This window comes from Pectobacterium versatile (assembly GCF_020166435.1).
GTDB classification, from domain to species: Bacteria; Pseudomonadota; Gammaproteobacteria; order Enterobacterales; family Enterobacteriaceae; genus Pectobacterium; species Pectobacterium versatile.
This window is the reverse complement of the sequence record NZ_JAINZP010000005.1, coordinates 115,343-173,013: the sequence shown is the minus strand read 5'-3', so window position 1 is coordinate 173,013 and position 57,671 is coordinate 115,343. Positions and strand designations below refer to the sequence as shown.

Genomic DNA, 57,671 nt, shown 5'->3' with positions numbered 1-57,671 from the left:
AACTACTGTGGGAGCGGGCAACGGCAGCGCGCCCGTTTTACGCCTGGGCGGCGGGGGAATCATCTGCCATCAAACGGCTACGCCGCTATCTGCTTGATGAGCGCCACCTTGATAAAGAGACGATCAACTTTATGGCTTACTGGTCGCACCGCTAAGAGAAAACATCAGGAGGGATATTCCCTCCTGTGTTTATTTCCCCATCATCTCCGCTAGCTGCTTTTCATCCGGCAATCCAACCACCTGCTGTAGCTCATCCTTATCATTCAGGTAATAGATGGCAGGCGTGACGTTCGCGCCTAATTCATCCATGAGCCGCTGATTAAGCTGAATGTTATTCCAGATATCGCGGGATGATGCTTCGGGGAACGGAGGCACCGTTTTGCCGTTTGATAGCTCATATTCATGCCAGGCTTTAGCCGGATCGCTGGCGGCAAGAATCGCCGCGGCATAACGCCCGCTTTCCGGTTTAATGACGCCGACCAGCAGCGTTTGCAGTTGGACTTTTCCTGCTTTCACCCACGGCTGTGCCTGCTGCCAGAACTGTTTGCAGTACGGGCAGAACGGGTCGGCAAAGACGATGATTTTACGCGGCGCGTCCTTCGCTCCTTCGGTGATAAACGGCGCCTGCTGTAATTTCTGCCACATCTCACGACCAGCAGGAATATACACTTCCTGTTGAATCAGCGCTTCGCTCAGGTTGTTGCCGTGTTCATCATACATATAACCCGAAATAGCATGCTTACCATCCGGCGTTAAGTAGATGGTTACCCCTACGCCCTGATAGCTGCCCAGCCAGCCTTGCATGCCACTGGGTGCAGTGAAGGGTTTGATGATCGTAATGCCCTGTTTTTCGATACTCTTCACCGCGTCTGGCAGAGTATCTTGCGCCAGTGACGATGCGGAAAGCGTTAATAAGGTGAGTGTGAGGGAGAAGCGTTTTATCATGGTATTGTGCCTGTATCGTGGATCATGCTTGCTGCGTAGCCTAGTGGAGATATGCCAATAAGGGGCGTTTATTGACGCTTCCAGAGCCAGGACCAGATTGATTTTCCTGATGTTGTTGAAGTATCTGCTGGCGGTGGTGTATCGTTAAATATGGCAGCCAATGAATCGAGAAAATGGTATTTCTCTGGCCGCAGTGTGTTGAAACTCCGGCCACCGTCATCCTCAACACGGATGTTGACGTTGCCTGCGTGTAGCTCTTCCATCATCCAGTGGACGAAAGCATCGAGACTGGGGGCGATGGCAATTTTTCTTTCTTCGTCACGTCCGCAGTTGATCACCTGTCCACGCGTGCCTTGCGTATCGGGATCCAGATCGATAGCTAGATAGTTGCTGCCCCAGTCATACGCGAAGGGGACCCATAGTGGATTGGCATAGAGGCGCTTTACGTAGCTGGGAGGTGTGGATGACATGGCGTCATTCAAACTGGCGAGATCGTCATCACTCGATGTGTTCACAACCTCTCGCCATCCATCGACCTCTTGCATGACGCGTGCAAGAGGTAAAAAGCTTAGGCCGTACCACAGGCCGGTTTTCTGCGCCATACGCTGTCCGTTGTGCCAGCGGTACAACGTCAGAAAATCTTCCGGTACTGCCACGCCGATGTGCTGTATAAAAGCATCAAGCTCGTCGTGCGTTGCACCGGGGTTGAGGTCTTCTGCTACTTCCGGCAACTGATTGATTAACCAGCTTTCTAAGTCATTAAGTTTGTGCATCTCATTTTTTCGCTGTCATTGTGTGAAAATGTTTGATTACGGTGCATTAAATTCGTTTTGCATCGAGAATACTCATAAGATTAAGGCAGTGTCGATAGCTCTGTAGCGTCGAATCAATCGCGCCCGCAGGTATAAAGGAATCCCGATACGTGTGCCAAACATGATGAAACCCATACCACGGTATTCCCCATGCGCGGCTTCAAACCCTGGTGCGAGTGCTTTATCCTTTTCCTCTTGAATCAACAGCGGTAATGCCATGAAGTAGGACGAAAAATAGGTAACAACAGGCGTCACGAATGCCATGCCGCCTGATTGGTTATCGTAGAATTTTAGTGAGAGGAATGAATCAGACAATGGTGAAGCAGTGCTCGAATAAGTGCATCGTATTGCTTTTAGATAATTTATTCATTATCAACTCATACTTATGAGCAGATTATAAAAACCAAAAACCATCTTATTAAAATAAGATGGTTTTTAAACTGATGTAGCGTGATATATATCAGTTTATTTTATTCGCTAGCTAATGCAGAGATTCTATCAATAGGAACGAATTTCCATTGCTGAGCGATTGAACCATTAAAATCAAATAGCTGAACGCGTGTGCCCGCACCACCACGGGTATCATCGTCGATAACATAGGATTTATTCGCTTGGCTAAAAATAAATCCAGGTTTGCTCGAAAAATCCCACTTTTGAGTTACTTCATTCTGATTGGTTAACTGCAAAACGAGATCTGTACCGCTGGCAATAGCTTTGTTTTTAATTGCCAGCGCTAGAGCCCCGTCACTTATCGCCAGTGAAATTACTCCTGTTCTACTATCCAAATTCCACAGGATTTTATCGAGAGAAGAGTCTGCACGCAGAAGAACCGCTTGGGCATCTTTTTGCTGATCGGAGACACCTAATGCTAATTCTTGATTTCCTGCATATTTTAAAATACCAATCATAATAATTTCCTTTCTATTAATGTTAGTCGATGGGTTTTTTCTGGTTAAGTTTCGCCAGTAATTAAACTGTAGTTTATTTTGTTTTTTCTTCCACTGATTAAATTGAAAAAATGAATTAAATAAAAAAATTTATATTCACTTCACTTGTGGGTAGGGGGGATGGTTTTCAGAAACATGAGTAAGCGGGGGGTAATGTATTTAATTATGCGAATTTTAATTATATGGATACTAAATAAATTCGCAGTGAGATATATTTTTTGAAAATAGCTCGGTCTGTTTATTAAAATGATGAAACAGACCGCTTGAGTATTAATGCTCTGGCCAGAACGGTTCACCTAGCGTGAGCATCAGTCGGTTGGCCCATGAGAAGAAGGCCGCTGACTGCACCACATCGACAATCTCCAGCGCATCTAACCCCTGTTCTTGCAGCTGCTTCAGGTCGTTGGCGTTGACCTGTGCGGGCGTGGCGGAAAGGCGTGCCGAGAAATCGATAATCGCCTGCCAGCGTGGACTTTGGCCGATGCTCAAATCGCCGCTGGGGACGACGTCCAGCAGTCGCTGTACGTCACTGTCCTGCTTGGAGAGCTGGCTGGCTTTACGTGCATGTACTGAGGCGCAGTAGATGCAACCGTTGACCTTGCTGGTGACGGCGGCAATCAGTTCGCGCTCTTTACGTGGCAGGCCGCCAGCGGTATAGAAAATCCCTTTATCCGTCAGCGTGCGCTGTTCCAGCACCGGAAGGTTGCGCCCTAGCAAACGGAAATAGTCGGAATGGGTGTGGCCGAAGCGCGCCAGAATCGCCTGCTCATCCGCATTAAATGCTGCCAGCGGTTTGGGCGCGATCCACGGTTCCCAATCCAGTTCCGCCTGAGTGAATGCCTGCGGCGCAGACTTACCGCTGTGCGTCTGCGGTTGGGTATGCCACTGGCCTGCAACGGCGGCCTGCGAATGCGGTTGGCTGATGCGATGACCGGCAATCAGGCGATAGCCGCGCAGCAGTCGGCTTTGAAAATTCACAAACGCAATGAGCTGCGACAGCGTCACGATGTCATCTACCGACCAGCCCGCCTGCTCCAGCGCATTGACGTGGGACGCCGAGGCTTGCACGGGCGTTTTCGTCAGGCGTTCGGCATGATCCAGCGCCAGCTGTAGCGCGGGTGTCAGCGAGGGTTCAGGGAAGTCCGCTAGCCGCTCGGCATAAAAATGTTGTAGCTGCTCATCCTGCTGCCAGCCGCTGATTTTTGTCGCAAACCAGAAGCGTAGCGATAGCGGTAATGTCGCATTGTCTGCGGCGTCGGCGTTAAACAGCGCATCGTAGCTGCCTTGGGTGTGGCGAGTTGCCGCATCGCGGGTTTTTCTGGCGTCGGCGAGTGCCGAATCCGGGCTGATTTCAGCCAGCGCATCCAGTACGTCATGGGTGTGTAACGTGTTAGCGTGCGTCATGCAATCTCCTGCCCGATTGGGCTTTTCTGTTTGACGGCGGGCTTCCAGCCCAAAGCGGGGGCGACCTGAGTCGCTATCAGTTCAAGCGAGCGAAGGATCAGCGCATGCGGCGGATCGATGGAGTGCACCTGGAATGTCACATCGGTCGCGCGCTCCAGCGAGCTGTCTGCCCGCAGTGACGCGATGACATCTTGCGCGGTGCCAACATGGCTATCGAAGGAGGCGATCAGCGCCTCCACCGAGTCGTGAGGAATCGGGCGGAACGTGCCCGAACGGGCGGCGGAACGATTAAGTCCTTTCTCTGCCAGACTCAGTGCTAATTGACGATCGTCAGCCACGAAAACGCTACGTGAGCTGAGGATGCGCGGTGCGACACCATCGGGCAGCGCGGCCAAATAGGCATCGATCATTGTGTTTTGTAGATCGGCGAGCGTGGCGTCCGGGAAATGTTCCGGGCGCGGCTGGGTACGGGAAAGCATCAGGCCATCGCCTGCTTTACCGGCACGCTCCGCACCTTCGATGGAAAACGTGGCCTGCCAGACGCGCTTATCCAAATGCGGCGCGGCAGGGTAGAGCTGATTACCGTCTTCGCTCAAGGCTTCCCCTCGCCACGCGGCGCGCAGTTTTTCCAGATAGCGCCCGAGGATCTGTCCGCGCTGCGCGCTGTCGTGACCAAATGCGGCGAATGAGGATGGTGTACCGCCAGAACCCACGCCGACTTCCAGCCGGCCGTTGCTGAGTAAATCGAGCACGGCGGTGTCTTCCGCTACGCGCAGCGGTTCTTCCATCGGCAGCGTAATCACGCCAGTGCCGAGCTGGATGCGTTGGGTGCGTGCGGCGACCAGTGCCAGAAACACCAGCGGTGACGGCAATCCGCCTTCATCCGCGTGAAAGTGGTGCTGTGCGACCCAGGCGCTGTCGAAGCCTAATTGTTCGGCTTTGACGATCTGTTCCGTCGCCAGCCGATAGCGCTGCTGGGCGGAGACGTCATCCAGTAATCGCGTGAAAAATCCCAGACGTTTCGTTGCCATTCTACAGTCCTTGGTTTAGTGCGAATGTGGGTTCAGTGTGAATATGAGGAGGGTGAAAACGGGCAAAAGCCGGGTGTTGCTGTCCGGGGATGGCCTCGATGAGTTCACGGGTATAGCGATGTTCGGGCTGGGCGAAGATCTGTTCCACTGGGCCGGATTCAAGCTGCTTGCCGTGATACAGCACGGAAACGGTGTCGGCGATCTGGCGTACTACCGCCAAATCGTGCGAAATGAACAGGTACGTCAGCCCCAGTGATTCCTGTAGCTCGGTCAGTAAACGCAGAATCTGCGCCTGCACGGTGACATCCAGTGCCGAAACCGCTTCGTCCAGCACCAGTACCTGTGGTTCCAGCACCAGCGCCCGCGCGATGGCGACACGTTGGCGCTGTCCGCCGGACAGTTCACGCGGCTTGCGTGATAGCAGCGCTACCGGCAGGGCAACGCGCTCGAACATCTCATGAATTTTTCGTTCCCGCTGCGCGGCGGTATGGCGATTAAAATTGCGCAGCGGCTCCTCGACGATGTCATATAACCGCTGTGACGGATCGAGTGAGCCAAAAGGGTTTTGATAGACCAACTGAATTTTTTGCCGGAACTGACGCAGCGCTTCACTTTTCAGGTGAGTGATGTCGGTGCCGTCGATCAGAATGCGCCCGGCGCTGGGATGGTGGAATCCGAGCAGACTGCGCGCCGTGGTGGTTTTACCGGAACCGGATTCGCCCACAATGGCGTGCGTTGTGCCGCGCGCCACGCTGAAAGAGACGTCATCCACCGCCCGAAAATGTTCCCCTTTACGACCCGACAGGGGAAAGGTCTGCACCAAATTTTCGACCGAGACAATAATGTCAGATGCAGATGTAGGGGCACGTTGTGGACGTGGGCTTGGGTTTAGCGACGGAACATTCGCCAGCAGCGTGCGGGCATAGTGGCTTGACGGCGCGCTTAATACCTCAAGCGTTGGGCCTTGCTCCTGAATGTAGCCGTTCTGGAACACCAGCAGGCGATCGGCACGTTCGGCGGCTACGCCCAGATCGTGAGTCACGAACAGCACCGCCGTGCCATTTTCGCGCCGCAGTTCATCAAGCAGATCGAGAATACGTTTCTGCACCGTGACATCCAGCGCGCTGGTAGGTTCGTCAGCAATAATCAGCGCGGGCTTCAACGCAATCGCAATGGCGATCAGGACGCGCTGTTTCATTCCGCCGGACAGCTCGTGCGGGTACTGTTTCGCCCGCAGTTCCGGCTGGTTTAGCCCCACGCGCTCCAGCAGCGCCAGCGTTTTCTGGCGGGTAGTCTGGCGATCTTCCCGCTGGTGAATCCGCAGAATTTCATCCACTTGCTCTCCGATGGTTTGCACCGGATTCAGTGAGCTGGTGGGATCCTGCGGGATCAGGCTGATCTGTGCACCGCGCACGCTATCCAATCGTTTTTGCGACCAGCCGCTGATATCCACGCCGTTTAGCCGAATGGCGCCGCGCGTTAACCTGCCGTTTTCGGCGAGTAAACCGATGACGGCCTGAGCGGTAGTCGTTTTCCCTGAACCGGATTCCCCTACCAGCGCCACCACTTCACCGGGCTGAATATGGAAAGAGACGCCTTCGACCACCGTCTGCTCGCGATCGTCACTGCGATAGGCAATCGTGACATTCTCCAGAGCCAACACAGGCACGGCTGCGCTGGTTTGTAAGCTGGCTGATAGGCTCATCGTTCCGTCCTCCTGATCGACTGGCTGATGTGGTTAGCGGACAGCACAACTAACACGACAATCAGGCCGGGGAAGGTGGTTAGCCACCAGGCGGTTGCGATGTAGTTGCGGCCTTCGGCAATCAGCAGACCCCATTCCGGCGTGGGCGGCGGTGCGCCATAGCCAAGGAAGCTCAGTGTGGAGATGGCCAGAATCGCGCTGCCGAATTGCAGAGCGGCAAAGGCGAAAACGGTGGTCAGTGAATTCGGCAGAATATGTCGCCACAGCACGCTGAAAAAGGTGCCGCCGCTGCCATAGGCGGCTTCGACGTAGTCGCTGTGGCGTACGCGCAGCACTTCTGAACGCACCAGTCGTGTGAAGCTGGCAACGGAGGTGACGCCCACGGCAATCGCGGCGTTAACCGTGCCGAAACCCAACAGGATGATGACGCTCAGTGCCAGCAGCAGGCCGGGAATGGCCAGCAAGACATCGATACTGCGCATCACGACGCTATCCAGCCAGCCGCCGACTGCACCTGCCAATAAGCCGAACAGGCTGCCGAGCACCAGACCTAGCCCGACGGCGATAAACGCGCCGGAAAGTGAGTGCACCGCGCCATAAACAATGCGCGCATAGAGATCGCGCCCCAGTTGGTCGGTGCCGAGCCAGTAGTCGGCGTCAGGTGCCAGCCGCTGTGCGCCCGCGATGCCTTCTGTCGGGCTATAGCTGGTAAACCAGCCGGGAAACAGCGCCCAGAGTACGACGGTCAGCATGACCAGCCAGGCTAGCGCCAGCCCCGGCTGAAAGGCGTAGCGACGCAGAAGCGGTCGCTTACGCAGAAGAGGAAATGTGATTTTTTCCAGTTGTACGGTAGTCATAGCGTGGCTCCTGGCGTTCTTTTCAGGCGCGGATCGAGAAAGGGATAGAGCAGGTCGACGACCAAATTGACGACGACAAAGGCGGCGGCGGAAATCAGCACGATGGCCTGTAATACGCTGCTGTCCTGATAGTTCACGGCTTCTTGCGTCAACTGACCGAGCCCGTTACGCCCAAACACAGTTTCGGTAATCAGCGCCCCCGCAATCAGCTCGCCCAGCAGCAAACCGGCGATGGTCAGCGTGGGCAGCATCGCGTTACGGGCGATATGTCGCCAGAGCACGCCGCTGCGGCTGGCCCCTTTCGCACGGGCTACCGCAACAAACGGTTGGGTTTGCACCTGATCGATGCTGCGCATCAGCACCTGAGCGAGCGGGGCGGAGATCGGCAGCGCCAGCGTGAGAACCGGCAAAATCAGCCCTTCCCATTCGCCGGGGTTAATGACGGGAATCAGCCCCAGACGAAAAGAAAAGATCTGAATCAACACAATGCCGAGCCAGAAGGTCGGCACGGAAACAAACAGTGATGGCAGCGATTGCAGTGCGGTTCGCAGCCACTGAAACGGCGTCAGCGTTGATAAGAACGCGAGGGCGAACGCCAACAGCCCGGCGGCGATGAAACCCAGCACCGCGAGCAGCAGCGTGGGTGGCAGATTCGCGGAAATAAGCTCGGTGACGGGCACGCCAGCCTGAAGAGAGAGGCCGAGATCGCCACGTAATATCTGGGTTATCGCATGAAAATATTGCGTGAGCACCGGCGTATCGGCACCGTAGGATAAACGCAGCTGCGCGATCTGCTCGGCGCTCAGGCCGAGCTCTGGGTTTTGAAACTTGATCAGTACGGCATCACCCGGCATCGCCTGAAGCAGGATAAAAGACAGGGTGAATGCCGCCCACAGGACGAGCAGTGCCTGACCGATGCGCAGTGCCAGATATCGGTTCATGATGATCTCCTCCCTCTTTCTTCTGTGTTACTTATCCAGCCAGGTGTTGTAAAAGCTGGGGCGACCAACGGCTTCAAACGCGATGCCTTTTGTGGTGGGCGCGCCCGCAAACACCTGCGGCTCTTCAAAAATAGGGATGACGTAGGCCTGATCGATCAGGTAGCTCTGTACCTCTCCGACCAGCGCCAGTCGCTTGCTGCGGTCGGTCTCAGCGGCGATGCCATCCAGCAGCGTATTAAGATGCGTATCGACAAAGGTGTTCACCTTGTCGCTGGAGCCGCCTTTTTGCAGCAGGACGTTGCGTACCGTCGGGTAATATTGGCTTTTCAGTACATCTGGGTCGGCACGGCCTACCATCGCTGGAGCAACGCCCGTTTTCAGCGGATCGAGGCTATCGACGGTCTTGCTGCCTGCGTCACCCGCCAGCACGTTCAGCTTTACGCCGACTTTTGCCCACTGCTGAGAAACCAGCTGTAGGGTTTCTTTGTTCTGCGGCTGCGGCAGGGATTCATAGGCGGTTAGCTCCAGCGTTTTGCCGTCTTTCTGCCGCAATCCCTGTGAACCAGTTTTCCAGCCTGCTTCATCTAACAGTTTGTTGGCCTGCGCGGGATCGAACGTGAGTTTGCTGGAGAGATCGACATAGCCTGCGGCGGTTTTAGCCAGCGGTGACGTGGCCTGTGGGTAGTTGTCCGAGAACAGCGTATCAATGATCTCTTTGGTGTTGGTGGCGTGCAGCAGCGCTTTACGCACGCGTATATCGGCGACCAGTGGGTTATCCGGGCGGAATACGACGCTGTTATTGACGCCGCGTGTCGGTGGGGCATAAAGATTGAAGCCCTGACTCTGCACCCGTTTCTCATCATAGGCTTGGATCTGACGAATGAAGTCCGCCTGACCCGATACCAGCGCGCCAATACGCACGCTGTCTTCCGGGGTCACCAGATAGGTAATGCCGTCCAGATAGGCACGCCCCTGATGCTTCGATTTAACCGGAGCCCAGTTGTAATCCTTACGGGCGGTCAGTTTCAGTTCGCGTCCCAGTTTCTCGCTGCTCACCACGAACGGGCCGGAGCCAATAATGTTTTTAGCATTGCCTAACTGATTGAAATTACGTTCAAGCGTACTGAGAGACACCAGACCGGAACCGATGGTCGCAGTACCTTGCAGAAAGCCCGGAGACGGCTTCTTAAAGTAAAATTTCACCGTGAGCGGATCGATGACTTCACTGCGCAGGTAGTTATTGATGACCTCGGAAATCGGCTGGTTGAGCGCTGTATTCCCCAAGCCGTAGGTATCGAAGTTTTTCGCTACCGCGTTGGCATCCAGCGGGGTGCCGTCAGAGAAGCTGACGCCGGGACGAATCTTGAACGTGTATTCGGTGTTATCCGCGTTAATGGTCCAGGATTCCGCAATCCACGGTTCGACCTCCAGCGTTTCTGGGTTCTGGTACGTCAGTTTATCGGTGATCTGGTTGAGGATGCCGCCGTTCGGATAAAACCCGCCTGCTGGCGTATAGAGATTGGTGTGCGCCTGCTGCTCTAGATAAATTAGCGTGCCGCCGATTTTCGGCGCGTCGTTCGCTGCCTGTGCGCCCAGCGCACCACCCAGAAGGAGCAATGAGGCAAAAATAGTGAGTTTCTGATGAGGATGCAAAAAAGTCGCCACGATGGTTTTCCCTACATGTGATGGTTTTTATTAAATTTGTTTTTTATCAGGTGAATATGCGTATCGATTACGTCCTGAAACGGGGAATACAGCAGAAGACGTTAACCGCTCGTTACAGCCGATACTTCCATAGGAGGTAGGAAACAGCAAAGAACAATACTGGTATTGGTTATCCAGTTTTTAGTTAGGAAAAAGCGTGGTTTTTGCGAGAAATCGCAGCGTTTCGCGTGTGATGATGGGCTTGGTGAGCGGGAAAAGCAGCGCTGCGAAAGCGTCGTCGCAGCGCTAAGGTCGACTTAAGGCTATTTCAAAACCTGCGGATTCACGCAGTTTTCTTTGACCTGACCGCTCAGGGCGGCAATCAGGTTGTCAACGGCGCAGGCAGCCATGTCGTAACGGGTTTCGTGCGTGGCAGAACCGATGTGCGGCAGCGCCACCACGTTAGGTAAATCCAGCAGCGGAGAATCGACGGGCAGCGGTTCTTTGACAAAAACATCCAGACCCGCGCCCTGAATGGTTCCTTTCACCAGGGCTTCCGTTAGCGCGTCTTCATCCACGACGGCACCACGACCGATATTAATCAAAATGGCGCTGGGTTTCATTTTTGCCAGCTGTTCGCGGCCAATGAGATGGTGCGTTTCCGCAGTGAGCGGCAGCGTGATACAGAGGAAATCAGACTCGGCCAATAGCGTATCGAGATCGCAGTGACGGGCATTAAAACGCTGCTCCGCTTCGGCGTGATGGCGGCGCGCGTTGTACAGAACCGGCATGCTGAAACCAAAGTGGGCGCGTTGCGCGACGGCCAGACCAATGCGGCCCATCCCCAGAATACCGATGGTTTTATGGTGAACGTCAGTGCCAAACCAGTCGCTGCCGACGCCCCCTTTCCATTCACCCGCTTTGACCCGCTCAGCCACTTCCACGACCCGGCGTGCGCTGGCGAGCATCAGTGCCAGAACCGTATCCGCTACGGTTTCCGTCAGCACGGTTGGGGTGTGCATGAGAATCACCCCTTTTTCATTCAGCGCGTCGACGTTAAAGGTGTCGTAACCAACAGAAATGGTGGAAGCCGCGCGTAAACGCGGTGCGTGTTGCAGGAAGTCTTTATCGACTTTACCGCCGGAACCAATGATGCCTTCGGCCGTTGCCAGAGCGGGGTGGTCGAGTGAGGGAAAGGCGTCAAGTTCAGTGACGGTGAAGTGTTGGTCTAAACGAGCGCGTAGATCGTCAGCCACTTTTTTATACAGGATAACGCTAGGTTTCATCACAAACTCCAGCAGATTAAGGAAGTTAACGTAGAAATAGCTCATCGAATAATCGCGTAGCTGGCGAGAGACTGCAAGCGATACCGCCCCCGCATCTGCCCAAGGTTAACCGTAATTAATGGGGGATTTGCACGATGGGTATGATGAACGATCGCATATAGATGCATCACCGCCGCATACAGGGTGCTCCACGATAGTCATGAAATCCCTTTGTGGTTAATTGATTAATATATTTCCTTTGTGATTACTATCACTCATTTTCAGATAAAGCATTACCGTTAAAAACCGATAACCCTATCTACCGGGATGTTTTAGGCATGGCGATTTTTAGACATGGTTTGTTAATGGGGGGGACGGAAATGCATTTTTTTACCAGGATTATGAGTAACCTCAAGGTTTCTCATAAGCTGTATGGCGGTTTCGGGATTGTCCTGTTGTTGGTCATGATCGCGTCTGGCGTTGGCGCTGTACGATTTTTTATCATCCACGATCTGTATGTTAAAACGACAATTTTGAATGAAATGAATCACTATCTCGATCAGTCAAAAATGGCGAGGGTAAAATATTCATTCACTTTTGCAGATGACAATATCAAGAATCTCAATACCTACATTAGTCAGGCAAGCCAGCAAAAAGAAAAAGCGAAAGCACTCACGTGGGAAACAGAATATCTGTCTGATTTTAAAAAACTTGATCAAGATTTTGCAGATTATGATACCGATCTGAATACCATGAAAACTGCCGCAAATGCGGTGGTTGAGACGGCAAAGAAAATCAGCCAGATGAATGCCTCCGATGCGTTAACGGCATTTATGACTACTCTCTCTGTCGGTGCGGATGAAAATGCGTTGTCTACGCAGAAGGACGCTCTCTCGCTGCTGTTTCTGAAACTGGTCAACAGCACCTACACCTTACAACGAGAGAATAGTGAAGCCGCGTTTAACGCGCAGAAGCAGGTCTACGCTGAATCTAAGGTAGCCTACGATGCATTGGCATCGTCGGTCAGTGGCGATCGCCGTCGCGTTGTAGACACATTTTGGCAAGCATTTGAAAATTATCATCAAACGGCAGAGCAGTATTACGCGCGGCTGGGGCAGTTAAAAACGACAGATGTTAAATTCCGGGCAACCGGAGACAGAATGACGAGCGATATCGGCAGTATTCTGCAAAAGCTCGGCGCGAAGAATGATGACATTATCAATAGCTCCGTACTGCAAACGCTGATTCTAGGAGCGATTGCCATCGTATTCGGTTTACTGATCGCATGGTCTGTTACTCGACAAATTACCCGACCTATTATCACCAACCTGAAGCTGGCAGAACGGATTGCTGGTGGCGATCTTTCAGCGACTGTCACGGTTGAACGGCATGATGAACTGGGACAATTAACGACGGCCATGATGGTGATGACGGAGAAATTACGTCATTTAATGACTGATATTCGTCAAAGCGTGTACAGCGTTGAGAGCGCTTCTTCTGACATCGCATCGGGCAATAATGATTTGTCATCGCGTACTGAGCAGCAATCAGCGGCGATTGTAGAAACGGCAGCCAGCATGGAAGAATTAACGGCTACCGTGAAGAACAACGCCGATAATGCCCGACATGCCAGCCAGATTGCCGGAGAAGCCTCAACCAATGCCAATCGTGGCGGGGATATTATTAACCGCGTGATTAACACCATGAGCGATATTTCAGGGAGTTCGAAGAAGATCTCTGATATCACGACGGTGATTAATAGCATCGCGTTCCAAACCAATATTCTGGCATTGAACGCCGCGGTGGAAGCAGCCCGAGCCGGTGAACAAGGGCGAGGCTTCGCGGTGGTCGCCAGTGAAGTTCGTAGTCTTGCGCAGCGCAGTTCACAGGCGGCAAAAGAGATCGAAAGCCTGATCTCAGAATCGGTTTCGCGCGTAGATACCGGAACTGCGCTGGTTTCTCAGGCGGGGACGACGATGGATGACATTGTGGCTTCTGTGAGCCGTGTGAATGACATCATGGGAGAAATTTCCTCAGCATCGGATGAGCAGAGCCGCGGTATTGCACAAATCGGCAGTGCAGTGGCTGAAATGGATACCACCATCCAGCAGAATGCCTCTATGGTGAGCGAATCCTCTGCCGCGGCGAATTCGTTGCAGGAACAGGCCTCGAAGTTGGCAAAACTGATGTCGGTTTTCCGCATCTCTGATTCGGATGTTGCGGGTCTGCCAAGGCTGCAAGGGTCGAACACCGGTAACGGGAATTCGGGCAGCAAGGCCGCGCCTCGCCTGCCGACGCTAGCATCGCGGGACAACGGGAGCGATAACTGGACAACCTTCTGATCTCCCGTTGAGTCGATGACTCAGAGGTGATCGATTGAATCGGAGGGAGTGGTGTTGGCTGCTGCTCCCTATTTCGTCCACTGCATGATCAGCGCCGTGGCCTGTGTATCCTGATTGAGGTTTTCCTCAACAACGACAAATCCCTGCTTATGGTAGAACCGGCAGGCGCGCGTATTCTGCTGATACACTTCCAGACTGAGTAAGGAGTACTGTGCCTGAACATGCTGGATCAGCGCAGTCCCAATCTGCTTGCCATAATAGGCTTGTTCCACAAACAGCGCGCCGATGAACCGTGCCTCCAGCACGCTGATAAAGCCGATGAGGCTTCCTTGCTCTTCATAAACCCAGGTTTGCGACTCGGGAATATAGATCTCACGTACCGCGCTGGCACTTTCTCGCCCGTCATCTTCATGAATAAACCTTCACGAATAAACGGATGCGCCAGCGTGGTGCTCTTTAGCCAAAGCTGCATCAGCGGCGCAAGGTCGTGGTCGAGGTAAGGACGAATCATGAGGGGCTTTCCTGATGACAAAAGCAGTCTGTTACATGGTCGTTGACCAATCCACCCGCCTGCATGAAGGCATAACAGATGGTTGAACCGATAAATTTGAAGCCGCGTTTCTTAAGGGCTTTTGACATGGCATCTGAAACGTCCGTTTTGGCGGGAACCTCGGCGAGCGAAGCCGGGTGATTGAGACGCGGTTGGTGCTCGACAAAAGACCAAATGAAGTGCGAGAAGCTCTCACCCTGACTTTCCATCTCCACCCACACTTTTGCATTGGTGATAATCGCCTCGATTTTCCCGCGATGGCGGATAATGCCGCTGTCCTGCACCAACCGGTCCACGTCATCCTGCGTCATCTGTGCCACTTGCTCAGGATCGAACTGGTGGAAGCAACGACGATAGCCTTCGCGTTTTTTCAGGACGGTGATCCAGGAAAGACCGGCCTGCTGGCCCTCCAGACACAGTAACTCAAACAGCTTCTGGCTGTCGGTGCAGGGCTTCCCCCACTCGTTATCGTGATAATCCTGATATAAGGTGTCTTGTGTCACCCAGCCGCAGCGTTGCATACCTTTCTCCTGATTATGGTGAGCTGTTCATTGTAAGGCAGTCTGTTACAAGTAGGCTTCGATCATGGCATTTACGGTGCTGTATATGCAACCAGTGTTTTGCGGGCGTGCTCGCAGATATGAAAAGTCGTTTGAGGATGGGGCGGAAAGTCGTCGCGGAATCGTGAATAATGCTTTGCCAACAGCTCAGGGCTGTTTAATCGATCATAAGAAAAGCAATACCCTAAATAATTCGAGTTGCGTGAAGGCGGCAACCGCGCGAGTCCCCAGGAGCTTACTCAGGTAAGTGACTGGGGTGAGTAAGGGCAGCCAACGCACAAGCAGCTTGAAGTATGACGGGTATAGACAGAGACAGGGGTACAGGGAATGGCAGTAGAGTGGATAGCAGCCTATCTGGCATTAGGCGCGGTAGTAGGTTTTATGGCGGGATTATTGGGCATTGGCGGCGGCGGCATTATGGTGCCAGTGCTGACGGCGCTGTTTGCTGCGCAGGGCGTAGATAATACACATTTGGTACATCTGGCGTTGGGAACGTCAATGGCGGCCATCGTCGTCACGGCAATTTCCAGCCTGCGTACCCATCATCAGCATCAGGCGGTGCTTTGGCCAGTGGTGATGCGGATTACGCCTGCCATCCTGATCGGGACATTCGCGGCCACCTGGCTGGCGACGCTGTTACCGACACGGGCGCTGGCGATCTTTTTTTCCTGCTTTATGGCCTACGTTTCGCTGCAAATGGTGCTGAATATCAAACCAAAACCGCAGCGCCAGTTGCCCGGTACGGCAGGCGTTTCGCTGGCGGGATTGGTGATTGGCAGTATTTCGGCGCTGGTGGCGATCGGCGGCGGGTCGCTCACCGTGCCGTTCCTGACGTGGTGTAACGTCCGTATTCAGCAGGCGATTGGCACCTCCGCAGCAGTAGGGCTACCGATCGCCCTTTCCGGCGCGCTGGGCTACATGATTAACGGCTGGTCGACGACGGGATTACCTGACTACAGCGTCGGCTATGTGTCTCTGCCCGCCGTTCTCCTGATTTCTGCCGTCAGCTTCTTCACCGCGCCCGTTGGTGCTCGTCTGGCGCACCGTCTGCCCGTGGCGACGCTGAAGAAGGCCTTTGCCGCGTTGCTGTTGCTGCTGAGCCTGAAGATGTTGCAGACCGTTTTTTCAGGCTGATCCTGAAATTTGAAAGATGATGACGGGGGATTTGCACTTGTTGCCGCATTCTGGCTGTATATCTTGCGGTCAGAGGGTATACTGGCGCATTCCTTATAAATCCACTTGTATCGCGCGCGAATCCAACATGCAAAAGTTTGATACCAAGACCTTCCAGGGCCTGATCCTGACGTTACAGGATTATTGGGCTCGCCAGGGCTGCACCATTGTTCAACCATTGGACATGGAAGTCGGCGCAGGCACTTCACATCCAATGACCTGCCTGCGGGCACTGGGGCCAGAACCGATGGCCGCTGCCTATGTGCAGCCTTCTCGTCGTCCGACCGATGGGCGCTATGGTGAAAACCCGAACCGCTTACAGCACTATTACCAGTTTCAGGTCGTCATTAAGCCATCACCGGAAAATATTCAGGAGCTGTATCTCGGTTCTCTGAAAGAGCTGGGCATGGATCCGACCATTCACGATATCCGCTTCGTGGAAGACAACTGGGAAAACCCGACGCTGGGCGCATGGGGCCTGGGCTGGGAAGTCTGGTTGAACGGTATGGAAGTCACGCAGTTTACCTACTTCCAGCAGGTTGGCGGTTTGGAATGTAAACCCGTGACCGGCGAGATCACCTACGGTCTGGAACGTCTGGCGATGTACATTCAGGGCGTCGATAGCGTTTACGATCTGGTCTGGAGCGATGGCCCGTTAGGGAAAACCACCTACGGCGATGTGTTCCATCAAAACGAAGTCGAGCAATCGACCTACAACTTTGAACACGCTGATGTCGATTTCCTGTTCAGCTGCTTCGAACAATATGAGAAAGAAGCGCAGCATCTGCTGGCGCTGGAAAAACCGCTGCCTTTACCGGCTTACGAACGCATTCTGAAAGCGGCGCACAGCTTTAACCTGCTGGATGCGCGTAAAGCGATCTCGGTTACCGAACGCCAACGCTACATTCTGCGTATTCGTACCCTGACCAAAGCGGTTGCGGAAGCCTACTATGCCTCGCGTGAGGCGCTGGGTTTCCCGATGTGTAATAAGAAAGAGAGCTAAGAGGCAGCGATGACTGACAAGACTTTTCTGGTGGAAATTGGCACGGAAGAGCTGCCGCCGAAGGCTCTCCGTAATCTGGCAGAATCCTTTGCCGCGAATTTCACTGCGGAGCTGGATGCCGCTAATCTGGCACACGGTGACGTAAGCTGGTTTGCCGCGCCGCGCCGTTTGGCGCTGAAAGTGGCACGCTTAAGCGCGTCTCAGCCCGATCGTGAAGTAGAAAAACGTGGTCCGGCGATTTCACAAGCGTTTGATGCAGAAGGCAAACCGACCAAAGCAGCAGAAGGCTGGGCGCGTGGCTGTGGTATCACCGTTGAGCAAGCTGAACGTTTGACGACTGACAAAGGCGAGTGGCTGCTGTATCGCGCCCACGCGAAAGGCGAACAGGCGCAGGCGCTGCTGGCTGGCATGGTAAGCACCGCATTATCGAAGTTGCCGATTCCAAAATTGATGCGCTGGAGCGACAAAGAAACGCAGTTTGTGCGCCCGGTGCACACTGTAACCATGCTGCTGGGTGAAGAACTGATCCCTGGCCAGGTATTGGGTATCGATTCCGCTCGTACTATTCGCGGCCACCGCTTTATGGGTGAAGCTGAATTTACGATCGATAATGCCGAACAGTATCCGCAGATTCTGCTGGAGCGCGGTAAAGTCGTTGCCGACTACGATGCGCGTAAAGCGAAAATCAAAGCTGATGCAGAAGAAGCTGCACGCAAGATTGGTGGTAATGCCGATCTGAGCGACAGCCTGCTGGAAGAAGTCACCTCGCTGGTGGAATGGCCAGTGGTGCTGACCGCGAAATTTGAAGAAAAATTCCTCGCTGTGCCGTCCGAAGCGCTGGTTTACACCATGAAAGGTGACCAGAAGTATTTCCCGGTTTACGACAACAGCGGCAATCTGCTGCCAAACTTCATCTTTGTTGCCAATATCGAATCCAAAGATCCACAGCAGATTATTTCCGGTAACGAAAAAGTGGTGCGCCCGCGTCTGGCTGACGCCGAATTCTTCTTCAATACCGACCGTAAGAAGCGTTTGGAAGATCACCTACCGCGTCTGGAAACCGTCTTGTTCCAGCAGCAGTTAGGTTCATTGCGCGACAAAACTGACCGTATTCAGGCGCTGGCTGGCTGGGTTGCTGGCCAGATTGGTGCCGATGTGGATCACGCAAAGCGTGCTGGTCTGCTGTCGAAGTGTGACCTGATGACCAACATGGTGTTCGAATTCACCGACACGCAGGGCGTGATGGGGATGCACTATGCGCGTCATGATGGCGAAGCGGAAGATGTTGCCGTTGCGTTGAATGAGCAATATCAGCCGCGCTTTGCGGGTGACGAACTGCCGTCTTCTGCGGTGGCGTGTGCGCTGGCAATTGCCGACAAGATGGATTCGCTGGCAGGGATTTTTGGCATCGGGCAACACCCGAAAGGTGACAAAGATCCGTTTGCGCTACGTCGTGCCGCTCTCGGCGTGCTGCGCATCATCGTCGAGAAACGTCTGCCGCTCGATTTGCAGACGCTGACCGAAGAAGCGGTGCGTTTGTATGGCGATAAGCTGTCTAACGCCAAGGTTGTGGATGACGTGATTGAGTTCATGCTCGGCCGCTTCCGTGCTTGGTATCAGGAAGAAGGCCACAGCGTGGATACCATTCAGGCGGTATTGGCGCGTCGTCCTACCCGTCCGGCTGATTTCGATGCCCGCGTCAAAGCCGTCAGCCACTTCCGTTCGCTGGATGCCGCAGCGGCGCTGGCAGCGGCTAACAAGCGCGTTTCCAACATTCTGGCGAAGTCTACCGATACGCTGAACGAGAGCGTCAATGCTGCCGTATTGAAAGACGCGGCGGAAATTACGCTGGCAACGCACCTTGTCGTGTTGCGCGACAAACTGACGCCGCTGTTTGCTGAAGGTCGCTATCAGGAAGCGCTGGTTGAGCTGGCCTCACTGCGTGAACCTGTCGATGCGTTCTTCGATCAGGTGATGGTCATGGCGGAAGATGAGCAGGTTCGAGTGAACCGCCTGACGCTGCTGAGCCAACTGCGCGAACTGTTCTTGCAGGTTGCGGATATTTCCGTCCTGCAATAACGGCGACAGCGTTACGTAATACTAACCCCCGAGTAGGTTCGCCTGTTCGGGGGTTATTTTTTCCCGCGTCGCAAAACGTCCCGCCTCACCCCTGTGGTCGCCCCGTGTATCTCGATGCTTAAACAATCGGTATTCGTTGTCAGAGCTGGCCTTTTTCTGCACAGCCAGCCTGATTCGACTATGCTTATGTCGTAGAAAATCTTGTCATGGAAAATCCGTCGCCAGCGTGTTTTTGTCTGAGTAAAGCACGGCTGGCGGGGCAGTAAGCATAACGGGAGTAGGGAATGAGAAGGCTGATGACGTACCGTTCACGCTGGCTGCTGCCAGTTCTGGTTATTCTGGCGGCATTGCAGTTGGCTGCCTGTGGTGACAGCGAAGCCGATCAGCGGAAGGCATTCGTTGCGTTCCTGCAAAGCGTACAGTCGCAGCAGGATGGGAAGCTGCCGACATTGACGGAAGAGCAGAAGAAGAATTTTGGCAATTTTACCAACGATTACGCGATATTAACCACTTTTTCTCAGCAGTTTAATCAGGCGGTGTCCGGCAGTTTAACGCCGATGCTGGGGCAAATTTCCCGTATTCGCGTCCCTAAAGACTATCTGACACAGCGTGATGATCTTCGGCAATCCATTGGGGCAATGAACCTGTTGAGCCAGCATGTGCAGGCGGCGAAAGTGCAGGCAGACAATGCCCATCGGACGTTAAAACAGCCTGAAGAAGTGCAAATACCCTATGAGCGGTTGTATGCACGCACGGTAATACAGCCTACCAACGCGCTGTTACCCACCATTCCGAATGCGATTGCCTTCGCACAAAGCCTGATCCAGATCGGCGATTTCCTTCAGGCTCAGGGCGATCAAGCTGTGTTTAACGGCGCGTCTGTGCAATTCCGTACGCCGCAGCAGGTGGCGCAATATAACAGCATGGTAGCGGCGTTACCTCTGCAACAGCAGAATGTAGTGAATGCGCTCAGAGGGATAAATGGTGTGAATTATCCCTAGAAGAGACTATGTTCCGACGCTTTAGCGATGCGATATGGCGGATAGGTATTCTGGATAAGATGCGTGTGGTTGGTGAGAGGGTAAAAATAAATTGTGACTAACATCACATAAATAAAACAAATACAGGTCGTTAAAGTGTGACTTAAATCACATATAAGGCGCGGTGTTTGTCTAAAAATCTGTTTAGTTTTTCATTTTTAACGGTTTTTTGTGAAGTAAATCACCTATTTGTATCGTTGATGTAGGGTGGTTGTGTGATTTTTGTCACTTTACCGCCATGGAGTTGCGGTATGAAAACAGCGTGTTAGAGTCCGCGCTGCATACAGTAATAATGACGGAAGTAGTCTTGTGGTAATCGGTGTTTTTATTGCCACGCCGTCTCACGATAATTACCACGCGCTCTTATTGTCAGCGCGTTTCAATAGGGGTGTGTTTTTATGCTTTCACCAGATATTAAGATCAAAGTGCAAAACTTTGGTCGCTTCCTCAGCAATATGGTGATGCCCAATATTGGCGCATTTATCGCCTGGGGTATTATTACCGCGCTGTTTATCCCTACCGGCTGGTTCCCCAATGAAACGTTGGCGAAGCTCGTCGGTCCGATGATTACGTATTTGCTGCCATTGCTGATTGGTTATACCGGTGGACGTCTGGTATTCGGTGAGCGTGGTGGTGTCGTGGGTGCCATTACGACGATGGGTGTGATCGTCGGGACTGATATCCCGATGTTCCTCGGCGCCATGATTGTGGGCCCGTTGGGCGGCTGGGCGATCAAGCGTTTTGACCACATGGTCGACGGTAAAATCAAAAGCGGCTTTGAAATGCTGGTCAACAACTTCTCTGCCGGTATTATCGGTATGTTGTTGGCAATCCTGTCATTTTTGGCAATTGGTCCGCTGGTTGAAGTCTTCTCTCAGGTGCTGGCTTCCGGCGTTAACCTGATGGTACAGAACAACCTGCTGCCGCTTACGTCCATCTTCGTTGAACCGGCGAAAATCCTGTTCCTGAACAACGCTATTAACCACGGTATCTTCTCACCGCTGGGCATTCAGCAGGCGACGGAAACCGGCAAATCTATTTTCTTCCTGATCGAAGCGAACCCAGGCCCAGGTATGGGCGTGCTGATGGCTTACATGTTCTTCGGTCGTGGTAACGCGAAAGAGTCAGCACCAGGTGCGGCGATTATCCACTTCCTGGGCGGGATTCACGAAATCTACTTCCCTTACGTGCTGATGAATCCGCGTCTGATTATTGCGGTGATTCTGGGCGGGATGACTGGCGTGTTTACGCTGAGCGTACTGGGCGGCGGTTTGGTTTCTCCTGCGTCTCCAGGCTCCATTCTGGCGGTGTTGGCGATGACGCCAAAAGGTGCTTACTTCGCTAACCTTGCGGCCATTGCAGCGGCTTTCGCGGTGTCCTTCATCGTGTCGGCGATTCTGCTGAAAAGCACCAAGCAAAAAGAAGAAGACCTGGGCGATGCAACGCGCCGCGTGCAGGAAATGAAAGCGTCTTCTAAAGGCACGGCGACTAACGTCGGTGTCAGCGGTGATATGAGTACCGTGCGTAAAATCATCGTAGCGTGTGACGCTGGAATGGGTTCCAGCGCGATGGGTGCTGGTGTGCTGCGTAAGAAAGTTCAGGATGCCGGGCTGACCAACATTTCGGTGACTAACAGCGCGATCAATAGTCTGCCGGACGATGTCGATCTGGTGATTACGCACCGCGATCTGACCGAACGTGCGATGCGTCATGCGCCGCAGGCACAGCACATTTCGCTGACTAACTTCCTTGATAGCGGTCTGTATAGCGATCTGGTGGCACGTCTTACCGCAGCACAGGGTGCCGTGAAGTCTGAAGCCGTTGCGACGCCAGCACCTGCTGTCGCCGACGCACAGACTAACCTGTTCCAACTGGGTGCAGGCAATGTGTTCCTGAATCAGCATGCGACAGACAAAGAGCAGGCAATCCGTTTCGCCGGAGAGCAACTGGTGAAAGGCGGCTATGTCGAGCCTGCGTATGTTGAAGCGATGCTGGAACGTGAAAAGCTGACTTCCACCTATCTGGGCGAGTCGATTGCTGTGCCGCACGGTACGATTGAAGCTAAAGACCGCGTGCTGAAAACGGGCGTTGTCTTCTGCCAATATCCTGAAGGCGTTCGCTTTGGCGATGAAGAAGATGAGGTTGCGCGTCTGGTTATCGGTATTGCCGCTCGCAACAACGAACATATTCAGGTCATCACCAGTCTGACCAATGCGCTGGATGATGATGCCGTCATTGAACGTCTGGCACAGACCCAGGATGTTCAGGAAGTGCTCGACTTACTCTCCGGTAAAAAGAGTGCCTAATTGATGTGGCTAGGGCCGCCTGCGGGCGGCCTCTTTTTATGTTTTTTTAAGGTTATGTCTCATGAAAGCATTACACTTTGGCGCGGGTAATATTGGCCGTGGGTTTATTGGGAAATTGTTGGCCGATGCCAACGTCGAACTGACATTCGCTGACGTCAATCAGCCGCTGTTGGATGCCCTGAACAGCCGCACAAGCTACACGGTGCGGATTGTCGGTGATAACACGCAGGTTGATACCGTAAGTAACGTGAGTGCCGTTCACAGCGGCAGCCAGGATGCCGTCGCGCTCATTGCCGTGGCCGATCTGGTGACGACCGCTGTGGGGCCGCAGATTCTGGAAAAAATCGCCGGAACTATCGCTCAGGGGCTGGTTAAGCGTCATAACGACGGCAATACCCGGCCGTTGAACATTATCGCCTGTGAAAATATGGTGCGCGGCACCAGCCAGTTAAAACAGCATGTGTTGAAACTGCTGCCGGAAGGCCATCAGGAATGGGTTGTCGAGCATGTGGGATTCGTGGATTCCGCTGTGGATCGCATTGTTCCCCCTTCCGAAGCCGGTAGCGACGATGTGCTGGCGGTGACGGTAGAAACCTTCAGCGAATGGATTGTCGATAAAACCCAGTTCTGCGGTGAACCGCCAGCGATTCCCGGTATGGAACTGACCGACAATCTGATGGCGTTTGTTGAGCGTAAGCTCTTCACGCTGAACACCGGCCATGCGATTACGGCCTACCTCGGCCAACAGGCGCGTCATCAAACGATCCGTGATGCGATTCTCGACCCGAAAGTCAGAGCCGTGGTCAAAGGCGCAATGGAAGAGAGCGGTGCAGTACTCATCAAGCGCTACGGTTTTGATACGGAGAAGCACGCCGCCTACATCAACAAGATTCTCAGCCGCTTTGAAAACCCGCATCTGCACGATGATGTAGAGCGCGTTGGCCGCCAGCCGCTGCGCAAGCTGAGTGCAGGCGATCGTTTGATCAAGCCGCTGCTCGGAACGTTGGAATACCAGTTGCCGCATGACAACCTGATTACCGGTATTGCCGCCGCGATGCATTATCGCAGTGAACAGGATCCGCAGGCGCTGGAACTGGCTGAGTTAATCCGCACTCAGGGGCCGCAGGCGGCGCTGGTGCAGATTTCTGGTCTGGATGCTGACAGCGAGGTTGTCGCGCAAGCAGTGAATGTGTATAACGCCATGCAGTAATCGGCGTCTCTCGTCATCAGGCAGGTGTGGTCTTTTCGACACGGTGTAAGGTATACGGGCGACGTCGGGGATAGGATGTCGCCACACCTGCCGGTAAGCATGCTGCCGAGATGGGGTAGGCTGTGGGCGGGGTTAAAGGGTCGAGAAGTGACGATGGAAGAAACACAGGCGTTTGAAAACCGGGTTCTGGAAGCGCTGAACTCAGGGAAGACCGTGCGCGACTTTATGCTCTGCGCCGTTGAGTTGTTGGCGGAAGCGGTCAGTATCCTGATGTTGCAGGTGTTCCGTAAGGACGACTATGCGGTGAAATATGCCGTTGAACCCCTGATGACGGGAACGGGCCCGCTGGGCGACCTTTCCGTGCGTCTGAAACTGATTTATGGCCTGGGAATGATCAGCCGTAAAGAGTATGAAGATGCGGAACTGTTAATGGCGCTGGGCGAAGAGCTGGCACATGACGATCGGCATTACCGTTTTACCGATGATGAAATTCTGGGGCCTATCGGCGAGCTGCACTGCGTGGCGGCGTTGCCTACAGAACCCGCCTTTCCGCCGGGGGCAGATGCCGCCGATCCGCTTCTGGTGAGTATGCAGCGGCAGCGTTATCAACAGATGGTGCGCTCCACGCTGGTGCTATCCCTGACCACATTGATTGCGCAAATCAGTCTGAAAAAGGCGTTTTAACCCCATTCTGCTTTATTACGCCACTGCGTCATGTCAGGCGTTTCTACTTGTCATCCTTCAAGCGGCATATGTGTGGTTGGTCTTACTCAACTCAGTCACTTACCTGAGTAAGCTCCGGGGGCGTGCGGTTGCCGCCTTCACGCAACTCGAATTATTTAGCGTATAGTGTATGCTGTGCCCCGCATTATTCTCCCGTTATATAGGTTATCTTTTATGAAAGAGCAGGAAAAAGCAGAGATCAAACGCCTTAGCGACCAATTGGATAAGCTGACGCATAAGCAGACCACGCTGCTGGAACAAGGTGATGCTGAAGCAATCGCCCTCAATCTGGAGGCCTGCGAGAAGCTAACGGCTGAAATCGAGCGCCTGCGTAACGTGAGAGAACAGAAACTCAGCAAAGAAGCGCAGAAACTGGCGAACCTGCCTTTCAAACGTGCGATTACTAAAAAAGAGCAAGCTGATATGGGGACGTTGAAGAAAAGCGTTCGCGGTTTGGTGGTAGTGCACCCGATGACGGCACTGGGGCGCGAGATGGATTTAAAAGAGATGACAGGCTTCGCGCCGAAACCGTTCTGAGGTTTCTTCTCTGCGCAGATCGATGCTGGTGATAGATTCGTTGATGAAGCCCCTGTTTAACAGGGGCTTTGTCGTTTTTAGTACGTTGTGGTGTTGATATTAGCGCGGCGCGTGCAGACGATGCGTTTGGTCGGCAAACGCGATACCCGCTGGGGTGTCATCATGCTGCGCGTTTGCCAGACGGAAGACGGAAACCGCCTGCTTCAGCAGTCTCGCCTGTTCTTCCAGCGAGTCGGCAGCGGCAGAGGATTGTTCCACCAGTGCGGCGTTCTGCTGCGTGGTGCTGTCCATCTCAACAATCGCCTGGCTAACCTGGCTAATTCCCCGGCTTTGCTCATCTGATGCGGTAGCAATTTCACCCATGATGTCATGCACCTGTGTGATAGAAGTGACGATATCATTCATCGTCTTACCAGCATTGCCAACCAGCGTCGCTCCGCGTGATACCTGAGTAACCGATTCAGAGATCAGGCCTTCGATTTCTTTCGCGGCCTGAGAACTGCGCTGGGCAAGGCTACGGACTTCGCTGGCAACAACGGCAAATCCACGGCCTTGCTCACCGGCGCGGGCGGCTTCCACCGCGGCGTTCAATGCCAAAATGTTGGTCTGGAAGGCGATGCTGTTGATGACGGACGTGATTTCCGCGATACGTTTAGAGCTGCTCTCAATCGCCGTCATGGTTTGCACCACGTTATTCACCTGCTCGCCGCCTTGTTTTGCGGTTTGAGATGCGCTGATTGCCAGCTTATTCGCGTGGTGTGCGTTATCTGCGTTTTGCTTAACCGTCGCGGTGAGCTGCTCCATGCTGGCGGCGGTTTCCTCAACGGCAGCGGCCTGCTGCTCGGTACGTGATGACAGGTCTGTGTTACCCGCGACGATTTCGCTGGACGCGTTAGAAATCTGGCTGACGCCGACGCGAATGTCATCGATCATATTGTGCAGGTTGTCATTCATTTTCGACATCGCACTCATCAACTGACCCAACTCATCCTTACGCGTCGTGTTGATGGACATGGTGAGATCGCCCGTCGCGATTTTTTCAGCCATGCTCAACGTGCTGCCGAGCGGTGTGGTGATCTGGCGTGAAATGAACCAGGAAATCAGCAGACCAAGCAGTAGCGTAATCAGCGCTGTGATACTCATTTGCAGCGTGGCACTGCGAATGTCTGCCTGTGAAGCAGCTAGCTGATCGCTGAGGAGTGATTTAACGACGGTATTCAGCTGTTCGGCTACCACGCGCATTTGTCCTGCCTGCGCGATTTCCTCTTGATAGGCTGGCATATAGGCCAACACCTGCTCTTCATAATTATTCACGATCGTCAGAACCGGTGCCAGCGTTTCACGTTGTTCGGCAGACAGGCTCTGATACAGGAAAGTTAATGACGTTTGTGCCGCGTTGATGGAATCCGTCAGTTTTTCTTCGGATTCTTTGTTGGTAGAAAGTAATAAACCACGAACGTGGTAGCGGACGGCAATCAGTTTTTGGTTCAGGTCAGAAAGTAATAATTGAAGATTAGTGCTGTTATTGTCTAGCTTTAATTGATCATTGAGCTGTTGCAGTGGTTTTTCTGTTGTCGATATATTCCAATTTTTTCTGACGTTATCTTTGGTATTCACTGCATCAATATAATTTTTCTGTTTTTCCTGATAGCTGGAAATTAATGCAGGGATGTTGGCTATTTTCTTAGCATCATTTTCTGGCCAGCTAAATTCTTTTGCTGTCTCAGCAAGTCTATTGACATTGGAAATGTGTTCAATGTTCTTTTTTATATCATCAGGATTATAGGTAGTGCCGTATAATGCACGGTAATATTTAGCCTGATTAATTTCATCATTAATACTGTTGCTTAAATTCACTTTATCAATACTGTCTTTCAGCGAGCTTATATGCATAATGCCCGCGCCGGCAATCACCATGGTCATCAGCAGAATCAGGAAAAAGCCTAATCCTAATTTTTTACCGACTTTTAGATTGTCAAAATTTATAACCATCACATTTCACCAATATATCATATTAAGCCAAATTCACTATCCTGATGCACACTTGATTAGCGGTGTTAGCATCTCGGATTACCGCGTGCCAAGCCAATCCCTGCAAAACAACATGATAAAAACCCGCAGTAGATATCGGCACTCTACTCTGAAACTTTACGCGCCGCCCACTTTTCGCGCAGGGAGCCTGTGCACTAACAGAAATGAGTAAACAACGTGAGATCACGACTATGCGATTGCGTGTAGCGAGGGAAGGAGGGGGAGAAAATACGGACAGATAGATAATAAAAAACTGGAATAACAGGCTGTTGTTCCAGTTTATATTCAAACGCAGAAGAGGCCTGACAGGATCAGGCACTCAACGGTTTTATTTTTTCGCGCTAGCGAAACGAGCAGCGGCTTCGTCCCAGTTCAACACGTTCCAGAATGCTTTAGCATAAGCTGGACGAAGGTTCTGATATTTCAGGTAGTAAGCGTGCTCCCATACGTCGAGACCGACGATTGGGTAGCCAGACGCGCCAGAAACAGCTTCACCCATCAGCGGGCTGTCTTGGTTTGCAGTAGACACTACGGCCAGTTTGCCATCGTCTTTCAGTACCAGCCACGCCCAGCCAGAACCGAAGCGGGTTGCTGCTGCTTGCTCAAATTTCTCTTTAAACGCATCAACGCTGCCGAAATCACGTTCGATAGCGGCTTTCAGGTCGCCAGTCAGCGTCGTACCTACTTTCAGGCCTTTCCAGAACAGGCTGTGGTTAACGTGGCCGCCAGCGTTGTTACGCAGTGCTGTTCTTTTCTCCGCAGGAACTTTATCCAGTTGAGCGATCAGCTCTTCAGCAGACAATGTAGCCAGTTCAGGCAGAGATTCCAGCGCGGCGTTAGCATTATTGACGTAAGCCTGATGGTGTTTGGAATGGTGAATTTCCATCGTTTCTTTGTCGAAATGCGGTTCCAGTGCGTCATAAGCATAAGGCAGCGATGGCAGTGAATAACTCATGTTTAGCATCTCCATGGTAATAAAAATGTTACGGCACTGTGTTGTTAGTACCGCGTAAGCAATGCCTTCATTATAGTTAATTAAATGATATTGAAAATGATTATTCTCGAGCGGGTGACATGAATCAGATTGCTTTACTTCATGATAACAAACGCTTATATCGTTATTACACTATGTAAAAACAAATTAATCTATACCCGTCGCCTGCAAAACGCCGCGAATTTGGTGGTGTCTCTTACGCGCTCAGACGCTGCGAGTGTGTGTAGATAGTCGCATGTCCCAGCCGACAAAAACCGACGAGTGTCAGGTTGCAGCGCTGTGCGACCTCTACGGCCAGTGAAGTGGCCGCTGAGACAGCAAACAGGATTTCCACGCCGCACATGGCGGATTTTTGGACCATCTCATAGCTGGCCCGGCTGGAGACTAGGACAGCGCCTTGCTGCCACCCCTGCTTCGCTCGGGTACCTAGCAGCTTATCCAGCGCGACATGGCGGCCGACGTCTTCACTCCCCCCGGACAGCGTGCCGTCTGGCGCGACCCAGCTTGCGGCGTGAGTGCAACCCGTTACCTGACCGATCTTCTGCACATCGCGCAGCCGCACCAGCGCGTTTTCAAGTTTGCTAAGGGAAAATGTCTGCGTGAAGGGCAGAGATGCGATCGGTTTGCCGATTTCCGCGAGTTGTTCTACGCCACATACGCCGCAGCCTGTACGGCCATCCATCGCTCGGCGGCGTTCTTTTAGTCCAGCGAAGCGTCGGCTCGAAAGCTCAATCTGCACTTCGATACCGTGACAGGCGGCCTGTACATCAATGCCATAGATATCTGCCGGTGATTGAATAATGCCTTCAGATAAAGAAAACCCGAGTGCGAACTGTTCCAGTTCCTTCGGTGAGGTCATCATGACGACATGCGATATGCCGTTATAAACCAACGCAACGGGCACCTCTTCCGCTAGCCAGTCAGACTGTGGCTGATGCAGAGAATCGGGATGATAGACTGAATGTTGCGTTGCGCCTTCAAGGGCGGCATCCGCTGGTAAATGAACCCCTTCCACCTGAAATACCTGCATGTTAGTAACCCTAGAAATTAAAAGTATTATACCCGTCATACTTCAAGTTGCATGTGCGTTGGCTGCGTTTAAATACTCGGCCCATCGTGGGCCTCGCCCCTTCGGGGTCAGCGCAAGCGCTGTTCAAAAACGCCTTGCCGTTTTTGTCCTGAAACTCGAATTATTTAGGGTATACCTCACCGTGCCTGAAGGGACGCGACTTTTTCTCGCAAGAAACTGTGCGTCAACTCGAAGAGTTGCCTTCTTCTCTGGCCGAATCCTGTCGCTAACCCCATACCCCATATAGGCTTAATGTAACTGCTTACTGTTTGCCTCTTTTTTCACTGCGGCATGGCCGCTCACTCGGAAATGAAAAGGAGACTGAAATGGCGCACGATAATCTCGAAGGCCGATCCGCGTCTGGCGAATACGGCTCTCTCAATCTGAAAAAACGCTATGACAATTTTATCGGCGGAGTTTGGGTACCACCTGACGCTGGTCAGTATTTTGTCAATTTGACGCCAGTAACGGGCCAACCGCTGTGTGAAGTGGCCAGTTCGTCAACGCGAGATATTGACCACGCGCTGGATGCTGCTCACAAGGCAAAAGCGGAATGGGGTGGCCTGTCGGTGCAGGAACGTGCGTTGGTGCTTAACCGAATCGCCGACCGGATGGAGCAAAACCTTGAGCTGCTGGCACAGGTGGAAACCTGGGATAACGGTAAACCGATACGCGAAACTAGCGGGGCAGACGTACCGTTGGCGATTGACCACTTTCGCTATTTTGCGGCTTGTATCCGCGCGCAAGAAGGGGGGATTAGCGAAATTGATGGCGATACCGTGGCCTATCATTTTCATGAGCCTCTCGGCGTTGTCGGGCAAATCATTCCCTGGAATTTCCCGCTGCTAATGGCCTGTTGGAAGATGGCACCAGCGCTGGCCGCCGGTAACTGTATTGTGCTGAAACCCGCCAAACTGACGCCGATGTCAGTATTGATTTTGATGGAACTGATTCAGGATCTGCTGCCGCCAGGTGTCATCAATGTCGTTAATGGGTCGGGCAGCGAAATTGGTGAATATCTGGCAACGTCGAAACGCGTTGCGAAAGTGGCATTCACCGGTTCGACCGAGGTGGGTCAGCAGATCATGAGCTATGCGGCGCAGAACGTGACGCCGGTGACGCTGGAATTGGGTGGCAAATCGCCGAACATCTTCTTTGCCGATGTGATGGACAAGGAAGACAGCTTCTTTGACAAAGTGCTCGAAGGTTTCACGCTGTTTGCCTTCAATCAGGGAGAGGTCTGCACCTGTCCGAGCCGCGCGCTGGTGCAGGAATCTATCTACGATCGCTTTATGGAACGGGCAATCAAGCGCGTTGAGGCTATCCGCATCGGTAACCCGCTGGATAGCAAAACCATGATGGGCGCGCAGGTGTCGGCAGGCCAGCTCGACACCATCCTTAACTACATTGATATCGGTAAGAAAGAGGGGGCACGCGTGCTCACGGGCGGCCAGCGCAAGGCGATGCTAGGCGGGCTGGCGGAAGGCTACTATCTGGAACCGACGATATTGTTCGGTAAAAACAGTATGCGTGTCTTCCAGGAGGAAATTTTCGGACCGGTGCTGGCAGTCACGACCTTCAAAACGATGGATGACGCACTGGAGATCGCCAACGATACGGAATACGGTCTGGGAGCTGGCGTATGGAGCCGCAACGGCAATATCGCTTACCGGATGGGGCGCGGTATTCAGGCCGGCCGCGTCTGGACCAACTGTTATCACGCCTATCCGGCGCATGCGGCATTTGGGGGTTATAAGCAGTCCGGCATCGGGCGTGAAAACCATAAAATGATGTTGGAACACTACCAGCAAACCAAGTGCCTGTTGGTGAGTTACTCTGATAAGCCGATGGGGCTGTTCTAGCGCCATATTCCGTAAGATCCTGCGCGCTTGCCACCGTCGGCGCGCATAACTTAACTCAACACCGTTTATCCGTATTAAGCCGTCCTTACACTAGGATTTGCCCGGTTGTTATAGCTGATGATTGATAGTTGATTGTGTCAGCGCTTAACAACGGCTACGCTGTTTTGAATAGCGCTTTGCTTTCAAGAGGTTGTGCATGACGGATAAGATCGGCTGGATTGATAACCTGCGGGCGCTGGCCTGCATGATGGTCGTTCTGATTCATAGTACAACCTACTATATTACCGCGGGCGGCACGCCAGGCGATGGACACTGGGATGTGGCGAATGTCCTGAACTCCGCCTCGCGCGTCTGTGTTCCGCTGTTTTTCATGATCTCGGGTTACTTATTCTTTGGTGAGCGTCGCGCGGGGAAGAAGCATTTTCTGCGTATCGGTTTATGCCTGCTTTTCTACAGCACGGTTGCATTGATTTATATTGCGACGCTCACCCCGATTAATGGCCTGAACTCACTGCACCATGTGCTGCAAAAACCGATCTTTTATCACTTATGGTTTTTCTACGCCATTATCGTGATTTATCTGCTCTCTCCGCTTATTACCATCACGCCGGTATCAGGTAAATATTTAGCCGTCTTGATTATCTTGCTGGCCGTTGTCGCCAACCCCAATACAGGGCGAGTGGAGTTTGAAGGATTTCAATTACTGCCCGTGAATCTCTATATTTACGGCGATACGTTTTACTACGTGCTGTACGCCGCGCTGGGGCGCGCGTTAGGCATGTTGGACGTGCCAAAGAAAGTCGTACTGGCGGCTATCCCCTTCTTCATTGCGTGTGTCGCGCTGGTCGCGATGGGGACAAAGTACCATACATTATTGAACGATACGTTCACCCAGACGTTTTACATCTACTGTGGCCCGCTGGTATTTTTGGCTGCGGTCAGCCTTCTGGTGGTGTTTAAGCACTACTTTAGCCAGCGGATTTTACTGGGCTTTGCCACCATTTCGCGCCATTCACTGGCGATTTACGGCTTCCACGCGTTGATCATTCACTCTCTGCGTACGCATGATGTGATGCTACCCGCTCATCCGGTTCTCGATATCTTCTCTGTTTTCTCCATCACGCTGGCAGGCAGCCTGCTGCTTTCGATGGCGTTACAGAAAATCGATGTGCGACGCTGGGTGAGCTGACTACGGATTAATTTTTACATCAACGGCTTAAGCTGTTGGTAGAGAGCCTTAAATGTACGTCTCCGCTCGGCATAGTCGGCGTGACGCTGGGGGGCTGGCTGATGAACCTGTTCCAGCGGCAGCGGCGGCAGGAGCTCTGCCAGTGGCGTATGCGGATGCATGGCGATTTGCGCCAAACGGGCGGCACCGAGCGCAGGGCCGACATCTCCTCCCGTGCGGTACGCTAGCGTTTGACCGCTGATATCCGCCAGCATTTGCCGCCAGTAGGCGCTACGTGCACCACCGCCAATCAGCGTAATACTATCGGGCTTGAGCCCAGTCATATGCAGCGCGTCCATGCCGTCGGCAAGCGCAAATCCCACACCTTCCAGTACGGCTTTTGCCAGTTCTGCACGGCCGTGTTGATGGGTGAGCCCCCAGAATGCGCCTTTGGCATCGGGATTATTGTGCGGTGTGCGCTCGCCGGAAAGATAGGGCAAGAACCACACTGGCGTTATCGTGTCGTCGGCTGGCGTCGAAGCGATTTCCTGCAACAGTGCAGGCACGCTCTCCGCGTGCGTCAGGTGGGCGACCCAGTCGAGGCAGGACGCGGCGCTTAACATCACGGACATCAGGTGCCAGGTATTCGGCAGCGCGTGGCAGAAGCTGTGGACGGCATGTTGCGGATTGCTGAGAAAACCGTCACTGACGGCGAAGTAAACGCCGGATGTGCCGAGAGACAGCATCGCCTGACCCGTTTGATACAGCCCGACACCAATCGCACCTGCTGCGTTATCTCCACCGCCAGCAATGACGGGGACGGGATCCATACCCCAACGACTGGCGATGTCAGGCCGCAGATAACCGGTAATCTGGCTGCCTTCATACAGCGTTGGCATGTGCTTGCGGCTCAGCGCACAGACTTCCAGCAGAGTGTCGCTCCAGTCTCGTTTGGCGACGTCCAGCCAAAGCGTTCCCGCCGCATCGGACATGTCGCTGGCAAATTCCCCTGTCAGACGCCAGCGGAGATAGTCTTTCGGCAACAGGACCTTGTTGATTTGGCGGAAGATGTCGCTTTCTTTTTCCTGCACCCATTTCAGCTTGGGCGCGGTAAAGCCCGGCATCATCAGGTTACCGGTAATCTGGCGCGATGTAGGCACCTGCTGTTCCAGCGTTCGGCATTGGGCCGCGCTGCGTCCGTCATTCCAGAGAATCGCGGGTCGCAGTACGTTATGGCGGGCATCCAGCAAGGTGGCACCGTGCATTTGTCCGGTCAGCCCTAGCGCTTTCACGGCGCGAAGGCTGTGCGTGGCTGCCAACGCTTGTAGCACCTGCTCGGTTGCCTGCCACCAGTCTTCAGGCGCCTGTTCCGACCAGAGCGGGTGCGGACGAGAAATGCTCAGCGCAGCGCTATGGCTGGCAACCACCTCGCCAGCTTCATCCAGCAGGATGGCTTTAACACCGGACGTACCCAGATCAATACCGATATACATAGTGGCTCCTGATAAGCCTCTGCGACAGGGTTTAGTCTGTCGCAGTAGGTGTAACATAGTGAGCGTACCGTTTTAGCCAAATAGGTGGCGGTTAACCAGATTTTCCAGCAATTCCTGCTGGCCACTCTGGTGCTGTGGTGTCAGTTGATGGCTTTCTGCATAGCGGGCAAGCGATTCCAGCGAGGCGTTACCTTGCAGAATTTGCTGACCCAGTTCCCCGTTCCAGCCCGCATAGCGTTTAGCGACCAACTGATTGAGCTTATCATCCTCAATCATTCTGGCGGCAGCCTTGAGCGCCAGTGCCATCGTATCCATCGCGCCGATATGCGCATGGAAAAGGTCGTAGCGATCGGTGCTCTGGCGGCGGACTTTGGCATCAAAGTTCAGGCCACCCGTCGTGAAGCCACCCGCTTTGAGAATTTCGTACATAATTAGCGCGTTCTCTTCCACGCTGTTAGGGAACTGATCGGTGTCCCAACCGAGCTGCGGATCACCGCGGTTCGCATCGACAGACCCGAAAATGCCCAGCGCGACGGCGGTGGCGATTTCATGGTGGAATGAATGGCCTGCCAGCGTAGCGTGGTTGGCTTCCACGTTGACTTTAATCTCTTTTTCCAGCCCAAACTGTTTCAGGAAGCCATAAACGGTGGCGACATCATAGTCGTATTGATGCTTGGTCGGTTCCTGCGGTTTCGGTTCAATGAGCAGCGTGCCTTGAAAACCGATTTTGTGTTTATGCTCGACGACCATCTGCATGAAGCGGCCGATCTGTTCACGCTCCTGACGCAGGTCGGTATTGAGCAGGGTTTCATATCCCTCACGCCCGCCCCACAGCACATAGTTTTCGCCACCCAGTTTTTGGGTCGCGTTCATAGCTGTGAACACCTGTGTGGCCGCCCAGGCAAAGACGTCTGGGTCAGGACTGGTGGCCGCGCCTGCGCCGTAGCGGGGATGAGTGAAACAGTTCGCGGTGCCCCACAGTAGCTTCACGCCGCTATCCTGCTGCTTTTCCGCCAGAACATCGGTAATTACCGCAAAGTTATGCAGATACTCTTTCAGTGAATTCCCTTCTGGCGCGACATCAACATCATGAAAGCAGTAGTAAGGCACGCTGAGCTTTTGAAAGAATTCGAATGCGATATCCGCTTTGCGCTTTGCCAACTCCAGTGCGTCGCCTGACTGCTGCCACGGGCGGGCAAAGGAGCCGACGCCAAACATATCCGCGCCGTTCCAGCAGAACGTGTGCCAATACGCGACGGCAAAACGCAAATGGTCCGCCATACGTTTACCGAGTATTTCCTGATCGGGATTGTAGTGACAAAAGGCGAAGGGGTTGTTGCTTTGGCTACCTTCATAACGAACTTTTTCGATCTGTTCAAAATAGGCTTGCATCGTTAACTCCTTAGAAACCACCCAGACGGAAGAGACGGGAATGTGATTAATTTTCGGAGTGGATGAGTGTTTCCTCAATTACGTTATTTCACACTGAAATTCAGAGAATTATTAAATGTGCGCTGTGTCGCAAAAAATAACGGCGTTTTACTCTGAATACGCTTCGCAATAGGTAACAAAATGAAAATGTGACTCGACAATAAAATATGACCCGTATCAAAAAACGGAAATTAAACCAAAAAACATAATTGGAGGATAAAAATCTGTAATTGATGGGGGGATGTTTAGCGACAATACTCATCTGGCTATTGGAGTCTTACCCGTCATACTTCAAGTTACATGTGCGTTGGCAGCGTTCAGTCACCCGAATCACTTACTTGTGTAAGCTCATCGGGATTCCCTCTCTTGCCGCCTTCCTGTAACTCGAATTATTTAGGGTATCGCCCTGCATCTTAAATAAAAAAGGTACGCAATGATGAAAGTTAACCATTTTTTACTCTCAGCTTGTGCCGTATTCACTTTAGCTTGTCAGCCCGGATTCGCGAAGGACGTTAAAATAGGCATGGCGATTGATGACTTGCGTCTTGAACGCTGGCAGAAAGATCGCGATCTTTTTGTTGAGCAAGCCAAAAAGCAGGGTGCTGATGTTTTTGTTCAATCAGCAAACGGCAATGAAGCGACGCAAATTTCTCAAATAGAAAACATGATTAATCGCGGTGTCGATGTATTAGTCATTATTCCTTATAACGGTCAGGTGCTTGGCAATGTTATTGCAGAAGCAAAACGTGAGGGAATAAAAGTGCTTGCTTACGATCGCATGATTAATAATGCGGACGTGGATTTTTATATTTCATTTGATAATGAAAAGGTTGGAGAGCTACAGGCGAAATATCTCGTCGATAAGGTGCCTGGCGGGAATTATTTCTTAATGGGTGGCTCACCGGTCGATAATAATGCGAAGCTGTTTCGTCAGGGGCAAATGAAAGTGCTCACGCCGTTGATCGAGAGTGGGAAAATAAAAGTGGTCGGCGATCAGTGGGTTGATGCCTGGCTACCAGAGAACGCGCTGAAAATTATGGAAAATGCGCTAACGGCGAACAGTAATAAGATCGATGCTGTTGTGGCGTCGAACGATGCCACGGCGGGCGGAGCGATTCAGGCGCTTGCTGCACAGGGATTGGCAGGGAAAGTCGCGATTTCCGGTCAGGATGCCGATCTGGCGGCTATCAAACGGATTGTGGCAGGCACGCAAACGATGACGGTCTACAAACCGATCAGCAAGCTGGCGAAAGATGCCGCAGATATCGCCGTGGCGCTCGGCTCCGATAAAAAACCGGAATCTAACGCTAAATTAAACAATGGCTTAAAAGATATTCCTTCCTTCTTACTGACTCCGATTCCCGTCGATAAATCCAATATCGATTCCACCGTCATTGCCGATGGCTTCCACAAAAAAGCGGATGTGTATTAACGCACGTTGCAGCCAATAGATTTCAGGATGTAGGAAATTTACCGAGCCACGATATGCCGTTGTGGCTCGCCACTGTTGCTGACGAGGTCTGAGACACCTGAATCACGGGGGCCATGATGCTGCATCTGTTGGAAATGAAAAACATCACCAAGGCGTTTGGCACGGTGAAAGCCGTAGATAACGTTAGCCTGATGCTGGACGCGGGTCAGGTCTTGTCGCTGTGTGGCGAGAATGGCTCAGGGAAATCCACTTTAATGAAGGTGCTGTGTGGCATTTATCCGTATGGCAGCTATGACGGGCAGATCGTGTTCTCGGGTGACGAGCTACGCGCCAACCATATTCGCGATACGGAGCAAAAAGGCATCGCGATCATTCATCAGGAACTGGCACTGGTGAAAGAAATGACGGTGCTGGAGAACCTCTTTTTGGGCAACGAGTGGACGCGTTTTGGTGTGATGGATTACGACAATATGTATCTACGCTGCCAGCGCATGCTGGAGCAGGTCAAGCTGGCTGTCGATCCGAATACCAAAGTGGGTGAGCTTGGATTAGGTCAGCAGCAACTGGTGGAAATCGCCAAAGCGCTGAACAAGCAGGTGCGTCTGCTGGTGCTAGATGAGCCAACGGCCTCATTGACCGAGCGGGAAACCGCTATCCTGCTTGATATCATTCAGGATCTGCGCGATCACGGTATCGCCTGCATTTATATCTCGCACAAGCTCAACGAAGTTAAAGCCATTTCCGATGTGATTTGCGTGATTCGCGATGGGAAGCCGATTGGCACGCATCCGGCAGTCGAGCTGAGCGAGGACCAGATCATTGCCATGATGGTGGGGAGAGAGCTGACGGAGCTTTATCCCAATGAGCCGCATGTCATTGGTGAAGAAGTATTACGCGTAGAACACCTTACCGCTTGGCATCCCGTCAATCGCCATATTCGTCGGGTGGATGATGTCTCGTTTGCTCTACACCGAGGCGAAATTCTCGGTATCGCCGGGCTGGTTGGGTCGGGGCGTACGGAGACGGTGCAGTGCCTGTTTGGTTCCTATCACGGCCATTGGCAGGGCGACATTTTTATTGATGGTAAGCCAGTGACTATCAGTAACTGCCAACAGGCTATGGCACAGGGCATTGCGATGGTGCCGGAGGATCGTAAGAAGGACGGCATCGTTCCGGTGATGAGCGTGGCGCAGAACATGACGCTGGCGGCACTCGACCAATTCACGGGGGCGTTTTCCATGCTGGATGATGCCCGTGAGCAGGACATCATCCGGCAATCGCTAGCGAACCTGAAAGTGAAAACGTCCAGCCCAGAACTGGCGATTGCCCGGTTAAGCGGCGGCAACCAGCAAAAAGCGGTGCTGGCGAAATGCCTGCTGTTGAACCCCCGCATTCTGATTCTCGATGAACCCACGCGCGGCATTGATATCGGTGCCAAATACGAAATCTATAAGCTCATTAATGCACTGGTAAAACAGCACATTGCCGTCATTGTCATTTCTTCTGAATTGCCCGAAGTGCTGGGGTTGAGCGATCGGGTATTGGTGATGCATCAGGGGCGTATCAAAGCGGATTTGATCAATCGTAATTTAACCCAGGAACAGGTTATGGAAGCTGCATTGAGGAGTGAACATCGTGCTGAAAACATCGCAGTCTGAACAACAACATATCGCTGGCTCTGCCTCGATGCTGCAACGGCTGAAAAGCATCAACCTTCAGGTCTACGTGATGATTGCTGCCATCATCGCCATCATGCTTTTTTTCACTTACATGACCGACGGGGCGTATCTCAGCGCGCGTAATCTTTCCAACCTGCTGAGGCAAACGGCGATCACCGGCATTCTGGCGGTTGGCATGGTGTTTGTCATTATCTCCGCCGAAATCGATCTGTCGGTCGGTTCGATGATGGGGCTGCTGGGCGGTGCGGCGGCTATTTTTGATGTCTGGTTTGGCTGGCCCTTGCCGTTGACCATCGTTGTGACGCTCGCGCTGGGACTATTGCTGGGCGCGTGGAATGGCTGGTGGGTTGCCTACCGGAAAGTCCCTTCGTTTATCGTGACGCTGGCGGGGATGCTGGCTTTTCGCGGCATTCTGATCGGTATTACCAATGGGACGACGGTTTCTCCGACCAGTGAAGCGATGTCGCAGATTGGGCAAAGTTATCTGCCTTCCGGCATCGGTTTTATGTTCGGTGCCGTCGGGTTGATGGTGTTTATTGGTTGGCAGTGGCGTCGGCGCAGCAGCCGCGCCCGATTAGGGTTACCGATAAATCCACCTGCAGGTGATATTGGCCGTCAGACAGTGACGGCATTGGTGGTGCTGGGCGCGATTTATCTGCTGAATGACTATCGCGGTGTGCCAACGCCAGTGCTGGTGCTGACGCTATTGATGCTGGGCGGTATTTTTCTCGCGACGCGAACCGCATTTGGCCGCCGCATCTATGCCGTGGGGGGGAATATCGATGCCGCTCGCCTATCGGGCGTGAATGTCGAGCGCACCAAAATGGCGGTATTCGCGATTAACGGCCTGATGGTCGCGGTCGCTGGGCTGATTCTCAGTTCACGCTTGGGAGCAGGTTCGCCATCCGCTGGGAATATTGCCGAGCTGGATGCGATTGCCGCCTGTGTGATTGGCGGCACCAGTCTGGCGGGCGGGATTGGCAGCGTTGCGGGTGCGGTGATGGGGGCATTTATCATGGCGTCGCTGGATAACGGGATGAGCATGCTGGATGTGCCGACGTTCTGGCAATACGTCGTTAAAGGCGGGATCCTACTATTAGCGGTGTGGATGGATACCGCAACAAAGCGGCGTGTATGACGCGATGTTGAGTCTGCGGAGGAAATACGTGGCGGCTCGCAATAATCAGCAAATTATTTTGGCCTCTTGGGGCGCTGTGCTATTCAAGGAAGAAGACTTTATTCAAGGAACTTGCGATTAATGAGCGCCAACTGCCATGTTTGAAAAACGCTATCGCATCACGCTGCTGTTCAACGCCAATAAAGTGTATGACCGTCAGGTGGTTGAAGGCGTTGGCGAGTATTTACAGGCTTCCCAGTGTGACTGGGACATCTTCATCGAAGAAGATTTCCGTTGCCGCATCGATAACATTAAAGAATGGCTGGGCGACGGTGTGATTGCCGATTTTGACGATGGTGAGATTAAACGGCTGCTACAGGATGTGAATGTTCCGCTGGTGGGGGTGGGGGGTTCTTACCATCAGCCCGAAGATTACCCTCCTGTGCATTATATCGCGACAGATAATTATGCATTGGTGGAAAGCGCGTTTATGCACCTCAAAGAGAAAGGGCTGAACCGCTTTGCTTTCTATGGTTTGCCCGCATCAGGCGGGAAAGGCTGGGCGCAGGAACGGGAGCATGCTTTCCGACAGCTGGTTGCGGCAGAAAAGTATCAGGGCGTGGTGTATCAGGGAATGGAAACGTCGCCGGATAACTGGCAATACGCACAAAATCGGCTGGCTGACTGGGTGCAGGGGTTACCGCCTCAGACGGGGATTATCGCGGTGACAGATTCCCGCGCGCGCCATCTGTTGCAGGTCTGCGAACATCTGAATATTGCCGTACCGGAAAAGCTGTGCGTCATCGGGATCGATAACGAAGATCTGATTCGCTACCTTTCACGCGTCGCGCTCTCGTCGGTGGCGCAGGGCACGCGCCAAATGGGATATCGTGCAGCGAAACTGCTGCACCAGCTGCTGTTGAATCAGGTTGATGTACCGCTGCAACGTATTTTGGTGCCGCCGGTTCGGGTGGTTGAACGTCGCTCAACGGATTATCGCTCCGTGCACGATCCTGCCGTTATTCAGGCGATGCACTTTATTCGCTATCACGCCTGCAAAGGGATTAAGGTTGAGCAGGTGCTGGATGCGGTAGGGATTTCCCGCTCTAATCTGGAAAAACGCTTCAAAGACGAAGTCGGCCAGACCATTCACGGCATGATTCATGAGGAAAAGCTGGATCGGGCGCGTAACTTGCTGATATCGACCTCGCTCTCGATTAGCGAGATCTCGCTGATGTGCGGCTATCCTTCACTGCCCTATTTTTATGCCGTCTTTAAGAAAGGGTATGACATCACGCCGAAAGAGTACCGCGAGCGTTATGGGGAAGGTTATTGATGCGGGAAAGGCAGGAAGGCGCGAGGGTGCGCGCCTTATCATTAGGTTGGTGAACGGTTACGCTGGCACGCGCCAGTAATCGTAATCGATGTGTTCAACCTGGAAGTTGGCGTTTTCTTTGTCACCGGTCAGACGGCTGGCGAGGGTAAAGGCAAAATCGAATGTCACGCCCAGACCTTTGCCGCTGATCAGATTGCCGTCTTCCACGACTTTCTCGTCAACGTAAACGCCATCGGTCACGTCCTGCCATAAATTCCCGGAGCAAACGTAGCGGCGGCCTTTCAGCAGTTTGTTACCACCCAGCACGCGCGCGGCTGCGGAGCACAGTGGGCAAATCAGTTTTCCCGCGTCATCGTGGCGACGGATAAACTCGACGACCATCGGGTTTGCGGCCAGATTTACCGTCCCCTGTGGGCCGCCGGGAATAACCACGGCATCAAACAGCGTGTCCTGGTTTCTTTCCAGCAGCGCATCGGCAAACATGCGAATATTATGATAACTGTGCAGCTCCAGTCTGTCATAGCATGACAGCATGGTGACTTCTATCTTCATACGGTGCAGGACATCAATCACCATAATCGCTTCTGCTTCTTCAAACCCAGGAGCCAGCAGAACGGCGACTTTCTTAGACATAGCATCTCCAGCAATATGCAAGGGAAGGTGTTAACCGCAAGAGGATAGCAAAGAAATATCGACAAAATGAAACGATGTTTTATTAATGTCGGGTGGGTCGCGTAAACGATTTTTGCTGCTTAGCCTGAAGAGAAGATAGCGCTATACTTGCTAACTTGGTCGTGAATTGGCCGCGAATTTTTTTGCATGAAAGTATGACTCTTCTCTTCCTGTCCTGCCAAAAAGATGTTTAAATTATCACTCACTTATTTTGCATAAATATGCATTTGTGAGTGTGTCGATGTTGGTCATCGTCCAGCCCGCTTGATGCAGGATGTGCACAGGGTGCGAACACTCACGAATGTATGGCGTAACATAATGGTGTGGGCGACTGAGCTGATACCCTAGGGGTATATCACCATAGATCTTTCGAGCAGGGATTATATATATGACAACGATTCTCAAGCATCTTCCGGTTGGTCAGCGTATTGGTATTGCGTTCTCGGGTGGTCTGGATACCAGCGCTGCACTGCTTTGGATGCGTCAAAAAGGCGCGGTTCCTTATGCATATACCGCGAACCTAGGGCAGCCAGACGAGGATGACTACGAGGAAATCCCACGTCGGGCGATGGAATACGGCGCAGAAAATGCTCGCCTGATCGATTGCCGTAAGCAACTGGTGGCTGAAGGTATTGCTGCGATTCAGTGTGGCGCATTCCACAACACGACGGCGGGCGTAACCTATTTCAACACCACGCCGTTGGGCCGTGCGGTTACCGGCACGATGCTGGTTGCTGCAATGAAAGAAGACGGCGTAAACATCTGGGGCGACGGCAGCACCTATAAAGGCAACGATATTGAGCGTTTCTATCGTTACGGCCTGCTGACCAATGCTGAACTGAAGATTTACAAGCCGTGGCTGGATACCGATTTTATTGATGAGCTGGGCGGCCGTCAGGAGATGTCCGAGTTTATGTCACAGGCAGGATTCGGCTATAAAATGTCGGCCGAGAAAGCCTATTCCACCGATTCCAACATTCTGGGTGCGACGCATGAAGCGAAGGATCTGGAATTCCTGAATTCCAGCGTTAAAATCGTTAACCCGATTATGGGCGTGAAGTTCTGGGACGAGAACGTCAACGTTCCGGCTGAAGAAGTGACTATCCGTTTTGAACGCGGTCACCCAGTTGCGCTGAACGGCAAGACCTTTACTGATGATGTCGAACTGATGCTAGAGGCGAACCGCATCGGCGGTCGCCACGGTTTGGGTATGAGCGATCAGATTGAAAACCGTATCATCGAAGCGAAAAGCCGTGGCATCTATGAAGCGCCAGGAATGGCACTGCTGCACATTGCCTATGAGCGTCTGGTTACCGGTATCCACAACGAAGACACCATCGAGCAATACCACGCTAATGGCCGTCAACTGGGCCGTTTCCTGTATCAGGGACGCTGGTTTGATTCTCAGGCGCTGATGCTGCGTGATTCTTCTCAGCGTTGGATCGCTAGCGCCATCACCGGCGAAGTGACGCTGGAGCTGCGCCGTGGCAATGATTACTCCATCATGAATACCGTGTCTGACAATCTGACCTACAAGCCAGAGCGCTTGACCATGGAGAAAGGCGACTCGGTGTTCTCGCCGGATGACCGTATCGGCCAACTGACCATGCGCAATCTGGATATCACCGACACGCGTGAAAAACTATTTAACTATGCTGAAACAGGCTTGCTCTCTTCCTCCGCCAGCACGGGTCTGCCGCAGGTAGGGCAACTACAGGATAAAACAGAGAAATAACTCACAGATTGAGTAATATAAAAATCCGGAATCGTCTCGCGTTTCCGGATTTTTTATTTGTATCTCAAATAGTAGCGTGTGATCTAACGTGATATTTTTTCGTGTGTGAACCCTTGCTGATATGCAGGTTGCATCTGTACAACTGTAGTGGAAAGGGACAAAATACTTATAAATAATCAGTCAAGCTAATAATCTGAAAGCGAAGATTCTGTGGGATGGTGTATTCTTTTTAAGGTCATACCCGTCATATTTCAAGTTGCATGTGCGTTGGCTGCGTTTAGTCACCCGAATCACTTACTTGTGTAAGCTCATCGGGATGAAATGAGAGACATCCTGTCTCTCACCGAAGGCCAGCCATCGGCTGGTCAAATTCGTTCCCGACGAATTTGTCCTTCTCTTGCAGCCTTCCTGTAACTCGAATTATTTAGGGTATATATAAACTTTTCAGTGGAGGAAAAATGTTAGAGATATTTGATGTGAATCACACTTTGTTGTCAGAAACAAAGTCAGAAGAGCTGTTTACTCTCAGAAAAGAGACGTTTAAAGACCGACTAAATTGGGCTGTGCAGTGTACTGATGGAATGGAATTTGATCAGTATGATAATAATAATACGACTTACCTTTTTGGCATAAAAGATAACACTGTTATCTGTAGTTTGAGGTTTATTGAAACAAAATACCCTAATATGATTACTGGAACATTTTTCCCTTATTTTAAGGAAATCAATATTCCTGACGGGAATTACCTAGAGTCTAGTCGATTCTTTGTGGATAAATCACGAGCTAAAGATATTCTTGGCAATGAATATCCAATTAGTTCGATGTTGTTTCTTTCTATGATTAACTATTCAAGAGATAAAGGCTATGATGGAATATATACGATAGTGAGTCACCCCATGCTCACAATATTAAAACGTTCTGGCTGGGGAATTAGTGTGGTTGAACAAGGTCTGTCAGAAAAGGAAGAAAGAGTCTATTTAGTTTTTCTTCCCGTTGATGATGCAAATCAGGAAGCGTTGACTCGTCGTATTAACCGCAGTGGGACATTTATGAGCAATGAGTTGAAGCAGTGGCCTTTACGTGTACCTGCTGCTATTGCACAGGCTTGATGAGCTGTAACTCAACGCCGAGCCTGATGGCATGCTTGGCATTCAGGACGCCAAGTTTTTTCACAACGTTGCCGATATGAAATTTTACCGTGCTGGTTTTAATACCGAGAATAATGGCAACTTCCAGATAGGTTTTACCCATGCTAGCCCAGTAAAGAATTTCATTCTCTCGTTGAGAGAATATTTCTTTATTATTTAATTGTTTTTTATTTTCAATCATCTCTCTGCAAAGAGAGATGATTTTTTCATATGCCTCAATTAATAGCATCTGAAAGGTGTCTTTTTTCTCTTCAATGAATGTTTCAACATCATCTGGATACGAGCTGTCCACGATAATAGATAGCATCGCTAAGTTGTCACCATGATCGTGAAGCACAAAGGTATATCCGTTGATAATATTATATTTTTTAGAGAGAGAGAATATCTTGGCAAGCTGTAGCCTAGTGTTAATAACTAGGCTTCTCTCCCAAGAGAAGGGCGATATTTTATTAAATGAAGCAAGAACAACAGGATCAATGTGTTGGTATTTGTTTTCTTTGTAGAGATCAACCCATTCATCGGGATAACTGGAAATTATGATCATTTCAGAGGGGTTTTTCTTATTAAGAACCATAAATGAGAACTTGATGCCATCGTAGTGAGCTAGGTTTTCATTGAAATGGTTTTTGATTACCCTGCTTATTATTTCATTTTTGGAGAATAATGGCGACATCTCATGACCTCAGTCTGAAGAATCAACATCCCTGTAACGGAAAAGTATATACCTACACCTGTACCTAAGTCTAATTGTTATGGGGGAGTGAAAAGCCATACAATTGACGACAATGTTAAGGGCGTAAAACAAAAGAAACAAACACCGCTCAGGATAAGCGTGATGATTGGCTAGCATCAGGGAATGCTAATTAAACGAAATTTATCAATAATATAATAAAAAATATTTTTTCTTTTTCTATGGCCTGTATTTTTTTACTGGCCGATCGGGTGTTTGGAGTCATTAATTTCGTCAGTATAATGTTTTGCGAATAACGCTCATTTTTCATGTTGTGTTCTCTTTTGCTGCGTCTCACACCTTGTCGATATTGTTGTATTCCCATAGCCGATTGAAATGTACATCGTCGAGATTGCGGGCTGAATCCGCGTTACCCGCAAAGGGCCGTGCGGTCGTTGCCGCAGCGCCCCACGGCTGTTCTCTGTCATAGCTGGCGTCAATCATGCTATCGCGAATCACTAACTGGCCGTTTGCCGTCTGGCCCAGCCGATATCCCATCTGCCTTGCCCCCTGATCCCAAGCGCGCCCCAGTTTGGCTTTTCTTTCTCCGTTAAAACCTTCGTCTCCCGTGAAACGACACGCTACTGCCAGAAAGCCGTATTGCACCCACGGCATGCTGTCAGGTGCGAAGACGTGAATATCTTTCGCCCCACGACTGGACACGGTATGAAAGTGGACACGCTCGAATACCGCGGTCGCGCGCCCAAAAACGTAATCGACATCGCCCTCAATATAGCTGTCTTTAATGTAGGCTCGGCTGTAGCGGTCCGTGACGTACTCATTCTGGAGGTTGCTGGTATTGACGAAAAACGTATCTTGACGACCGATGAGGCGCACCCTTTCAAGCTGTACCTTGTCGCCGTCGGTGCGCAGCGCGACGGCCTGATGTGCACGGCCATCCACTGAATCCAGCAAGGTATTCACTATCGTCAGGTTCTTCATCTGGAAATTATCGCTTTGCGACCAGACCACGGCGGCACAAATGGTATCAATCGTCGCGTTCTGCTTTGACGCACAGAGATCGTACAGGTACCAGGCAGGGTCGCCAGGTTGATATTCACCGTGTGAGTTCACCGTTTCCCGGTAAGTTTCCGGTGAAAACATCGAATCCAGCGCGAGTTGAATCACCACGTCATCCGGCTGCTTTCCCGCCCCAAATAGCACAAGTGATGGCGCATCGGCAGGGATGTAGACCGTGCCAGTATAGGTGCCCGGCAGCAACTTAATCTCAATGCGCGTTCGATCCTGCTGCGTCCGCAGCGCGGCGTTCACTGCCTGTTGAACATGGGTATGTGTTGCACCGTCCACCCCCACCTGCGGCCCGACAACCCACGGCGTCGCTGGATTGACTTCAATCGGTGCGGGCTGCCAGATGTCGGTTTCAGGGCGACCATCGCGTTCACACAATGTAAAATAGCGCGGTAGCGTGAAGCGGTCCGCTTCCTGCGCGGAGAGAATAGGGCGAGAAGCTGTACCGGGATAGGTTGTTTTGGTCATCAGGTTTTCCTGAACCTCGAAATTTATGGGGATAGATAGCATTCTGACCGTATTCGATGTAGATAGCGTTCAGAGAATAACGAAAAAGTACCGTTATGGAATAGCGTGACCGCACAGCTTAAGATTTCAATTCGTGGCGATTTCGTTATTCTTAGCAGCAGAATGAATAAATACTGTACGTGATAGCCGTCAGACTTCGAGCTGTTTGTGCGTTGTTCAAAACGATTACGTTTTGTCACGCAACTCGAATTATTTAGGGTATATGGCACAATCGCTACAGGTAAAATGATAATAAATCTGAAAAGGATTGATGTTGAAGACGCAAAGCCATGCATTCACTCAGGGAGTCGTTCCACTCAAGATTATTTCCACCGGCTGCGCACTCCCCGCACAGCGGGTGACGTCGGCTGAATTAGATGTGCGGCTCAATAAGCCCGCTGGTTATGTCGAAAGCCGTTCAGGCATTATCTATCGTCACCATGCCGATAATCATGCCAGCCAGGCCGAGCTCGGTGTGGCGGCGTTAAATGACGCGCTGGCGCGGGGAATTATTCCGCCCGCGTCAATCGATCTGCTGCTGTTTGCCTCTGCTATTCCGATTCAGGCGCTGCCTTATAGCGCCAGCCACTTATTAAAAGCGTCGTCTCTGCCAAAAGGGACGGCCTGTTTTGATATTAACAGCAGCTGCGTCAGCTTTATTTCCGCGCTTCAGGTGGCAGCTGGTTTGCTGAATACTGGTGCTTATCGGCGCATTGCCATTGTCTCTACCGAACTGGCCTCACGCGGCATTGACTGGGATGACGAAGAGTCGTCGCTGATTTTTGGCGATGGTGCCGCGTGCGCCGTTGTTGAACGCGGCGATGGGCGCAGCGGTATTGCGGCGTGTTTGCTGGAAACTTATCCGAAGGGTAACGAACTGTGCCAAATCCGCGCAGGCGGTACCTTGCGCAACCCGCGTGCGGGGATGGAACTGCATGATTTTCTGTTCCACATGCAGGGAAAACGGCTGTTCAGGCAGGCTTCTGCCTTGATTGAAGGCTATCTGCAACGTCTGCTGGATGCCAGCGGCTACTCGCTGGATCAGATGGCGGCGGTGGTTCCGCATCAGGCCAGCCACCTGTCGCTGGAACATATGCGCAAGCGGCTGGCGATTCCGACGGAAAGGCTGATTGATATTTACCGCTATCACGGCAATCAGGTCGCGGCCTCGATTCCGACGGCGCTGCATCATGCCATCGTGACGCAACGCCTGCCTGAAGGTGAACCCGCGATGCTGGTCGGTACGGCCGCCGGGTTGACGCTGGGCGGAATGGTACTGATCCCATGAGAGTCTTCGTCACGGGCGCAACCAGCGGGTTGGGGCGTAACGCGGTGGAATGGCTGCTCCAGGCTGGGCATCAGGTGCTGGCCTGTGGGCGCGATCGCACGGTAGGGCAACAGCTTGATGCGCAGGGTGCGCAGTTTGCCCGCATTGATTTGGTGGAAACGTCGGTAGAGCAGTGTCGAACGCTGATGGCGGGCTGTGATGTGGTCTGGCACTGTGCTGCAAAATCATCACCGTGGGGTCAATATGATGATTTTTATCAGAATAATACCGAGGTAACGGCGCGACTGGCTGAAGCCGCGGGTCAGTTGGGTATCCCGCGTTTTGTGCACATCTCCACGCCCGCGATTTACTTTGATTATCAGCACCACCTGAATATTGATGAAAGCTATCGCGCGGTGCGTTTTGCCAATCACTATGCACAGACCAAATTTCTGGCGGAAGAACGGCTTCAGGCCATGACGTCACGCTACCCGCAAACCACCTATGTCATCCTGCGCCCGCGTGGCCTGTTTGGCCCACATGACCGCGTGATTCTGCCGCGTGTTCTGGAGCAAATCGCGGTGGGCGGTGGCGTGCTGCGTCTCCCGCGCGGTGGTGAAGCGCTGCTGGATCTGACGTTTGTCGGCAACGTGGTAGAGGGGATGGCGCTTGCCAGCCAGCGCACGGGGTTAGTTTCAGGTTCGGCGTACAACATTACCAATCATGAGCCCGCACGCCTTGCAGACATGCTCCAGCAACTGCTGGTCGGTCAGTTGGGCATGAGTTATCGCGTTAGGGCGGTGCCGTATCCGTTACTGCACGCGGTGGCCGGTGGTATGGAACTGTTCTCGTGGTTTAGCCGAAAAGAGCCGCTGCTGACGCGCTACAGCGCGGGAGCGGTGAATTTTGATATGACGCTCAGCGCGGAGAAAGCGCAGCAAGAGCTGGGCTATCAGCCGCGTTTTTCCCTCCAGCAGGGTATCGGGTTAACCGGTAGCTGGTTCAAAACACATCTTGCGCAGCGGAGTACTGACGGACATGGCTAATATTTCGACGTTTGAAGTAGGATACTGCCTGCATCCGGGTTGTATGGCGCTGCGTGGTGCGGGATGGAAGGTGTGCCGTTTTCCGGCGCGGGTCTGGATGCTGGAAAGTCAGGGTAAGCGCTGGCTGTGGGATACCGGCTATGCTCAGCATTTTACCGATGCCACGCGTTCCGGCCTGTTCCAACTGTACCGCAGAATGACGCCGGTGCATTTCGAAACGAAAGACGCGCTGATTCACCAGCTACACGCGCAGGGTATTCAACCTACGGACATCGATGGCCTGATCATCTCCCATTTCCACGGCGACCATATCGCGGGGCTGCGGGATTTCCCCTCCGTGCCGTTTATCTGTTCGGCGCTGGGCTGGCAGCAGACGCGGAACCTGCGCGGTTTCGCGGCCTTGAAACGGGCATTTGTCCCTGCGCTGATTCCTGAACATTTCGAGCAAGCGCTCCAGTTTGTTGAAAACTTTCCGCTTACCGACCTGCCAGCCAAGCTGGCACCGTTTACGCAAGGCTATGCGTTGCCCGGTAGCGATAAAGAGATCGTGCTGGTGCCGTTGCCCGGCCATGCAGTTGGACACCTCGGCGCGTTTGTGCTGACCGAAAACGGCTGGGTGCTGTTGGCAAGTGATGCCGCCTGGTCGCCGCACAGCTACCGTGAAGGTCGCGGACCGTCGCGGTTGGCGAATCTGGTGATGGACGATCCAAAAGCCTATTACCACACGCTGGATCAGCTGCACCAGTTGCACCTGAACGGACAGGTCGAGATTCGTCTGTGCCACGAGGGCGACCTATGATTCCGCTGATGACGATCTGGCACTATTTCCGCGCCAGACGCCTGAGTTTTACCACCCGTCAGGCGCTTGAACGCCATCAGCAGAATCAGCTCGCCCGCTTCGCGCGACGGGTGCTGGCGCGTAGTCCCTATTTTCGTCCTTACTGCCAGCTCCCTATTACATCCTGGCCGACGATGGATAAAGCCGTAATGATGGCCGAATTCGATCGGATGAACACCGCTGGGCTTAAGAAAAATGACCTGCTCGCCTGCGCGCGACGCAGCGAAGCGGATCGCGACTTCACGCCGAATGTGAACGGGTTTAGCGTCGGGCTGTCGTCCGGTACGTCTGGGCAGCGTGGTTTGTTTGTCGTCAGCCCGCGCGAACAGCAGATTTGGGCCGGAGGCATGCTGGCGAAAATGCTGCCTGACGGTTTACGTGCCGGTGAACGGGTGGCGCTGTTTCTGCGGGCGGATAACAACCTGTATCACAGCGTTGATAACCGCTGGCTCAGCCTGTCGTTTTACGATCTCTTTGCGCCATTTTCCGGCCATTTTGCGCGACTGGAAGCGTGGTCACCGTCGATTATCGTTGCCCCCGCACAGGTGCTGCGCGAGCTGGCGCTGGCGGTACAGCGTGGTGAGCTGCGGCTGTCGGCCAAAAAGGTGATTTCCGTGGCCGAGGTGTTGGAGCCGCAGGATAAGACGCTGTTGCAGCAGGTCTTTGAGCAAGTAGGGGAAGTGTATCAGGCAACGGAAGGCTTTCTGGCATCGACCTGTGAACATGGCACGCTGCATCTTAACGAAGAATTTATTCACATTGAGCCGCAGTGGCTGGATGACGAACGTTTTACGCCCATCATTACCGATTTCACCCGCAGCACGCAGCCGATTGTGCGCTATCGGCTGGATGATGTGCTGGTCAAACAGCGGGAACCCTGTTCGTGTGGCCGCGTGACGATGGCGATAGCTCGTATTGAAGGGCGCAGTGATGACAGTCTGCGACTGCCGAGCCGCAGCGGTGAGCCTCAGACCGTGTTTGCGGATCTCTGTAGCCGGATTATCGCTAACGCGCTGCCGCTGCATGCCGACTATCGGCTGGTGCAGCAGGGCGACGCGACGCTGCATTTATCCGCCGCGTGTAGCCTGCCGGAACTGGAAGCCTGTCGGGACAGTCTGGTGCAGCAGTTTGCGTTGCAGGGCATTGATGCATCGCGGCTGCGGTGGCATCTCACCGCTGGGGAGATCGCGCCGGAATTTACGCAAAAGCGCAGACGGATTACTCGCCTGAAGGGGGAAGCATGATGCGATTTCCTCAACACACGCTGCTATTGCGGCTGAAAGCGCTGCTCTTCGGCTGGGGAACGGTCGGTGTGGTGTATCAACTGAGCGCGCAGTTTCAGGGGCAGGGAACGGTGCTGCCGACGTCGCTGGTTGATGAGTGGATTCCCTTTAGCGCTTCGGCTATCTGGCTGTATCTCTCCTTTTTTATCATTGTGCCGCTGTCCTATTTATCCTGCCCAATGTCGCGTCTGGCAGGGTTGCGGCGGGCAACGCAGCTCACCGCCTTGATTGCTGGCGCGGTGTACCTGATTTTTCCGACCACGATGGTGTATCCGTTGGTCGTCGGGGACGATTTTTCCACGCGTGTGCTACAGCTTTTGCTGCTTATCGACTCGCCACAGAATTGCCTGCCGTCGCTGCATATTGCGCTAACGGTGCTGGCGGTGTGGGCGATGAGCGATGGCCAGCAGAAGGTGAAAACCGGCTTTTATCTTCTCTGGGGCATCGCGATTGCCTTTTCCATCCTGCAACTGCGCCGCCACCTGTTCATCGATCTGGTGACTGGCGCGATACTTGCGGTAATCGCCGGATGGATCTTTCTGTGCAACCGAGAGACAGTGATAGCCTTACGCCCACCGGTTCCGTTACCCAACGATAAGCGCCATCAGGAATGACATCATGATCGATTTGGCACTACCCATTGTCTTCATGCTGGTTGTGGTGATTGGCGAAGCGCTGGTTTTACAGTGGATGCAGCGTGAAACGGTGAACTGGCATGACGTGGTTTTCAACCTGAATTCAGGGCATATCATGCTGTGGCTTTTTCGCAGCGTGGAAATTTTTTGCTATGGCTATGTCGCGGCGCATTTCAGTTTTGGCTGGGTGGAAACCTGGCCGCCGGTGCTGATGTGGCTGTTCGCGATACTTGCCTGGGATTTCGGTTTCTATTGGCTACATCGCCTGCACCACACCTTCGGCGTGCTGTGGGCGGTGCATGTGGTTCATCATCAGGGCGAGCATTTCAATCTGTCGCTAGGCGTGCGTAACTCCTGGTATTCCTCGCTGACCTCGATTCCGTTCTTCCTGATTCTGGCGCTGCTCGGCGTTCCGCTGTATGTGTTCGTCACCGTTTCCATCCTGCATTACAGCGTTCAACTGTTTAACCATAATGCCATTACGCCCAAACTGGGCTGGCTGGAGAAGGTGCTGGTGACACCGGCACACCATCGCGTACACCACGTGAACGACCGTGCGTACGCCGATAAGAACTTCGGCGGTACCTTTATTTTTTGGGACAAACTGTTTGGCAGCTTTTGCCCACAGCTGCCTGACACGCCTTTCCGCTACGGGGCGGGGCGGGAAATACCCTCGAAAAACCCGTTTTGGGCCAGTAACCTGCCTTTTCTGTCGTACCTGAAACTGTCGGTGCGCCGTACGCGTCAGGCGACGTTTCAGTGTACGCCGATGGCGTTGATTGCCGGTGCGATGCTGCTGTTTGCGCTGGTGGTGGGCTACGTCTACCTGTATGGCTACGGCTATGATTCCGCCGATCTGTCGCAGGCGGCGCTCTTCCTATTGCTGGTGGCGGGGGCGGTTGCGCTTGGCGGCATTTCCGAAGGGCGACGTTGGGGTATTTATGTTTGGCTGCTGGTGGTGCTGCTATTCCCTGCCGTATTTCTTGTCTATCTGGGCTGGGAAGCGCTCTACTGGAAGATGGCGATGCTGATGCTGGCGCTGCACGGGCTGGCGATGGCGGTCGGCTGGGGCCGACGCCCCCTGACCGAGGAGCATGGAAATGTCTAGTGTGCTTCCCGCCAAACTGTATCCTGCGAAGGGCGAACAGGCTTTCCATCGTGCATTACAGCGGGAAACGTCGGCCTATCTCCGCGCTAATCACGATCATCGTTTTGCCGATAGCGGGCAGTTTATTAAGGCCGGATTACTCTTTTTATGCTGCATCGCCTGTTATGCCCTTTGTTTAGTGCAGCAGGCGGCGTGGACGTTCTTCCTGAGCTATTTTTCTTTCATCATGCTGTCGATGTTATTGAATATCATCGTTAATCATGACGCCTCCCATAATACCTTTTTCCGCAATCAGACACTGAACCGCGTGGTCGGGCGCATCGTTACGTTGCCATTAGGCATCGATCCCGATTACTGGCGTTTGCGCCATGTGGACTTTCACCACCTTTATCCGAATGTGGAACATTACGATCTGGATACGGAAGAGAATGGGGTTTTCCGCCAAACGCCTTTTCAGCGCCACCGTTCCTACATGCGTTATCAGCATCTTTACTGGCCGCTGGTGGCCGCGTTCTCGCTCCCTTATATCGCCTGGATTTTTGATTGGGCCGATCGCTTGGGTAAAACCCCCGTTAATGCTCGTTCAGTACAGTTAGGCTACCGTGGATGGATGATTTTTATCGGCAGTAAAATCGGCCATGTCCTGCTGTTATTGGTTGTTCCCATCATGGTGGGGGCGGCACACGGCATTAGCCCGGGCATCGTGCTGTTAAGCTATTTGCTGGGTCAAATGTTGGCCTCGTTGCTGGTGGTGTTTTTACTGCTGGGTACGCACTGGGCTGAAGCTGAGTTTTATGCCGTTGCCGATACAGAGGCGATGCCTCAAGGCTGGTATCAGCACAACTTTGCGACCGCCTGTGACTGGCAGCCGACGCCGCGCTGGCTTGAGCACTGGACGGGAGGGTTAAACCTGCACCTGACACACCATCTTTTCCCTGGCTGGCATCATCGCCATTACCCCGCGCTAGCTGGTATCTTACGGCGCGTGGCCGCCGAGCATGGCATGAACTATCGCTGCATTACCTATCGTGAGCTACTGGCTAGCCAGCGACGGTTTTTAAAATCGATGGGTGAGGGGAACGATCGGCGTACCGTGCAACATGGCTCAGAGGAAGAATGATGCTCGCACCGCTGAAGCCGCTACGTTATGAACAAGGTCGCGATCTGGCATTGCATCGGGCGCTGATGAAAGCCGCGAATGACTATCTGGCAGCAGCGGGCGACCACCGTTTTGCCAACGCTGGGTTTATCGGCAAGATGCTGTTTCTGGTGGCGCTGTGTCTGACGTTTTATGGTTTCAGCCTCTGGCAGACGACGCTGTGGGGTTTTGCTGGTTGCTACTTTGGCTTTATTTTTACCGCTATGTTTTTGGCGGTGAACGTGGTGCATGATGCCTCGCATAACGTCTTTTTCCGGCGGCCGTGGGCGAATCGCCTGCTTAATATTGTGGTGAGTATTCCGCTCGGCATGGATTCCGACTGCTGGCGAGTGCGGCATGTGATTTTTCATCATGCGCACGTCAACGTGCAGCACTACGATCTGGATATCGAAGAGAACGGCGTCTTGCGGCAATCGCCCTACCACCGGTTTCGCTTTTTTATGCGCGCCCAGCGCTACTACTGGCCGATGGTGGCGTCGCTGACATTCCCCTGCATCATCTGGTTTTTTGACTGGCTCGATCGTGCGGGGAAAACGCAGGTGACGCGTAATATGACGCTTCAAGGCGGTAAGGGCTGGGGTATTTTTCTGTTATCAAAAGCGCTGCATGCTCTGCTGGCATTGGCGATCCCCTATTGGCTGTTGTCGCCGAAACCCGTCAGCGCCGGTGCGCTGTTGCTGGTTTATCTGCTGAGCCAAATGCTGTCATCGCTGATTTTTGTCGTACTGATTCTGGGGTCGCATTGGGCAAAGGGAACGTTCTATCAGGCACCGGAAGATGGCTTATTCAGGCATGGTCGCTATCAGCACGTTTTTTCCACCACGGTGGACTGGACGACTCGGCCCGTCTGGCTTGGCTACTGGTTGGGGCAGCTCAATATGCACCTGACCCACCATATCTTCCCCAACTGGAATCATCGGCATTATCCCGCGCTGTCGAAAATTATTGCGGAGGTTGCCCCGCGTTACGGCATTGATTATCAATGCATTACGTTGAAAGCGATTTTAGTTGAGCAGCAGCGCTTTCTTAAAAAGATGGGAAATGGCAGCAAGAAATAGCCCGTTATCTATTTTTATTAATAAGTTAGGTTTTCATCTGTATTCAAGGAGCGAGACTTCATGCGTTATTTATCTCTGGCCGTTTCATCCCTGCTGTTTTTCTTCACCTCGTCCATCTGGGCGATGGATTGCAGCAAGGCCAGTACAGACACCGAGAAAATGATTTGTGCCAGTAGCCGTTTGCAGCAGCTCGATACGGTATTAAACAAGGCCTATCAGGGTTATGTGAAAAAGGAAGACAAAGTGCAAGCGCGTCAGGAGCAGCGCGCGTGGCTGGTCGAGCGTGACCGCTGTAAGGATGATGTTTGTCTGGGGAATGAGATGGTTTCCCGTATTCAGGCGCTTTCCGGCAGTGAAAATATTTCCCTGATTACTCAGGCATCAGGCCAGTGGGACTTCGTTCTCAGCGTGGCGACGTGCAATCTCGACTCTTCTTACTCAACCTGCGAAGGCCCCGGCACGCTGGATATCTTTAAGAAAGGGCGCGGTGACCTGTTCCAGCGTATCAACATGGAAAATATGTTCATCGAGCTGAACAATAAGGGTGAAGTCACCGCGAATCTGGTCGAGGTTTACGGTGAGAACAACAGCGGGCTGGTGATTGATGACGCTAACTTCGATCACCACGCGGATATCATGCTGCGTAATGGCAACAACGGCGCTTACGGCGGGCCGTCTTACGACGTCTACCTGTTTGATGTGGAAAAGCAGCAGTTTACCCAGAATGCGCCGCTGACCGAGTTAGCCAGTTCCAACCTCGGCCTGTTCGAGATTGATGAGAAAAGTAAGACCATCACGACGTTTACCAAAAGCGGCTGCTGCTGGCACCAATGGTCTACCTATCAGATAGCGAATAATAAGCCTGTCCTGATTGTCGAAACCACGGAAGCCTACTCCGAAGAGAAACAGGCGATGGTCGCCACCACCCGCGAGCTGGTGGGCGGCCAGTGGAAGGTGAAGGAAGAGATAGTAAAAGTCGACGAACAGTAAAATTTCCCTGCTTTACAGACAGACGCCGTAGTTGAATGCGGCGTCTGTCACCTCCCCGTTCATTGCCACTCTGCCGTTATTCCCCTGCATTCTCCGATACTTTGCAAAAGTGTTACGTCAGACGTTCTCTGTATGACTTTTTTGCCACTTGCCAGACTGAGATGGCAGCCATGAAAAGGTAAATGCAGTGCAGATCGCGCAGCATGGCAAAACTTCACAAAAAAGACGTGTTTTATTAACAACTCGTTTATGCGTTGTATTCTCTAACCCTACTTTGGAGATGCCTGACATGAGCACCACCCAAAAACGTATGTACATCAACGGTGAGTTTGTTGAAAACAGAAGCGGGAAGTGGATTGATGTGGTGAACCCAGCCACAGAGCAGGTTATTTCACAGATCCCGGAAGGCTCCGCTGACGACGCAAAGAGAGCGATAGAGGCGGCAGAAGCCGCACAGCCGGGCTGGGAAGCGCTGCCTGCGGTTGAGCGCGGCGTCTGGCTGCACAAGATAGCCGACGGTATTCGCGAGCGCGAAGCCGAACTGACCGACACTATCATCGCAGAAGGCGGTAAAACGCACGGTCTGGCGCAGACGGAAGTGCTGTTCACCGCTGACTATCTCGACTACATGGCAGAGTGGGCGCGCCGTTATGAAGGCGAAATCATTCAGAGCGACCGTCCGAATGAAAATATCTTCGTCTTCCGTAAAGCGATTGGCGTCACGACCGGTATTCTACCGTGGAACTTCCCCTTCTTCCTGATCGCGCGTAAAGCGGCTCCAGCGCTGATCACTGGCAATACCATCGTCATCAAACCGAGCGAGATCACACCGAATAATGCAGTGATTTTCGCCGAAATCATTCACAAAATTGGTCTGCCGAAAGGTGTCATCAATTTCGTTACTGGTTATGGCCCAACGGTAGGGCAAGAGCTGGCTGCTAACCCAAAAGTCGGCATGGTCAGTCTGACCGGCAGCGTGGCGGCGGGAATTGCCACCATGACGGCGGCGGCGCAAAACGTCACGAAGGTGTCGCTGGAACTGGGTGGCAAAGCTCCGGCCATTGTGATGGACGACGCCGATCTCGATCTGGCTGTGAAAGCGATTGTCAGCTCCCGCGTGATCAACAGTGGGCAGGTATGTAACTGCGCCGAGCGCGTTTACGTGCAGAAAGGCATTTACGACGAGTTTATCTCCCGTATTAAAACTGCGATGGAACAGGTGACCTTCGGCAACACGGCGGATAAGAAAGCGCTGGATATGGGGCCGTTGATCAGTGCGGCGGCGCGACAGCGTGTAGAAGACAAAGTGGCGAAAGCGGTATCACAGGGCGCGAAAGTGCTGCTCGGCGGCCAGCGCGAAAGTGGTACAGGCTATTTCTACCCGCCAACGCTGCTGGTGGACGTGAAACAAGACATGCCGATCATGCACGAAGAAGTGTTTGGGCCGGTGCTGCCCGTCGCGACTTTCGACACGTTGGAAGAGGCGATTACGATGGCGAACGACAGCGAATATGGCCTGACGTCGTCGATCTATACTCAGAATATCAATACCGCGATGAAGGCGTTGAAAGGGCTGAAATTCGGTGAAACTTACATCAACCGTGAAAACTTCGAGGCGATGCAGGGCTTCCATGCGGGCTGGCGTAAATCCGGTGTGGGTGGAGCGGACGGCAAGCATGGCTTGCAGGAATATCTGCAAACGCATGTCGCGTACCTTCAATTTCACTAAAAGCAGTTTCACTAAAGGCAATCTCAATAAAGGTAATGATGCTTGCTTAAG

At 52.8% G+C, this 57,671-nt stretch carries 48 protein-coding genes and 1 pseudogene (1 of these 49 cut by a window edge); 28 read left to right on the top strand and 21 right to left on the bottom strand.

Annotated elements, in window-relative coordinates:
• Nucleotides 1–155, top strand: partial view of a siderophore-interacting protein gene (locus K7X24_RS08695; RefSeq protein WP_224554314.1) — the 3' end only. Its footprint begins 751 nt before the window's first position; only the last 155 of its 906 coding nucleotides appear in the window; its start codon lies off the left edge, out of view; it ends in the stop codon at nt 153–155.
• 34 nt (nt 156–189) lie between these two features.
• On the opposite strand, the gene dsbG is transcribed toward K7X24_RS08695, so the two are convergent.
• The 11 genes from dsbG to ghrB all read right to left on the bottom strand — a co-directional run bounded on the left by dsbG (nt 190) and on the right by ghrB (nt 11,572).
• Complete coding sequence (gene dsbG / locus K7X24_RS08690) at nt 190–945, bottom strand: thiol:disulfide interchange protein DsbG (RefSeq protein WP_224554312.1); 756 nt, start codon at nt 943–945, stop codon at nt 190–192.
• A gap of 68 nt (nt 946–1,013) precedes the next feature.
• Complete coding sequence (locus tag K7X24_RS08685; RefSeq protein ID WP_224554310.1) at nt 1,014–1,718, bottom strand: SMI1/KNR4 family protein; 705 nt, start codon at nt 1,716–1,718, stop codon at nt 1,014–1,016.
• 72 nt (nt 1,719–1,790) lie between these two features.
• Nucleotides 1,791–2,021 (bottom strand): hypothetical protein, encoded by a 231-nt coding sequence (locus tag K7X24_RS08680; RefSeq protein WP_224554308.1) that lies wholly within the window; start codon nt 2,019–2,021, stop codon nt 1,791–1,793.
• Between the two features lie 206 nt (nt 2,022–2,227).
• Nucleotides 2,228–2,665, bottom strand: coding sequence for an RICIN domain-containing protein (locus tag K7X24_RS08675; protein WP_224554306.1), 438 nt, complete (start codon nt 2,663–2,665; stop codon nt 2,228–2,230).
• A 309-nt stretch (nt 2,666–2,974) separates the two neighbouring features.
• A complete protein-coding gene (locus tag K7X24_RS08670; protein WP_224554304.1) occupies nt 2,975–4,108 on the bottom strand; it encodes an alkylhydroperoxidase domain protein in 1,134 nt (377 codons plus the stop codon).
• A complete protein-coding gene (locus K7X24_RS08665; protein ID WP_211025490.1) occupies nt 4,105–5,139 on the bottom strand; it encodes a putative FMN-dependent luciferase-like monooxygenase in 1,035 nt (344 codons plus the stop codon). The genes K7X24_RS08670 and K7X24_RS08665 overlap by 4 nt, the downstream gene beginning before the upstream one ends.
• A 1-nt stretch (nt 5,140) precedes the next feature.
• Nucleotides 5,141–6,844 carry a dipeptide ABC transporter ATP-binding protein gene (locus tag K7X24_RS08660; RefSeq protein WP_224554302.1) on the bottom strand — a complete coding sequence of 568 codons (1,704 nt, stop codon included), beginning with the start codon at nt 6,842–6,844 and terminating at the stop codon, nt 5,141–5,143.
• Entirely contained in the window at nt 6,841–7,701 is an 861-nt protein-coding gene (locus K7X24_RS08655; protein WP_224554300.1) for an ABC transporter permease, read from the bottom strand. Before K7X24_RS08655 ends, K7X24_RS08660 begins: the two co-directional genes overlap by 4 nt.
• Nucleotides 7,698–8,642, bottom strand: coding sequence for an ABC transporter permease (locus K7X24_RS08650; protein ID WP_224554299.1), 945 nt, complete (start codon nt 8,640–8,642; stop codon nt 7,698–7,700). Before K7X24_RS08650 ends, K7X24_RS08655 begins: the two co-directional genes overlap by 4 nt.
• A gap of 27 nt (nt 8,643–8,669) precedes the next feature.
• Nucleotides 8,670–10,307, bottom strand: coding sequence for a TIGR04028 family ABC transporter substrate-binding protein (locus K7X24_RS08645; RefSeq protein ID WP_010296560.1), 1,638 nt, complete (start codon nt 10,305–10,307; stop codon nt 8,670–8,672).
• A 302-nt stretch (nt 10,308–10,609) separates the two neighbouring features.
• Nucleotides 10,610–11,572: a glyoxylate/hydroxypyruvate reductase GhrB gene (gene ghrB / locus K7X24_RS08640; RefSeq protein WP_039508492.1), complete on the bottom strand. Its 963-nt coding sequence runs from the start codon at nt 11,570–11,572 to the stop codon at nt 10,610–10,612.
• A 359-nt stretch (nt 11,573–11,931) separates the two neighbouring features.
• Here ghrB and K7X24_RS08635 point away from each other — a divergent pair, with 359 nt between their 5' ends.
• Nucleotides 11,932–13,893, top strand: coding sequence for a methyl-accepting chemotaxis protein (locus K7X24_RS08635; protein ID WP_224554296.1), 1,962 nt, complete (start codon nt 11,932–11,934; stop codon nt 13,891–13,893).
• Nucleotides 13,894–13,961: 68 nt separating this feature from the next.
• Here the strand turns inward: K7X24_RS08635 and K7X24_RS08630 are convergent.
• Nucleotides 13,962–14,404: pseudogene (locus K7X24_RS08630) on the bottom strand (N-acetyltransferase).
• A complete protein-coding gene (locus K7X24_RS08625; protein WP_224554294.1) occupies nt 14,401–14,964 on the bottom strand; it encodes a DNA-3-methyladenine glycosylase I in 564 nt (187 codons plus the stop codon). Before K7X24_RS08625 ends, K7X24_RS08630 begins: the two are co-directional and overlap by 4 nt.
• Before the next feature lie 366 nt (nt 14,965–15,330).
• On the opposite strand from K7X24_RS08625, the gene K7X24_RS08620 reads away from it, so the two are divergent.
• The 8 genes from K7X24_RS08620 to K7X24_RS08585 all read left to right on the top strand — a co-directional run bounded on the left by K7X24_RS08620 (nt 15,331) and on the right by K7X24_RS08585 (nt 25,074).
• Complete coding sequence (locus tag K7X24_RS08620) at nt 15,331–16,137, top strand: sulfite exporter TauE/SafE family protein (RefSeq protein WP_224554293.1); 807 nt, start codon at nt 15,331–15,333, stop codon at nt 16,135–16,137.
• A 127-nt stretch (nt 16,138–16,264) separates the two neighbouring features.
• Nucleotides 16,265–17,179, top strand: a complete 915-nt coding sequence (glyQ, locus tag K7X24_RS08615; RefSeq protein ID WP_010296573.1) for a glycine--tRNA ligase subunit alpha — start codon at nt 16,265–16,267, stop codon at nt 17,177–17,179.
• 9 nt (nt 17,180–17,188) lie between these two features.
• Nucleotides 17,189–19,258: a glycine--tRNA ligase subunit beta gene (gene glyS / locus K7X24_RS08610; protein WP_039508356.1), complete on the top strand. Its 2,070-nt coding sequence runs from the start codon at nt 17,189–17,191 to the stop codon at nt 19,256–19,258.
• A 296-nt stretch (nt 19,259–19,554) separates the two neighbouring features.
• Nucleotides 19,555–20,259, top strand: coding sequence for a DUF3053 domain-containing protein (locus tag K7X24_RS08605; protein ID WP_224554291.1), 705 nt, complete (start codon nt 19,555–19,557; stop codon nt 20,257–20,259).
• Between the two features lie 437 nt (nt 20,260–20,696).
• Entirely contained in the window at nt 20,697–22,604 is a 1,908-nt protein-coding gene (locus K7X24_RS08600; protein ID WP_103943129.1) for a PTS mannitol transporter subunit IICBA, read from the top strand.
• A 61-nt stretch (nt 22,605–22,665) separates the two neighbouring features.
• Nucleotides 22,666–23,814 (top strand): mannitol-1-phosphate 5-dehydrogenase, encoded by a 1,149-nt coding sequence (locus K7X24_RS08595; RefSeq protein WP_224554289.1) that lies wholly within the window; start codon nt 22,666–22,668, stop codon nt 23,812–23,814.
• A 99-nt stretch (nt 23,815–23,913) separates the two neighbouring features.
• Nucleotides 23,914–24,498, top strand: coding sequence for an MltR family transcriptional regulator (locus tag K7X24_RS08590; RefSeq protein WP_224554433.1), 585 nt, complete (start codon nt 23,914–23,916; stop codon nt 24,496–24,498).
• A gap of 213 nt (nt 24,499–24,711) precedes the next feature.
• The gene (locus tag K7X24_RS08585) at nt 24,712–25,074 is read left to right on the top strand and encodes a YibL family ribosome-associated protein (RefSeq protein ID WP_039483242.1); all 363 of its coding nucleotides are present in this window, start codon (nt 24,712–24,714) and stop codon (nt 25,072–25,074) included.
• A gap of 99 nt (nt 25,075–25,173) precedes the next feature.
• Here K7X24_RS08585 and K7X24_RS08580 read toward each other — a convergent pair whose 3' ends face one another.
• From K7X24_RS08580 to fdhD, 3 genes are all read right to left on the bottom strand, one after another.
• On the bottom strand, nt 25,174–27,066 hold the full coding sequence (locus K7X24_RS08580) for a methyl-accepting chemotaxis protein (protein WP_224554287.1): 1,893 nt from the start codon (nt 27,064–27,066) through the stop codon (nt 25,174–25,176).
• 367 nt (nt 27,067–27,433) lie between these two features.
• Entirely contained in the window at nt 27,434–28,060 is a 627-nt protein-coding gene (gene sodA, locus K7X24_RS08575; protein ID WP_102118757.1) for a superoxide dismutase [Mn], read from the bottom strand.
• A 235-nt stretch (nt 28,061–28,295) separates the two neighbouring features.
• Nucleotides 28,296–29,129 carry a formate dehydrogenase accessory sulfurtransferase FdhD gene (gene fdhD / locus K7X24_RS08570; RefSeq protein ID WP_224554285.1) on the bottom strand — a complete coding sequence of 278 codons (834 nt, stop codon included), beginning with the start codon at nt 29,127–29,129 and terminating at the stop codon, nt 28,296–28,298.
• Between the two features lie 365 nt (nt 29,130–29,494).
• On the opposite strand from fdhD, the gene K7X24_RS08565 reads away from it, so the two are divergent.
• On the top strand, nt 29,495–31,030 hold the full coding sequence (locus tag K7X24_RS08565) for an aldehyde dehydrogenase family protein (protein ID WP_224554284.1): 1,536 nt from the start codon (nt 29,495–29,497) through the stop codon (nt 31,028–31,030).
• Between the two features lie 196 nt (nt 31,031–31,226).
• Nucleotides 31,227–32,219, top strand: a complete 993-nt coding sequence (locus K7X24_RS08560) for an acyltransferase (RefSeq protein ID WP_224554282.1) — start codon at nt 31,227–31,229, stop codon at nt 32,217–32,219.
• A 14-nt stretch (nt 32,220–32,233) separates the two neighbouring features.
• Here K7X24_RS08560 and xylB read toward each other — a convergent pair whose 3' ends face one another.
• Nucleotides 32,234–33,691: a xylulokinase gene (gene xylB / locus K7X24_RS08555; RefSeq protein ID WP_224554280.1), complete on the bottom strand. Its 1,458-nt coding sequence runs from the start codon at nt 33,689–33,691 to the stop codon at nt 32,234–32,236.
• A gap of 72 nt (nt 33,692–33,763) precedes the next feature.
• Complete coding sequence (gene xylA, locus K7X24_RS08550; protein ID WP_224554277.1) at nt 33,764–35,083, bottom strand: xylose isomerase; 1,320 nt, start codon at nt 35,081–35,083, stop codon at nt 33,764–33,766.
• 475 nt (nt 35,084–35,558) lie between these two features.
• Here xylA and xylF point away from each other — a divergent pair, with 475 nt between their 5' ends.
• The 4 genes from xylF to xylR all read left to right on the top strand — a co-directional run bounded on the left by xylF (nt 35,559) and on the right by xylR (nt 40,686).
• Nucleotides 35,559–36,554, top strand: a complete 996-nt coding sequence (gene xylF / locus K7X24_RS08545; RefSeq protein WP_224554275.1) for a D-xylose ABC transporter substrate-binding protein — start codon at nt 35,559–35,561, stop codon at nt 36,552–36,554.
• A 116-nt stretch (nt 36,555–36,670) separates the two neighbouring features.
• Nucleotides 36,671–38,212: a xylose ABC transporter ATP-binding protein gene (locus K7X24_RS08540; RefSeq protein WP_224554273.1), complete on the top strand. Its 1,542-nt coding sequence runs from the start codon at nt 36,671–36,673 to the stop codon at nt 38,210–38,212.
• Between the two features lie 28 nt (nt 38,213–38,240).
• The gene (gene xylH / locus K7X24_RS08535) at nt 38,241–39,371 is read left to right on the top strand and encodes a xylose ABC transporter permease XylH (RefSeq protein ID WP_224554431.1); all 1,131 of its coding nucleotides are present in this window, start codon (nt 38,241–38,243) and stop codon (nt 39,369–39,371) included.
• Nucleotides 39,372–39,507: 136 nt separating this feature from the next.
• Nucleotides 39,508–40,686, top strand: coding sequence for a D-xylose utilization transcriptional activator XylR (gene xylR, locus K7X24_RS08530; protein WP_224554271.1), 1,179 nt, complete (start codon nt 39,508–39,510; stop codon nt 40,684–40,686).
• A 57-nt stretch (nt 40,687–40,743) separates the two neighbouring features.
• Here xylR and K7X24_RS08525 read toward each other — a convergent pair whose 3' ends face one another.
• The gene (locus K7X24_RS08525; RefSeq protein ID WP_010284196.1) at nt 40,744–41,319 is read right to left on the bottom strand and encodes a DJ-1/PfpI family protein; all 576 of its coding nucleotides are present in this window, start codon (nt 41,317–41,319) and stop codon (nt 40,744–40,746) included.
• A 427-nt stretch (nt 41,320–41,746) separates the two neighbouring features.
• Between K7X24_RS08525 and argG the strand changes: the two genes are divergently transcribed.
• Entirely contained in the window at nt 41,747–43,093 is a 1,347-nt protein-coding gene (gene argG / locus K7X24_RS08520) for an argininosuccinate synthase (protein WP_116167155.1), read from the top strand.
• 458 nt (nt 43,094–43,551) lie between these two features.
• Complete coding sequence (carI, locus tag K7X24_RS08515) at nt 43,552–44,202, top strand: acyl-homoserine-lactone synthase CarI (RefSeq protein ID WP_224554269.1); 651 nt, start codon at nt 43,552–43,554, stop codon at nt 44,200–44,202.
• On the opposite strand, the gene K7X24_RS08510 is transcribed toward carI, so the two are convergent.
• The gene (locus K7X24_RS08510) at nt 44,186–44,914 is read right to left on the bottom strand and encodes a helix-turn-helix transcriptional regulator (protein WP_224554267.1); all 729 of its coding nucleotides are present in this window, start codon (nt 44,912–44,914) and stop codon (nt 44,186–44,188) included. The two genes, carI and K7X24_RS08510, sit on opposite strands and share 17 nt — an antisense overlap.
• Nucleotides 44,915–45,265: 351 nt before the next feature.
• Nucleotides 45,266–46,468 (bottom strand): pectinesterase PemB, encoded by a 1,203-nt coding sequence (pemB, locus tag K7X24_RS08505; RefSeq protein WP_224554266.1) that lies wholly within the window; start codon nt 46,466–46,468, stop codon nt 45,266–45,268.
• A gap of 310 nt (nt 46,469–46,778) precedes the next feature.
• Between pemB and K7X24_RS08500 the strand changes: the two genes are divergently transcribed.
• The 10 genes from K7X24_RS08500 to aldA all read left to right on the top strand — a co-directional run bounded on the left by K7X24_RS08500 (nt 46,779) and on the right by aldA (nt 57,620).
• Nucleotides 46,779–47,795, top strand: a complete 1,017-nt coding sequence (locus K7X24_RS08500; protein WP_224554264.1) for a 3-oxoacyl-[acyl-carrier-protein] synthase III C-terminal domain-containing protein — start codon at nt 46,779–46,781, stop codon at nt 47,793–47,795.
• The gene (locus K7X24_RS08495) at nt 47,792–48,820 is read left to right on the top strand and encodes an NAD-dependent epimerase/dehydratase family protein (RefSeq protein WP_224554262.1); all 1,029 of its coding nucleotides are present in this window, start codon (nt 47,792–47,794) and stop codon (nt 48,818–48,820) included. Before K7X24_RS08500 ends, K7X24_RS08495 begins: the two co-directional genes overlap by 4 nt.
• A complete protein-coding gene (locus K7X24_RS08490; protein ID WP_224554260.1) occupies nt 48,813–49,619 on the top strand; it encodes an MBL fold metallo-hydrolase in 807 nt (268 codons plus the stop codon). The genes K7X24_RS08495 and K7X24_RS08490 overlap by 8 nt, the downstream gene beginning before the upstream one ends.
• Nucleotides 49,616–50,902, top strand: coding sequence for a F390 synthetase-related protein (locus K7X24_RS08485; RefSeq protein WP_224554258.1), 1,287 nt, complete (start codon nt 49,616–49,618; stop codon nt 50,900–50,902). Before K7X24_RS08490 ends, K7X24_RS08485 begins: the two co-directional genes overlap by 4 nt.
• Nucleotides 50,902–51,555, top strand: coding sequence for a phosphatase PAP2 family protein (locus K7X24_RS08480; RefSeq protein WP_224554429.1), 654 nt, complete (start codon nt 50,902–50,904; stop codon nt 51,553–51,555). The genes K7X24_RS08485 and K7X24_RS08480 overlap by 1 nt, the downstream gene beginning before the upstream one ends.
• 4 nt (nt 51,556–51,559) lie before the next feature.
• On the top strand, nt 51,560–52,684 hold the full coding sequence (locus K7X24_RS08475; protein ID WP_224554256.1) for a sterol desaturase family protein: 1,125 nt from the start codon (nt 51,560–51,562) through the stop codon (nt 52,682–52,684).
• The gene (locus K7X24_RS08470) at nt 52,677–53,804 is read left to right on the top strand and encodes a fatty acid desaturase family protein (protein ID WP_224554254.1); all 1,128 of its coding nucleotides are present in this window, start codon (nt 52,677–52,679) and stop codon (nt 53,802–53,804) included. The genes K7X24_RS08475 and K7X24_RS08470 overlap by 8 nt, the downstream gene beginning before the upstream one ends.
• A complete protein-coding gene (locus K7X24_RS08465; protein ID WP_224554252.1) occupies nt 53,804–54,901 on the top strand; it encodes an acyl-CoA desaturase in 1,098 nt (365 codons plus the stop codon). The genes K7X24_RS08470 and K7X24_RS08465 overlap by 1 nt, the downstream gene beginning before the upstream one ends.
• A gap of 60 nt (nt 54,902–54,961) precedes the next feature.
• Nucleotides 54,962–55,891: a lysozyme inhibitor LprI family protein gene (locus K7X24_RS08460; RefSeq protein WP_224554249.1), complete on the top strand. Its 930-nt coding sequence runs from the start codon at nt 54,962–54,964 to the stop codon at nt 55,889–55,891.
• A 289-nt stretch (nt 55,892–56,180) separates the two neighbouring features.
• Nucleotides 56,181–57,620: an aldehyde dehydrogenase gene (gene aldA, locus K7X24_RS08455; RefSeq protein WP_224554246.1), complete on the top strand. Its 1,440-nt coding sequence runs from the start codon at nt 56,181–56,183 to the stop codon at nt 57,618–57,620.
• The last annotated feature ends 51 nt before the right edge of the window (nt 57,621–57,671 follow it).

What these genes read in the sequence shown, in the direction of transcription:
- K7X24_RS08485 (WP_224554258.1), top strand. Translation starts at nt 49,616, where the DNA reads ATGATTCCGCTGATGACGATCTGGCACTATTTCCGCGCCAGACGCCTG.
- K7X24_RS08540 (WP_224554273.1), top strand. Translation starts at nt 36,671, where the DNA reads ATGCTGCATCTGTTGGAAATGAAAAACATCACCAAGGCGTTTGGCACG.
- K7X24_RS08670 (WP_224554304.1), bottom strand. Translation starts at nt 4,108, where the DNA reads ATGACGCACGCTAACACGTTACACACCCATGACGTACTGGATGCGCTG.
- K7X24_RS08605 (WP_224554291.1), top strand. Translation starts at nt 19,555, where the DNA reads ATGACGTACCGTTCACGCTGGCTGCTGCCAGTTCTGGTTATTCTGGCG.
- argG (WP_116167155.1), top strand. Translation starts at nt 41,747, where the DNA reads ATGACAACGATTCTCAAGCATCTTCCGGTTGGTCAGCGTATTGGTATT.
- K7X24_RS08525 (WP_010284196.1), bottom strand. Translation starts at nt 41,319, where the DNA reads ATGTCTAAGAAAGTCGCCGTTCTGCTGGCTCCTGGGTTTGAAGAAGCA.
- glyQ (WP_010296573.1), top strand. Translation starts at nt 16,265, where the DNA reads ATGCAAAAGTTTGATACCAAGACCTTCCAGGGCCTGATCCTGACGTTA.
- K7X24_RS08635 (WP_224554296.1), top strand. Translation starts at nt 11,932, where the DNA reads ATGCATTTTTTTACCAGGATTATGAGTAACCTCAAGGTTTCTCATAAG.
- sodA (WP_102118757.1), bottom strand. Translation starts at nt 28,060, where the DNA reads ATGAGTTATTCACTGCCATCGCTGCCTTATGCTTATGACGCACTGGAA.
- K7X24_RS08495 (WP_224554262.1), top strand. Translation starts at nt 47,792, where the DNA reads ATGAGAGTCTTCGTCACGGGCGCAACCAGCGGGTTGGGGCGTAACGCG.
- aldA (WP_224554246.1), top strand. Translation starts at nt 56,181, where the DNA reads ATGAGCACCACCCAAAAACGTATGTACATCAACGGTGAGTTTGTTGAA.
- K7X24_RS08580 (WP_224554287.1), bottom strand. Translation starts at nt 27,066, where the DNA reads ATGGTTATAAATTTTGACAATCTAAAAGTCGGTAAAAAATTAGGATTA.
- K7X24_RS08665 (WP_211025490.1), bottom strand. Translation starts at nt 5,139, where the DNA reads ATGGCAACGAAACGTCTGGGATTTTTCACGCGATTACTGGATGACGTC.
- carI (WP_224554269.1), top strand. Translation starts at nt 43,552, where the DNA reads ATGTTAGAGATATTTGATGTGAATCACACTTTGTTGTCAGAAACAAAG.
- fdhD (WP_224554285.1), bottom strand. Translation starts at nt 29,129, where the DNA reads ATGCAGGTATTTCAGGTGGAAGGGGTTCATTTACCAGCGGATGCCGCC.
- K7X24_RS08655 (WP_224554300.1), bottom strand. Translation starts at nt 7,701, where the DNA reads ATGACTACCGTACAACTGGAAAAAATCACATTTCCTCTTCTGCGTAAG.
- K7X24_RS08560 (WP_224554282.1), top strand. Translation starts at nt 31,227, where the DNA reads ATGACGGATAAGATCGGCTGGATTGATAACCTGCGGGCGCTGGCCTGC.
- xylA (WP_224554277.1), bottom strand. Translation starts at nt 35,083, where the DNA reads ATGCAAGCCTATTTTGAACAGATCGAAAAAGTTCGTTATGAAGGTAGC.
- K7X24_RS08675 (WP_224554306.1), bottom strand. Translation starts at nt 2,665, where the DNA reads ATGATTGGTATTTTAAAATATGCAGGAAATCAAGAATTAGCATTAGGT.
- glyS (WP_039508356.1), top strand. Translation starts at nt 17,189, where the DNA reads ATGACTGACAAGACTTTTCTGGTGGAAATTGGCACGGAAGAGCTGCCG.
- K7X24_RS08470 (WP_224554254.1), top strand. Translation starts at nt 52,677, where the DNA reads ATGTCTAGTGTGCTTCCCGCCAAACTGTATCCTGCGAAGGGCGAACAG.
- K7X24_RS08625 (WP_224554294.1), bottom strand. Translation starts at nt 14,964, where the DNA reads ATGCAACGCTGCGGCTGGGTGACACAAGACACCTTATATCAGGATTAT.
- K7X24_RS08600 (WP_103943129.1), top strand. Translation starts at nt 20,697, where the DNA reads ATGCTTTCACCAGATATTAAGATCAAAGTGCAAAACTTTGGTCGCTTC.
- ghrB (WP_039508492.1), bottom strand. Translation starts at nt 11,572, where the DNA reads ATGAAACCTAGCGTTATCCTGTATAAAAAAGTGGCTGACGATCTACGC.
- K7X24_RS08660 (WP_224554302.1), bottom strand. Translation starts at nt 6,844, where the DNA reads ATGAGCCTATCAGCCAGCTTACAAACCAGCGCAGCCGTGCCTGTGTTG.
- K7X24_RS08490 (WP_224554260.1), top strand. Translation starts at nt 48,813, where the DNA reads ATGGCTAATATTTCGACGTTTGAAGTAGGATACTGCCTGCATCCGGGT.
- K7X24_RS08590 (WP_224554433.1), top strand. Translation starts at nt 23,914, where the DNA reads ATGCTGCCGAGATGGGGTAGGCTGTGGGCGGGGTTAAAGGGTCGAGAA.
- K7X24_RS08585 (WP_039483242.1), top strand. Translation starts at nt 24,712, where the DNA reads ATGAAAGAGCAGGAAAAAGCAGAGATCAAACGCCTTAGCGACCAATTG.
- K7X24_RS08460 (WP_224554249.1), top strand. Translation starts at nt 54,962, where the DNA reads ATGCGTTATTTATCTCTGGCCGTTTCATCCCTGCTGTTTTTCTTCACC.
- dsbG (WP_224554312.1), bottom strand. Translation starts at nt 945, where the DNA reads ATGATAAAACGCTTCTCCCTCACACTCACCTTATTAACGCTTTCCGCA.
- pemB (WP_224554266.1), bottom strand. Translation starts at nt 46,468, where the DNA reads ATGACCAAAACAACCTATCCCGGTACAGCTTCTCGCCCTATTCTCTCC.
- K7X24_RS08680 (WP_224554308.1), bottom strand. Translation starts at nt 2,021, where the DNA reads ATGGCATTCGTGACGCCTGTTGTTACCTATTTTTCGTCCTACTTCATG.
- xylH (WP_224554431.1), top strand. Translation starts at nt 38,241, where the DNA reads ATGCTGCAACGGCTGAAAAGCATCAACCTTCAGGTCTACGTGATGATT.
- K7X24_RS08500 (WP_224554264.1), top strand. Translation starts at nt 46,779, where the DNA reads ATGTTGAAGACGCAAAGCCATGCATTCACTCAGGGAGTCGTTCCACTC.
- xylF (WP_224554275.1), top strand. Translation starts at nt 35,559, where the DNA reads ATGAAAGTTAACCATTTTTTACTCTCAGCTTGTGCCGTATTCACTTTA.
- K7X24_RS08480 (WP_224554429.1), top strand. Translation starts at nt 50,902, where the DNA reads ATGCGATTTCCTCAACACACGCTGCTATTGCGGCTGAAAGCGCTGCTC.
- K7X24_RS08620 (WP_224554293.1), top strand. Translation starts at nt 15,331, where the DNA reads ATGGCAGTAGAGTGGATAGCAGCCTATCTGGCATTAGGCGCGGTAGTA.
- K7X24_RS08510 (WP_224554267.1), bottom strand. Translation starts at nt 44,914, where the DNA reads ATGTCGCCATTATTCTCCAAAAATGAAATAATAAGCAGGGTAATCAAA.
- K7X24_RS08595 (WP_224554289.1), top strand. Translation starts at nt 22,666, where the DNA reads ATGAAAGCATTACACTTTGGCGCGGGTAATATTGGCCGTGGGTTTATT.
- K7X24_RS08685 (WP_224554310.1), bottom strand. Translation starts at nt 1,718, where the DNA reads ATGCACAAACTTAATGACTTAGAAAGCTGGTTAATCAATCAGTTGCCG.
- xylR (WP_224554271.1), top strand. Translation starts at nt 39,508, where the DNA reads ATGTTTGAAAAACGCTATCGCATCACGCTGCTGTTCAACGCCAATAAA.
- K7X24_RS08465 (WP_224554252.1), top strand. Translation starts at nt 53,804, where the DNA reads ATGCTCGCACCGCTGAAGCCGCTACGTTATGAACAAGGTCGCGATCTG.
- K7X24_RS08650 (WP_224554299.1), bottom strand. Translation starts at nt 8,642, where the DNA reads ATGAACCGATATCTGGCACTGCGCATCGGTCAGGCACTGCTCGTCCTG.
- K7X24_RS08565 (WP_224554284.1), top strand. Translation starts at nt 29,495, where the DNA reads ATGGCGCACGATAATCTCGAAGGCCGATCCGCGTCTGGCGAATACGGC.
- K7X24_RS08475 (WP_224554256.1), top strand. Translation starts at nt 51,560, where the DNA reads ATGATCGATTTGGCACTACCCATTGTCTTCATGCTGGTTGTGGTGATT.
- xylB (WP_224554280.1), bottom strand. Translation starts at nt 33,691, where the DNA reads ATGTATATCGGTATTGATCTGGGTACGTCCGGTGTTAAAGCCATCCTG.